This window comes from Pseudomonas baetica (assembly GCF_019733355.1).
Lineage (GTDB): Bacteria > Pseudomonadota > Gammaproteobacteria > Pseudomonadales > Pseudomonadaceae > Aquipseudomonas > Aquipseudomonas baetica_A.
On record NZ_JAIHLQ010000047.1, the window covers coordinates 1 to 45,746 of the forward strand.

Genomic DNA, 45,746 nt, shown 5'->3' on the forward strand with positions numbered 1-45,746 from the left:
ATCCTGCGTTGCTGCCTGCCTTAAGGGTGGCCGGATGAGCGTGGAATGGGTGGCCGGATCATCGTGGAATCAGTGGCCGGATGTTTATGGAATAGGTGGCCGGATGGCCGTGGAATCCGCAGCCTTGGTCATCGTTGGATAGGATCAGGTCAAGTCCTGCAATCACTGTTTTGGAAATGAACTGCTCGGGGGTTGTTAAGTTGAGCGCGATGAACTCGTACGCCCCCACATCAGCCTTCTGACTCAAGGCGTAATAGCTGGAGAGGGTGGGTTGGCTATCCAGATCAAGCAGCAGAACGCGCAGACCCGCATCTGCCAATAGGCCGCCAAGGTTGGCGACTATCGTGGTTTTACCCACGCCTCCTTTGGTGGAGACCACCGAAATCACACGCATGGCATCAGGCCTGGTTATCTAAGCGTTCAACGACCCACTGCTCAATCTCCAGCGAGTCCCAGCCGACCGCACGCATGCCAATGCGTTTAGCCTGAGGAAATTTACCTTCCTTCATCAAGTTGTAGATGTGGGCACGCTTGAAACCGGTTTTACGCTCCACCTCGTCGCGCCGCATGATATGACGTTCGATTTGTTTTGGCGGTGTAGCAACGGTGGGGGAGGATTGGTGGGACATGGTGGTCACTCCTAGAGCCAGATGGCGTTGGGTGGGAAGTGACCTGGATTCAATACCAGAAAATGCTGTCGGTCATTGCAATGCAACGTCGGTGATTGCAGTGCAACCCTCATCTTTTGGCTTGGGCGAGACTACGTTTGGCGGCCGCAAATTTCTCGTCCAACGATCGCTTGCTAAGCCCCGGTACTCCGTCGTAATGCGCGGTTATAGAGTCGACGATAGAAGCCTGGCTATCGAAAATAGAGTGCTTTCTTCCTGTTGAAGACGATCCCAGTATGGTACTTACCAGCGCTCCAATGACATTCAGGTAGCTCGCTTTACTTTGGTTACTGAGCTGCTCTTTGTTTTCGGCAAGCATGCGCAGATTTTCGCGCTCCAGCCCAGCTGCTTTTAGCTCATCGATCAGCGTTTGGAGATGCTTCTTGGTTGCCTTTAGCTGCACCTGTAAGGCGTCCCGATCTGCTTGCAATATCAAGTAGGTGCTGTAATGGATAGCAACTTGATCCGCTGTAACTTGGCTGAAAAGGAAGGGGGGGCGCTGATCTGGATGGTAGTGAAACATCCACCGCTTTAAATCCGAATGCCTGACGGTCAGTAATTTAATATCGACGGGAGTACCTGGTGCAACCGTAGTTCCCAGAGCTCCGTAAGGTAGTTCGTGGTTTCGGATGGCATCCAGAATTTTTTCCATTTTGATGTGCAAGCAGGGCCATTGTGGAAAGCCCTGGATAATTCGCCCTGGGGTCTCCCATGCTGACTCCAGAATCTGAGCCTCATGAGCAATTAAATCGCACCAGCGTATTGCTGCTTCGATTGGACTATAAAACAGCTTTTCGATCGAGCCGAAGCTATTGCGGTCGTACATAGAGGTCGCCTTGTTATCAAAGGGCAGACCCGCTAGGTAATGTCTAAAGATCCAACACTTGACCTAGGCTTCCATGCGGTTGCTGTCCTATTTTCCCTGATAAGTTGCAATTTCTGTGGTCCTGATGCTGTTTTTCAGGTGTTTTTGTAGGGCACTATTCGAAGATTGCCGAGCCGTTCCCTCACAGGACGGTTTGGGCGTCACAGAGCAACACGAACGATTGATACGATACCCGTAAATATTGTTTGACACGTCAGTAGTCCGTCGTACCGGCTGAAGCACTCATCAACGCCATCCACCGTCATGACAATTCTCGAGGCGCTGATTCAGGTGCCGACCTTGTTCGATGTCCAATACTTCGGAAACCATCAGACCGCACAAAAAACCTTGCATTTGATGATATGTGTTTACCATTCCCGCATGATGTAGGGCTTCCCAGCGATATGCTTCGACCTGAGGTCGCAAAAGTGGCAGATCTTCTCGAGGGTCTACCAACCTGCACAAGTCATCAAAAAACTGATTGGTGGCGCCTTGTAGGGGCTCAAGCATGAATTGCCCTCCTTCTCGTTGATACCCGACCCAGAGCGGAAAACTGGCGACCATGGAGATTCGCGCAGTCTAGAGTCGAGCCGCGATCTGCTGCTGTGTACCACCATAATCACTATGCATTTTTGACGCCGTCCTGTCTCTGCCTAGAAGGTTTTTTACTCAAATAGGAAGCAGGGAATTCATAGTAGGTCGCACATTTGCTTTCGAAGAAATGAGCTTGCCGCTACCAAGCGACCCAAACGAATGGTGCTATTTTGAGGTACAGCCCAGCATGGGTAGTGAATAGGTGTGTAGACGGTATTAGTGGTCGATGAGGTTAGGTGAAGATCCTTCTTCTGATAGCTAGCTAGCGTCTTGAAATCAACGATCCAGCACTAAAGTTGCCGACCGGTCTTGGCAGCCGAGGCCTAAGGCGACAGCTGCAGGAGAAAAACGCCATAGCCCCAAAGGAGAAAATGCTTATGGCGGAGAGCCACCAGAGCTAAAAGTAGGATCGACCCAATTTAAGCACGTGGCATCTAAAACGAATTTCGCGTTACGTCTGCCCGTAGGCTGTCATTTGATTATCAAGATTGTATGAAGGGGCTATCAATTATTTATTAAGGGCTGGATATTCAGAGGCCTGGGCGATGAATGGCCGATCAGATTGCGGTCAGCATTCGAATGCGAGCTTTTGGCAAAGACTTGAGCTTGATCACTAGACATTAATTTGCTGGCCGGGGGAGGCGGTTGGAATCTTAAGCATACCGACCCGGTCTTGGCCCAGATCTACTGTAGATCAACATGAGCCTGTTTAGGGCGCTATGAGTCTGAGAGCTCCTAGTGCCAGCGCAGCCATTCGCCACGCCGCCGGAATATTTAACATGTGTGTGTCTTTGGTTATACGATATTTCTTTATAAATCAATTGGTTAGTAGTTTTAGAAAGGCTGAAGTTAGTTGTAAATCAGCACCTTGACGAAATATTGACAAAAGCTCGACCGATTATTCAAAAGATCGAGATAGTTTAGAGGCCATGATCATAAAAAGAGGTGTTGTGATGGCCCAGATGTCCAAGTTCGAGCGCTCGCTTATTATTAGCAAGCTTGAGTTGTACGCCGAACGGCTTGCCGAGCTAGCGTTCGATCTTAAGCGTTCTAGCCAACCACACAATGGGGTGGAGCTTATGGCCCAGGTGGAGCAGTTGATAAATTTAATTGATAGCCTTAAGGCGATAGATATCGATTAATCTGCGTGTTGCGCTCAGGTTACGCCTTGTCGTTTCGAGGTCATTTTAAGAATCTACGCGTCGCTGGTTTACCTTTTGTTAGGGTAAGCGCCGGCCAAGTGACCTACCTAAGCTAAAGGTTTGTGGTTACTGCATGAGATCGAGTACCAGGAGGACTACCGTTGCTATTGAGCATCGAGCCGATCGCACTGTGAGTGCTACGCCTGTAAGCATCCTGTTGCCTGTCCATCTGCACAGCGCTTTTTTCCGCTGGGAGAGGTGCGAGTGTCTCCTCAAGCCTAAAGCTGTCGGTGCTGATCTGTCTCTCCTAGAGTATCAAGTCCTAGCCGGACGCTTACGTCAAGATGAGTTGGCCGTACGCTTAATTGTTAGGCCCTGTACTACAGGGTGCAAGTGTTGGTGACAATGGTTATCTAATAGAATGCATTCGCATGCATGCAACGGTTAGCATTTTTGGGTAAATGTTCGCCGAACAAGCCTAGCGTAGCTAAGCGGAGTGTCACTCGATCGGGATCGTCCTGTTCTAGTCTCTGAGTCTCTGAGCAATGTGGGGCGGGCGGGTAGGCGAAAAAGACCGGCAGTTAGTCGGGGGCCACGATCTCGGACTCAAACTGGTGAGTAAGCGGCCGGCGAACACACCTTCAAAATCCCAGCATTAAGGGCGATGGTGTCCGCGTATTTTTAAGCGGACGCGATCGCCCTTATCGCCGGGATTTCCATGCGCCAACGAAGCTCTTACCCCAAACCATTCAAAGCCCAAGTCGTTCAGGAATGCCTGCAACCCGGAGCGACAATTTCCAGCGTAGCTATCCATCACGGCATCAACGCCAACGTGATCCGCAAGTGGCTACCGATTTATCGGGATCAACCCGTCGCAGCCTTGCCTGCCTTCGTTCCGGTAAAACCGGCGCCAAGGCGTGCAACTGAAGAGATGGTGATCATCTCGCTGCCTCTGGGTGATAAGTCCATCACCGTAAAATGGCCAGTCTCGGATCCGGACGGCTGCGCGTGTTTCATTCGTGGTCTGGCTCAATGATTCGCGTTGATGCCATCTGGCTTGCCACCGAACCCATGGACATGCGCGCCGGCACTGAAACGGCACTGGCCCGAGTAGTTGCGGTGTTCGGTGCGGCGAAGCCGCACTGCGCTTACCTCTTTGCCAACCGGCGGGCCAACCGGATGAAAGTCCTGGTGCACGACGGCGTCGGTATCTGGCTGGCGGCGCGCCGTTTGAACCAGGGCAAGTTCCATTGGCCGGGCATCCATCGTGGGACTGAGGTTGAACTCGACCCCGAGCAACTCCAAGTACTGGTACTTGGATTACCTTGGCAACGAGTGGGTACGGGCGGCGCAATTACATTGCTTTAAATATTGCCTTTTAGCTGAAGCAGTCGCGCTGCTTTGGTAAAATCCACGGCATGACTTTCTTGCTCAATCTCGACCAAATGACCCCGGAACAGCTCCGCGCGCTGGCCGAGCGGGCCGTGCATTTGCAGGCCCAGGTCGACACCATGAGCAAGAAGATCCATCGAATCGAGACGGTCAACGAGCAGCTCACTCACGAGATCGCCATCCTTAAACGCCACAAGTTCGCCAAACGCAGCGAGCAGATCAGCCCGGCGCAAGGCAGCTTGCTCGATGACCTGCTTAATACTGACCTCGAAGCCATCGAGGCCGAGTTAAAAGCCCTTCATCCAGCACCTGCGCAGGCAGAACCACGCCAGCAACCCAAGCGTGCGCCGTTGCCACCGCAGTTCCCACGCACTGTGATCCATCACGACCCGGACGACACGCAATGCGCGTGCGGCTGCCAGCTTCAGCGCATCGGTGAAGATGTCAGTGAGAAGCTGGATTACACGCCGGGCGTGTTCACTGTCGAGCAGCATGTGCGTGGGAAATGGGCCTGCCGGCAGTGCGAAACACTGATCCAGGCGCCGGTGCCGCCTCAAGTGATCGACAAGGGCATCCCCACGGCGGGCCTGCTGGCGCATGTGATGGTGGCCAAGTTCGCCGACCACCTGCCGCTGTATCGACAGGAGAAGATCTTCCGCCGTGCCGGCCTGGCTATCCCGCGCTCGACACTGGCGCAGTGGGTGGGTCAAACCGGCGTGCAGCTTCAGCCGCTGGTCGATGCGCTGCGCGAGGTGGTGCTGGCCCAGCGCGTGGTTCACGCCGATGAAACGCCGGTACAAATGCTGGCGCCCGGCGAGAAGAAAACCCACCGCGCTTATGTCTGGGCCTACAGCACTACGCCATTCTCGGCCCTCAAGGCCGTGGTCTACGACTTCAGCCCCAGCCGTGCCGGCGAACATGCGCGCAACTTCCTGGGCACCTGGAACGGGAAGCTGGTCTGTGATGACTTTGCCGGCTACAAGGCCAGCTTTGAGCTGGGCATCACCGAGATCGGCTGCATGGCCCATGCGCGCCGCAAGTTCTTCGACCTGCATGTAGCCAATAAAAGCCAGTTGGCAGAGCAGGCGCTTCACTCGATTGGCGGGCTGTATGAAGTCGAGCGACACGCCAAGGAAATGAGCGACGAAGACCGTTGGCGATTACGCCAGGAAACGGCAGTGCCCATCGCTGAAAAGCTGCATGAGTGGATGTTGGCTCAGCGTGCACTTGTGCCCGAGGGTTCAGCTACGGCCAAGGCCCTGGATTACAGTCTCAAACGCTGGGTAGCGCTGACGCGCTACCTGGAAGATGGTGCTGTGCCCATCGACAACAATCAGATCGAGAACTTGATCCGGCCGTGGGCGCTTGGGCGGTCGAACTGGTTGTTTGCAGGATCGTTACGCAGCGGCAAGCGGGCGGCGGCGATCATGAGCCTGATCCAGTCAGCGCGCATCAACGGGCATGATCCGTATGCTTATCTCAAGGACGTGCTGACGCGGTTGCCGACGCAGCGGGCCAGCGAGATCGAGCGACTGCTGCCGCATCAGTGGATCCCTGCCTGATCTGTGCAAGGTGTGTTCGCTGGCCGCTTACACTGGTGATTGTATTAGGCCGTTACTGCGCAGCGGCAAACCAGCGGCAGCGATCATGAGCTTGATCCAGTCTGCACGGCTGGATGGGCATGAGCCGTATGCCTATTTGAAGGGCGTTCTCACGCGTCTACCGACGCAACGGGCAAGTGATATATTGTAGCTATTGCCCCATCGGTGGTGCGTTGGCAGCATACAGTAACCGTTGCCCTCTCATAAAAAAATCTCCGGTGCTAACATTTACAGTGAAACTCTTCGGAATGTTTCAGGATAGTCGAGTACAAGGCTGTGCTCATCCACTTCGAGATCAGCAGTAAATGCCCGAAAAAATCCCTCATATCGGTACTGTCGATTGAGTATTAGGCACCTATAGCGTTGCTGGGCAGACCTAGGTAATAAATCACCTGTAACTTGGGAAAGTAAAGGAACATACGCTACAACGATATCTTCACTAGCCTGCTCCCGTAATTTGAGGCGCTTGATAGGCAGCGTGTTCGTTGCAGGTGTCACGCCGATATCGACATCCAAACAACCCGCTAATGATGGTATTGACTCGTCGCGAAGCAGATCGTGCCAGCGCCCCTCGCCATCAGCGCTTACGTGCATACGTGGGCCGCCGACATACTCGACCCGCACCTCGCGTGTGCGGAAATGAGCGTCAGTACGGACATAGTAGTGCGCACCGTAATCTCCTTCGCGAGTACCGATGACAACGCCTTCAAGGATTGAATGATCACCACCCTCAAAAAACGAGCAATGATCCAGGCCATGCCCGGCCCAATCGCACCATTGAGCAACTGTCTTCATCCGTTTCTTCCTTTGCGGAGCGTGTTAGCAATGTTACTAGGTGAGCGAAGCTTGCAGCGTAGAGAGGCTCATGGGTTTGATCCTATCGCCGCGTCTGAACTTAGATGATACGTATGGGGCGCCGCAGGAATACCTCGCACAACTGGTGAGAAGTAATGCAAAATTACTGCCGAAATTCGTTATCGATAAAGCACGCAAAGTGAGTCGGCTGGTCGCTTACCGCCCTTTCCCTCCGAGCTTGGCCTATCTGTGAGCCATCGGTCGCATCGAAAATTGGACGCGACCGACGCCCGCTGTCGCCTATCACCGGCCCGGGGAGGGCGTTATGGTGGAGCGCTTTCGATTAAGCGCTTGCTGTAAGTCTAGACGTGGTGTTCTTTTTCCTTGTTGGTAATCCGCTCCCCGATGCTGCCTGCGAAAAGTAGGTCATACAATACCGGGATCAACCCTAATGTGACTAAGGTGCCTAGCGCCAAACCGCCAATTAGCGTAATCGCCATGCCTGTCCACAAAGGGCCGGCGAACATCATCAACGGGATCAGTCCGACAATGCAGGTCAGTTTGGTCATCAAGATCGGCCTTAGCCGTTCTACGGCTGCCGTCAGTACAGCATCATGGCGGGATTGGCCTTCGGCGACACCCACCTCAATTCGCTCCAGCAGCAAGACCGCATTATTCACAATGATCCCTGCCAAGGACAGTAATCCAAATGTCGCCATAAATCCAAACGGATAGCCGGTCACCACCAATGCCAGTGCGGCTCCAATAAGTACAAATGGGATGCTGGCGACGATGATCAGCAGTTTTCGGAACGAGTTGAATTGCCAGACGAACAGTAACAACATCGACAATACGGCAACTGGCATATATTGCACTAACGACTCATTGGCCTCTGCGGACTCCTCCATTTCCCCGCCAATTTCAATGTGATATCCAGGTGGAAGTTTAAACTCTGCCACCTTCGGCGCAATCTGCGCGACTAGGGTCGCCGCCGTCAGCTCGGGATTACGGCCTGAGATGGTAATGGTCCGATTTAAATTCCGACGCTGAATCGCAGAGGGCTCTGAACTGAGTGTCACCTGCGCTACAGCAGCCAGCGGAACCGGCGAGCCGTTCGCTTGCGGATAGATCAATGTGCTACCCACGTCTTCAGCTTGGTCACGCTCAGTCGTCGACCCACGTAGCATGATGGGCACCGTCGTGTCATCGTCATGGATCTGAGACACCTGTGCGCCTGAGTACCGAGTCTGTAGCGCTTGAGCGACATCGGCGCTGGTCACGCCAGCGCGTCGGGCGCGCACCTGGTCAACCACCACTTCGTAACGTGAGATTCGAGCATCCCAATCGTCCTGCACGTTGACCGTGCCTGGCAGACCATGCAAAGCCCTAGCTATATGGTCGGCCGCTGCACGTAATACGGTCTCGTCCGGTCCGCTGACGCGATAGACCGCCTTTCCAGATTCGGTAGTGCCAAGGGAAAATCGTTTTGGCTCAGCACGCACTTGCGGGTAGGTCTCAAGCATATGATTGCGCACGCGCGCGATCACCGCATCCATGTCGCTACCTTGGCGCACACTGATGGTGAAGTAACCGGCGTTCGTCGCAGGCAGCGGTGGATTCAATCCCAGTACGATACGTGGGCCACCGTCTGAGACATAGCCGATGCTGTCGACAATTTCTGGATTTTCCTGGTCATTCGCTAGCCAGTTGCTGATGTCCTTGACGGTCTGCAGTGTCTTACGAGAATCGGTACCCGGTTCTAGCGTCAATGGCATCTGAAATTGCAACCGATCTGACTCAGGCAAAAAACTGTAGGGGAGGGACGCGAGTACCGCAACGGCTCCAGTCAGCATAACCAGCATCACGGCAATGAACATCAGTTTATGGAGCATGAGCGCTTGGATAACGCGTCGATAGCCCCGATACAATTTTGAATCGTAGGCAGCCTCATTATTGTCTGCTGGGGCGTGAGCCTTGGCAAAGTAAAGGCACAACAAGGGTGTCACCGTCAGGCTCAATACCCACGACCCCAGCAGCGTTACAGCGAGCACTATCGGAAGTGATCTCAAGTACTCGTTTGTGCTGGTCTGACCTAGGAAAAAAGGTGAAAACGCCAACACAATAACCAAGGATGAAGTCAACAGTGGAATGGCTAACGTACGCCCTGCCTCTATGCAGGCGGAGCGGCGCTCCTCTCCAGCCTGAAGACGTCGTTCAATGTCTTCGGCAATCACAATGCCGTTATCCACCAGAAGTCCCAGGGCGATGATGATCGCTGCGATGGACACCGTTTGCAGTTCGACCTTCAGAGCGCTCATAACAATTAATGACCCGAGAATGGTTAGCGGCACGATTGCTCCCACCACAAGCCCGGTGCGCCAGCCCAGGAATAACATCACCACAGCCATCACGATAATGACCGTCTCGGCCATCACGCTGTTCATCTTGCCCATTTCACGCTCAACCACGTCGGCCTGGAAGGTCACGACGTGTTGGGAAAAACCGGCAGGCAGTTGCTTGGCGATTTCGTTCAATCGTTGACGTAATTGGAGGCCGAAAGCTGCAATGTTCTGGCCGGATGCCATCGAAACGGCAAGTACGACGGCCGGTTGCCCCTCATAAATTGCCGCCGTTTCCGGCGGATCGGCTGGCATCAAACGAACGTCTGCCAATTCACCCAATGCCACAACTGTTGTGTCATTGCCCCTCGGTGCGGAGATTAGAAAGCGACGCAGGTCGTCCAGAGTACGCATCTCACCGGTAGTCATAACGGTGAAAGCCGATCCGGAAACAGAGGGCAGTCCTCCAGGTGTCACAACGTTTTGAGTACGCAGTTGCTCCAGTACAGCGTTGGGACTTAGCCCGAGGCCAGCCAGGCGCTGGCGGTCAAATTCGAGGTAGATGCGTTCTTCTTGCAAGCCGTATATAGAGACACGTTCAACACCTGGTAAAGCGTAGAGCTGCTCACGAGTATTTTTAAGCTGCTCGCGTATTTCGCTCATGCTAAAACCGGGTGCCGTGACTGCGACTGACGCTACCGCCACGCGGCCGAAATCATCATCGACAAACGGCCCGAGGGTGCCCTGCGGGTATCCTGCAGCTGCCTCGTTCGCCTTAGCGCGTACTCGCTGCCACAGCGCGCTAAGATCTTTGACCTGGTCGTAGGCCGTGATCTGAATCATTGCGCTTCCGGGGCGCACAGTTGTGATGATCTTTTTGATGCCCGCCAGTTCACGTAACTTTTCTTCGGTCGGTCTGGCTAGCAAATTTTCTATGCGCTCTGCCGGCATACCCGGGAAGTAAATTGCGACAAGCGCGTCACGAATGGTGATCGTTGGCTCCTCTTGAGAGGGGAACCGAAGAAACGTTAGTACGCCGCCTATCAAAATCAGAAGTGCGGTAAATAAAGTCAGCCGGCTCGCGCCGAGTGCGCTTCGCGTCAGGTTCATAAGGCTTTGTCTCGGCCAATGTGGGTGGCGGGTTGATACAGACGCACCTCCTGACCATCAACCAGGAATGCGGCGCCTGCAACCACGACGGTTTCGCCGACGGCAAGGCCTTCATGTACAAGCACTCGACCGTTCTCCACCGTTTCGGGGGTGACCTCACGACGGCTGACTTTGGAGGTCCTTGGGTCATACACAAAGACACTCGCTTGTTTGCTCTGCGTTTGTGGGAGAAGTGCTGTCACCGGTACAGAGGGTGATTGTGCTTGCGCTATTGGCAACGTAATTAGGACTGCCTCGCCGCTTCGCAGCTCGCTGTTAGGCTCGACGGGACGAAAGATGGCTTGTACCAGCGCGCCATTTTCCAAGCGACTGGACAGGCTTTCCAATCGGATGGAGACAACTCGCGTGGGGTTTGTATTTGTATAGGCTGACGCGACATCCCCAGGCTTGAGTTTAGTGACCAATGTCGCGGGAAGCATACCGACGACTTCAGCCTTCTCGGCGCCCTCAATCTGAAGCACGCTTTGTCCCGCTGTCACATCTACGAAGGGCTGAACTGAACGAGCGACTATGCGTCCATTAAATGGCGACACAATGGCGCTGGTGCGCACGGCTCGACTGGCCAGGGCCTCTGTTGCCTTTGCGCTGTCCAACTGCTCGTTGGCACTCAGGTAGGCCGCACGCGCACCAGCGAGGGTAGCGGGTGAGATCACGCGATCATCAAACAATGCTTGTTGCTGGCGAAAATTCAGCTCTCGTTCAGCTTTTTGCGCTTTTGCAGCGCTCACATCCGCACGGGCTTGTTGTAGTTTAAGTTGTGCAGGCTCTGGATCCAGCCGTGCGAGTGTTTGTCCGCGCCGAACCGTATCGCCAACATCCACGGCGATGGAAGCTATACGGCCTGAACCTTCAAAACTCAGATCAGCGCGTTGTTCAATCCGGATCCGACCCATAATAGGGAGGCGATTGCCATCGCTATCACGCACGGTTTCAACCTTCACCGAACGAGGTGGGGGTTGTGGGGGCGGTGTTGAACGACCGCATCCAGCAATTAGACTTAACATCATTATTAAAGGTACAAGAGGCGCGCGAGGGGCATGGATCACGACATGTATTCCCGATGTTTGATAGTTGAGCGGCTGCCGTCTAGCAGGGTCAGAACGTATAACTAATGGAGGTAACGGCGCTCACAGCGCCTTTGCGTTCGATTAGAGGGCTGTCCTCAACTTTTCCGCCCAATTCCGATGCGGTTACCAGCACATACGTTGACCAGTTTTCGTCAAATTTATGAGTCCAGTTCGCGTTCAGAGCGTACTGATTCAGGCCGCCCCCAGGGGTAAATGCAGTAAACCTCGATTGCTGAGATTGCTGGCCAGTTACGCCGAAATAGGCCTGGTTGTAGCGATGATCGGCAGCTCGGACGTCAAGCCCAAGCACAATGATGTCTCTGGACTGGTTCAATACCGTCGCTTCGAGCCCGGCGCGATAGCGTGTGCCCCTTTCTCCACCATCCAGCGCAAATTCGGCTTCGCCATTGACCGAGAGCCACGGCGTCACTTGCTGACTTAGATACAGAATACTGGTTGCTGTGTTGTTGACTTCGCCCATGCCTGAGAGTCGGTTAGACCCAGGCCTGAAGTCGTTATTGCGATCATCCCTGCCAGCGTCGTAGAAAAATGACTGACTGATGTAGAAGCCGGAAGGCGACTGCCATTGCAAGCCTAACCCTCGGTAGGTATCAACAAAAAAAATGCCACGGCTCAGCGAGAGCACCGGGACCGGCACACTTCGGTAGTCCTTTGAGCCCATGTAGCGGGGCCCACCCGCAACACCGACACCGATGCTAGCTTGAGTTTCGCCACCAAAGATGCTGTCGGTAATTGAGGCCGTTTCAGCCTGCACTTGAAGCGCCAACGGCAAGGACATGACCGTACCGTAGAACACGTGGGCAGCTGAGCGTCGTAATGCGTATGCAGAAAGTTTTTTCATGATTTTTTTCCTAACGTTGCTGGAGCGTTCATGCTTACGCCATAGAAGGCGTGGAAAAGGGCGATACGATTAAGGGCTAAGTCCCGTTGCGCGAAAATACCGTCGATGCGGGTTTGGTGGAGCCGCAGGCGTGCCGACAATAGCCGCGGTTGGTCCTCCCATCCCGCGTCGAAGCGCGCAGTCGCTCGCCGAACACGTTCATCCTCTGTGATCCCCAGTCCACGCTCGCTACGCACTCGTTCAATCAGCGCGGTGCGGGCAATGAGCGCATCGGATACTTCTCGGAACGCTGATTGCACGGTTCTTTCGTAGTCGGCCACTGCCGCCTCTTTACGTAGCTGGGCCAGATCGAGATTGGCGCTGTTGCGGCCATAATTGAAAATGGGCAGTGTGATTTGAGGAATGAAGGTCCAAACGCGGCCACCTGCATCGAACAGGTTTCCCAGACCATCGCTAGCAGTACCCAATGAGGTACTCAACGTAATTGATGGAAAGAACGCGGCTCTGGCCGCGCCGATGTCAGCATTGGAGGCCCGCAGTTGCTCCTCCGCCTGAAGGATGTCGGGACGTTCCAGCAGTACCTCAGAAGGCAACGAATTTAGCCAGTCGAGCGACTCATTCGGATTGGCCAACTCTTCGACCTTTCCTGCGGGGGGCGCGCCGGCGTAGCCAGTCAGCAGCTGCAGCGCATTTCGTGCGCCAGCCGAGTCGGTTTGAGCCTGCTGCATGCTTGCGTATGAGTGTTCGGTGTCGCTGCGTTGCAGGTTCACTTCATCTTCAGATAATGTCCCAACGTCTCGTTGGCGTTCGGCAAGATTGAGCAGGGTCAGCGTATCGAGATATGCGTTTTGCAGTTGTTGTGCTTGAGCCGCAGCTGCGCGATCAATGACGTAGGCACGTAGGACTTCTGAAATAAGAGCACCGCGAAACGCGCGCTGTCCTTGAGCACTTGCCAAATACCGATGCCTGGATGCGTCGGAAAGGCTGCGGACCCGACCGAAGAAATCCAGCTCGAAATCCGATGTACCAATGGTCGCAGCACTCAATTTCTGTCCGTAGCGAGCGTCGAGGCTGGGATCATTGAATTTCTGACGGAAGCGTTGGACTGAGGCATTCACGCTGGGCAGCTGTTGTGCGCGATCAATGCGATTTAGCGCGCGTGCTTGTTCGACCTGGAGCGTCGCGACTTTAAAGTCACGATTGTTAGCCAAGGCACGTTCGACGAGCGGGACAAGATCATCGCTTGTCGAAAACGCCGTAAGGAAAAGGCGCTCCTGGGTAGAGAGCGGTTCCGATCTTCCTTCCGGAGCCTTAGAGGAGGGAACCGTCGAAGTATCAAATCTTGCAGGAATCGGTGTTTCAGGTCGCTGGTACGTTGGAGCCAGTGAACATGCAGATAGACTGATGACTACAGGGAGCAGCACCCCGAATACGAGTGTCCCACCGCGTCGGAAGAAACCGGTCTGATTCTCTGTTGGTAAGAAAGTAGCCATCAACTCAACCATTCGCTGTTATCTTGGAAATAGATGGTTGCATATGACTTTCAAGAAACGTTGCGGAAATTATCAAGGTTTCATCAAGAGGCTATTATGGTAGGCAAAAAGGTGCTGGTGGTTGAGGACGACGCCTTAAGTGCAAACACGCTCGAGGCATATCTTCGTCGTGATGGGTTTGAGGTGGCTATCGCCGAGGATGGCGAGCGCGGTGTAGAAATGCATGCCCGTTGGAGACCGGATTTGGTCCTGCTGGATGTGATGCTGCCTAAACTTAGTGGTACAGAAGTTCTTTCAATCATTCGCCGTTTGGGAAATACACCCGTAATTATGGTGACTGCGATTGGTGATGAGCCAGAAAAATTAGGTGCACTTCGTTACGGTGCAGATGATTATGTAGTTAAGCCTTATAATCCTAAGGAGGTGGTTGCCAGGGTAGTCGCAGTTCTTCGTAGAACAGATGCCGGCGTCCTTGCGCCAAAAAATCAACTTCGAGACGGTTCCCTATTGGTTGATCTCCAAACATTTACCGCGCATGTAGAGGGAGGAAAAATGGGGAGCGCATTGTTGGATCTCACTCCGACTGAATTTAATTTATTAGCAACCTTGCTCCGCGCCCCATTCAAAGCATTTACGCGCAATGAGTTGTTAGAGGCGTGCTTGCCTGAAAGTGGAGCTTTAGATCGCGTCATAGACACTCATATTCACAATCTTCGCAAGAAGTTGGAAGTGAATGGTATAACTGATGTGTTGGTCACCGTCCGAGCCGTCGGTTATCGGTTTCGGAGGGCACAATGAAATTCCCCTTTTCGCGTAAAACTCGCTCGACACTTTGGTATTGGGTTTGCCTGCGCATGAGCTTGCTTGCACTAGGTGTAGTTTTCAGTATTACATTTGGCATGTGGCTGCGATTCGCGATTTGGGACTACACGACGACTCAGCAGATCCCCGCGTCGGTACGGCCCGAACTCGAAGAACTTCGCGCAGATCCAAATTACAATCAAGCTCGATTGTGGGAGCTATTTCAACGTTATTATGACGTAGGAGACTTTCTCCCAGGTATGGCAAACCGTGATTGGTGGTGGCTTGCACTATTTGTCATGGTCTCAATTCCGGTCGTGATTTTAGGTGGCTTATTGGCTTCTCGGCCATTGTCTCAACAATTTTCAGATGTTGCCCGCGCTGCCCGCAAAGTTGCACAGGGGGACTTTTCGGTACGGGCGCCAAGTGTCCCTGGTGCTCCCGCCGAGCTTAGAAAACTGGCGAAAGACTTCAACAGGATGACTGCGAAGCTTGAGCAGTATGAGCGCGAGGTTCGTGTGTCCAGTGCGGTGCTCGCCCATGAGCTTAGAACTCCGCTCAATGCAGCGATGGGGCGCGTGCAAGGCATGCTGGACGAGGTGTTCCCCAGTGATCCTCAACAGCTAATGCTGGTTAAAGGTCAGCTTGACCAGCTGAATCGACTGGTGGGTGATTTGCATTTGTTGTCTCTGGCCCGGGCTGGCCAGTTGGCCATGGAGAAATGCCGGTTTTCCATGAATGAGCTGATTTCTGAGCGCCTTGAATGGGCTGCGCCTCAGATTGTCGCTGCGGGTGTTGTGGTGCAGGTTAATGCTGTACGTGAATTCACGCTGATGGCTGATCGAGATAGGATTGGCCAGGCGTTGTCGATTCTGATTGACAACTTGCTGCGCTATGCCGCTCAAGGTAGACATTGCGAAGTGACAGCAAGTCAGTTTGACGGTGCTTTTTTCTTGGTTGTCGCCGATAGAGGCCCAGGAGTTGAGGAGGATCAGCTATCACGCATGTTTGACCGTTTCTGGCGAGCTGAAAGTTCTCGCGCCCGGCCTTGGGGCGGTACGGGGTTGGGGTTGTCAATTGCCTCGGCGATTTGTGAGGCACACGGCGGTAATATCAGTGCGTCCAACCGCGAGGGTGGGGGCTTGGCTATTCAAATATCAATCCCGGCGCTTAATTGAGAACCTCCACACGGTGATCGTGGCGTTCGCCGCGCACTGCCTCAGCGAGTATTGCTACATCTTGATAAAATCTTGATATTTTCTGAATCGTTTATTGAAAAGCGCAGTGTAGCCTTGCCCTGTGCTTTTCAAATTAGACCATTGCTCCTCATTTACTGACAGCTTGTGGGTTCCTGGTTAAGAATCTTTGAGTGTTCTATACGTTTACGTAGTCATTCAGTAAGAGTGAATGGTGTGTCGAACCCACGTTTAGGAAAACTTACATGCAGCAAAATTCTGACTGGATTATCTGTGAGCATTGCGATTTAGTTTTCGAATCTGTAATGCTGGAACCTGGTCAGACCGCGTTTTGCACACGGTGCGAGGGAGTGCTTCAACAGGGTTCATCATTTACGATTGAGCAATTGTTTGCCGTCTCTATCGCCAGTGCGCTTTTGTTCGTCTTTGCCAACGTGTTTCCTGTCATAGATGTGAGTTTTGAGGGGGTGGGTAATCAGGCAACACTGTGGTCTTCGGTTTGGGCATTAGCGCAAGGCGAAGTTACCCCGATCGCTTTTGTGGCTGGGTTATGCATTATTTTGGCTCCGGGTCTGCAAATCGCTTTACTGTGCTGGTTGCTTGGATTTGCTAACCGACATCGACGTGCGCCTGGTTTTGAACGCTGCATGCGACTGTTAGTGGATTTAAAACCTTGGAGCATGCTCGAGGTATGCTTGCTGGGTGTTTTAGTCGCGCTCATTAAACTGAATGGGTTGTTAGATGTTCAGCCAGGAGTGGGGCTATTGGCGTTAGTGTTGCTTTGCGTTATCAGTATTGTTGTAACCAATAAAAGCATTCAACGGTTATGGGGCGAGGCGCACTACTTATGATGACTCGAAGTCCTCCAAGCGCGTCGGAACTACAATTGGTTCTTTGTCACACCTGTAAAAAGGCGTGCTCCATTGTCGCGATTATTTGCGATCGTTGTGGCGCACAACTTCACCACCGTAAGCCCAATAGTCTTATTCGAACGTGGGCGCTGCTCCTCACTGGAATGATTTTTTATGTGCCGGCTAATTTAATGCCGGTCATGCGTACTGATATTTTAGGTCATGGTCGTGACAGCACCATCATGAGTGGTGTGATCGAACTGTGGAAAAGTGGTGCTTGGGACATAGCGTTATTGATATTTGTAGCCAGTGTGGTAGTGCCGTGTATGAAGTTTCTTATTATGTTCCTGCTACTCACAAGCACCCAGCGCCGCAGCCGATGGCGCACATTAGAGCGATCTAATCTCTACCGCATTGTTGAACGCATTGGCTATTGGTCCATGCTCGATGTGTTGGTCGTCGCGGTGCTGGCTGCACTTGTACAATTTCAGTTATTGAGCAATATCGAACCCAGAATCGGGATCGTTTTTTTTGGCCTCGTGGTGGTCTTCACCATGCTGGCTTCTATGAGTTTTGATCCCCGACTTATTTGGGATTCTGAGGTAGAAAATGTCTGATCAAGTGAGTGTCAGTGCTAACCGAGCGCCTGAAAGGCCTCATGTAAAAGATCGAAGCAAGGGCTTCTCACTGGTTTGGTTGCTTCCTATAGTTGCGGCGTTGATCGGCGTATCGATGGCCGTGCATAACCTTCTGTCAGAGGGACCAGAAATCCAAGTCAGTTTTTCAAGTGCCGAAGGTCTGGTGGCGGGCAAAACTCAGGTGAAATACAAAAATGTAGTCATCGGCCAAGTCGCTAATATTTCTTTGAGCGATGATCGTGATCACGCTGTGGCGACTGTTCAATTAGAGCGTTCAGCTAAAGCGTTTACAGCTCAAAATTCGCGTTTTTGGGTTGTTCGACCTCGCGTCGGTGCACAGGGTATTTCGGGCATCGATACGCTTTTGTCGGGCGCTTTTATTGGCGCAGATCCCGGTGAATCAAGTGAAACTAAGGTGGCTTTCAAGGGATTGGAAAGTCCGCCGCCAATTACCTATGGGCAGAAAGGGACGCGTTTTACATTGAGCGCGGATGATCTTGGCTCGCTTGACATTGGTTCTCCCGTTTACTACAGACGCATCGAAGTCGGGCAGGTTGTCTCTTACCAGCTGTCTGTTGATGGCAAAGGTGTCGAAATCGAAATTTTCATTAATGCACCAAATGATAAATTTATCACCTCTGGAACTCGATTCTGGAATGCCAGTGGGGTAGACGTAAGTTTTGGCGCAGAAGGGCTGAAGGTTAATACCCAGTCAGTCGCATCCATCGTATCGGGCGGCATTGCTTTTATGGAACCGCCCTATGGTGCCGATGCTAAAAATACTGAAGAGCGTAGCGCCTTCCCGTTATTTAAAGACCAAGCAACTGCTTTGGCTCCACCAGATGGTGAGCCCTTCTTCATTCGAATGCATTTCGATCAGTCAATGCGTGGTTTAGCGGTAAATGCGCCTGTCGAATTCTTAGGCGTGAACATTGGAAAGGTTGTGTCTACCGATCTGGACTTCAACCCTTCAACCAATAGTTTCGCGGTTATGGTTGGCGCGGTTATTTACCCCCAGCGCTTAGGCCAGGCTTATGACCAAATACTAACGGCGTATGGTACAGGCGAAGATGAAGATGGTAAAAAGTCAGCACAGTTAATATCAGCATTCGTCAAAGAGGGGCTGCGTGCTCAAGTTCGCACTGCAAACTTATTAACGGGGCAACTTTATATTGCACTTGATTTCGTTCCAAATGCTCAGCCTGTACGTTTCAATTTAGCCGCTCGTCCTATGGAAATGCCAACGGTTCCCGGGAGCTTAGACAAACTGCAAGACCAGGTTCAGCGTATCGTGGAAACGATTAGTAAAGTTCCGTTCGAGCAGATTGCAGGTAACCTCAATAAAAACTTAGTAGAAATGCGTAAGACATTGCAGCAGGTTAATGGACAGGTACTGCCGCAAATGCGTGATGCGTTAGGCCAGACGCAAAGAACGCTGACCATAGTCAATGAGAGTTTTGCTGAGGACTCCCCACAGCGCCAGCAATTTGGTCAGGTGATGGATGAAGTACAGCGTTCTGCACGGTCAGTGCGTGTACTTAGCGACTTGCTGAGTCGACACCCAGAAGCGTTGATTCGCGGCAGAGTGAAGGATGGGCAACCTGATGGTATTCGCTCCAGCAATTCCTCGTCACCCGCCCTATCTTCGGAGTCATCTGAGTGAAAATAGGTTTTTATGTCCTCGTAGCGTGCTTAACACTGACTGCTTGCAGCTCTGCGCCCACGCATTATTACACGCTGATGCCTGCAACGGATTCACCGACCACCCAAACAGTGGTGCCGTTTCAGTATGAACTGACGACCGTTAACGTACCGGCTCAAGTTGATCAGCCTCAGATAGTTGTTCGTCAAGGAGAGAGTGGCGTCCAGATACTGGAGACAGAGCGCTGGGCCTCGCCCTTGGCAGATGAAGTGAGATCTGCGCTACGTCATCACCTAAGACTGCAGATGGGGCGGGCGGACAGGGCAGGTGTCGCCCGCGACTCAGGTTTGCAAAATGTGTCCATACAGGTCGACATGCGTCGTCTCGAGATGGTTCCAGGGCGCTATGCTTTGATTGAGGCAGTTTGGAGCCTGAGAAATACTGGGGGCGCTGGTCCACGCAGAAGCTTGAGCTGCACATCAGTGATTCGTCAGGAGGCGACCGCTGAAATGGGCGCGTTGGTTTTGGCGCATCAACAATTGATAAGGGAGCTCAGCGTCCGCATTGTTCAGACGGTGATACCTTGGATGGCAAGCTCGGACTACGCTTGCTCAAATTAAATCTTGGATTTCTACAAACTCTGGCTGTGCGGCGGCTACAGCAAATTAGCTAACGAGGAAACCGAATGAAACAGTGGATATGGCTTGTTATGGCGATAGTACTTGAGGTTGTGGCGACGCTCTCACTCCGCGCTGCGGTGGATAATCCTCAGTGGATCGTTATCGTTATCTGCGGCTATATGGGGGCGTTCGTAGCGCTTTCCATGGTGCTGCGAGAAGGAATGGCTATTGGCGTCGCCTATGGTATCTGGGCCGCTTGCGGAGTGGCGTTTACCGCCGTGGTGGCGCATATTTTGTTCAGCGATCCCCTTACTTGGATTATGGGATTAGGCATCGTTTGCATCATCGCTGGCGTCTGGCTAGTTGAAGCGGGATCTGTCGCATCTCATCGCAAAGTGGAGGAATGACAATGAGTTGGATCTACTTGATTGGCGCCATTTTGTTCGAAGTCGCAGGCACGCTCTCAATGCGTGCTTCAGATGGTTTTCGCCGTAAATTTTGGATTTTACCAGTTCTGGCTTCCTATTTAATTGCGTTTTCATTGCTCAGTTTGACTCTTGCTGAAGGGTTGAGTGTCGGAGTAGCTTATGGGATATGGTCTGCATGTGGTGTGGCCCTGACTGCAATTGTTGCGAACTATCTTTTTAAAGATCCACTTACTAAATTAATGGGGTTGGGTATTATCTTAATTGTTGGTGGGGTTTTGCTAATTAAACTAGGCGCTCAGCAGACTGGTTGATTGTGTCATGCTCGCAGTTAATGCTGGTCATGGGGGATGCAGTAGGATAATTTTTCACTAGTACTACGCATCTCGGAATATCCCCTGGCGGTATTTTTATAGAAAAATCTAAAGTGATGGAAGAGTTAGATATCTGAGATTAAGGGGTGTAGGTATGAAAAGAGCCATCATGGCAACACTTCTGTTTTTATTTTTTTCCTCTGCCTCGCAGGCCGTTGAGTTGTCCTCGTCTGTTGGTTCGACAAGTCAGGGCGGCCTGACTGCTCGCGCTGGTGTGAACGTGAATTGGGGCAGTTCATGGTTGCAGAGTCGAATGGGGAAACTTACAGGATATTGGGATTTTGGTTACACCTTTTGGGAGGCTGGTAGAAAAGCTGGTGCTAGACATTCCTTATCTTCTGCTCCCGTTTTCGTCTACGAATTTGGCACCTCTCACATCAAACCTTTCATAGAGTTGGGGGTGGGTTTAGCCGTTTTCTCCGGAGGAAATGCAGGTGATAGGGCTCTGGGGTCCGCTTTTAACTTTGAGGATCGTCTAGGTGCTGGCTTGAAAATCGGTGAGACTCAAAAAGTTGGTGTTCGGGCAATACATTACTCAAATGCTGGGATAAAAGAACCGAATGATGGAATTGAGTCTTTTTCTTTATTCTATAGTCACGATTTTTAGTCCACCTATGCAATTTTTTTTGAGTTGTGCTGATCAGTCTGCTGGCTAAATTTATAACGTCTGATATCTGAAGTTTCTAGATATAGTTTCTTACACAGTGATTGTTGTTTCGGCTTGTTCAATGCGAGGCGTGCGATCGCGCTGCATCCTGTTTTTTACGAGCGTTGGTTTTGTGTGTTCGCGCTATTTTTGCGCGAGACCAGGTGTATCAATCATTAAGGGCTAATATATGAATGCTTCAAAGAGTGCGCGGCGTGCAAGTTTGGTATGTGGGGCTTCGCATAAAGTCTCAGATAAAATCCGTTATTTTGGGAAAGGCTGTTTTTTGATCGCGGCGGTTTTCGGTATTAGTGCGTGTGCCTCGCATACTCCACTAAAATCTGACCAGGCGACGTCTTATCAGGGCTTGGCAGCAAGCGGTGAAAACGAGATGTCGATTCCTCCCCAGCCAGCCGATTTTGGTCGGTATAGAGTGGCCGTGATAGAGTCGGTGCAGGTTGCTCCTGCCGTTGCCAAGGAAATATCTCCTGAGGTCTGCACAGAAATTTCAGGCGTGCTGCGTGATGATATTAATGCGCAGATGCGAAAGAAGTTTGATTTGAAGGGTGACCCTGCTACTGAGCCTGTTCTTCGTATAAAAATTCGTATTACACGAATTACAGAGGCATCTCCTGTGATCAATACCGTAACTTCCCTGGCCATAGGACCGCTACTGAACGGCGCCTTGGCTGTCGAATTGGAGGCGTTGGATGGCAATACTGGCGAGCAAAAGGCAATGTTGTTGTGGGCGGACTCGGGAGGACTTAAGGAGTTTTTTGGGAACTATAGCCGTACCTCCCACGCTCGTACGCTAGCTGGACGCTTTGCCGTTGATGCTACCTCGTTTATCTCCCCGTTGAGTAAACGCTGACGATGAGCCGATTAGGCGGTGAATTAATAATTGGAAAAGGTGGCGTGTGATAAAAATTTTCAATGATGATGTAAATACTGGCGGCCTCACACGTATTACTAGCAGGATGGCTGCTAGTGATACTAACAACAAAGATGCAGCAAAGTTACAGCTCTCTGATGTAGCACCTGCCAGAGGTGCGAACAGTTCAGAAGCCGATAAAGAAACGAATAGGGGAGAGGGCAACTCTGGCGCTTCATAATCTGATATAATGTCGCAATTGAAACGTCAGATAGCTGAGCTTCAAAAACAGCTCCAGCAAGAACAACAACAGCTACAAAAAATTCAATCTAGCCAACAGGCTGCCGAGTTGAAAGCGGCCGCCGTTGGCGCTGTTCAGACTCAGATATCAAGCACGTCAGCAGCGTTACAGACTGTAATGGCTGCATTGTTGCAAGCTGTAAAAGGCGCTGGGAGTGAAAATTCTGGGAATATGGTTAACGTCACTGCATAAGAGAACGGCCACTCTCATTAGAGAGTGGCTTTTTTACGGTGACCCTTGTGGCTTTTGGAAACCTAGCTCGCTGCTAATGCTAAAGCTGCAATGCAATAATAATTCTCGATATTGCGTTTCAATTCCGACGGGATCCATTACTGCATCGGGCCCTGACAGATTGATAGCGGCCACTACTTTCCCGCTATAATCTTTTATTGATGCTGCAATAGCTGTCGAATAATCGGACCGATGCAGTACCCAGCCTCGTGCTCTGTCTTCGGCAATTAAGCTTTGTAATTCCACTAGTGTACGGGGTGCTGGGTTCGGATAGTCGTCCAGACGGATGTGTTGATAAAGTTGTCCTAGCTCTATTTCGTCCAGCGCGGTCAACAGCATGCGGCCCATGGCGGTGCAGTGACAGGCGATGCGCGTGCCCACCGGAATGTTCACGGACAGTCGTTGCGCCGCAAAAGCGCGATACAGGTACAGGCTGTCGGTCTGCTCGCGGATGCTCAGGTGGCAGGACAACGACGTCCGATCACGCAGCTCGTTGAGGTGCGGCATCGCCACTTCAACGATGTCGCGGCTGGCCAGATAACTGAAACCATCGCTGATGACCCGTGCGCCGAGTTCATACTGGGTGTTGTGCTTGTTCAGGTAACCCATGTGGGTCAGCGTGAACAGAATGCGATACACCGCCGAGGTGCTGACCCCCAACCGCTCGGCGATTTCCTGAATGCTCAGGCTGCGCGTGCGGGCGTTGAACATGCCCAGCACACTGAGCCCGCGGGCGAGGGCAGGGACGCTGTAGTCGGTGTCTTTGTCGGGCGTTTCAGCCATGTTCATCGGGTGGCTCCTTGATTACAGCCCTCATCGCACTTAGCACCACGGCGTTCCGGCGTTGACAGATTTGAAGTGGCCAGCCCCTGCAGGGTTGGCGCGGCTTCCGATCAATCCAGCGCTTCAATCCCCAGCACCTGCCCATCGAACTCGGCCATGGCATCCAGCACCGCGCCTTTGAAGTACGCAAGCGAGGCGCGGTCGAACATGATCTGGAACGCCGGTTGCCCCTTCGAGCCCAGGTTGATCACGATGACGTTGATGCGCGCCGCTGAAGTCTGCGCGACGGCGCCTAGCGGAAATGCGGCGGGGCGCAGGTCGACGCCGCAGAGCTTGGCCATGACCTCGGCAATGCACACGCCGCTCAAGTGCAGCCAGGCGTGGCTGTCCTCTCGGGGCAACAGGTAGTTGGCGCTGTGATCCAGCTCCCAACGCGCCTCCTCGTCGGCGATGCGTTCGCCACGGTCCGCAAGGCTGCCAAGGATGAAGTACTCGGTTTGCGACAGGCGCGCCACATGGCTGCCGTCTGCCTGGGTAACGGCCTGGTTCGGCGCATCCGGCAGAGTAAACCCTCGCGCCTGCAAGTACGCGGCGCTCTGTTGACCGCGAAAGCCGACCCTCGGTACGTCGGTCAGATCGACCAGCACGCATTGGTGTAAAGCTCCGAGCTGAAGCGGAGCGGGTTCGATGTAGGTTTCTGTGTTGAGGCTCGACATGTCAGAGCTCCTGGCGCTGGTTTTCAGGATCCAAGAAAGGCAGTTTCACCACCGTGGCCTGGACGATCACACCGTCCTCGACGCGGATCGGGATGTGCTGCCCCGGTTGGCTTTGATCGAATGCGGCGTAGGCCAGGCCGATGATCTGGTCCAGGGATTGCGAGTACTCGCAGGAGGTCACGTTGCCGCTGATGTCCGGACCGCTGAGCACCAGATGGCCTTCCAGCGGTTGCGGGCTGGCCTTGGGCAGCGTGAAGCCCACCAGTTTGCGTTTCTGCGGCTGGGCTTCGAGGATATCCACCGAGCGCCGGCCGACGAAGAACGGCTTGGTCCGGCTCACCGCCCAACCCATGTCGATTTCGCCGGGATGGGTCATGCCGTCGGTGTCCTGACTGATGATCACGTGGCCTTTTTCCAGGCGCAGCAAGCGTTGAGTTTCAACGCCGAACGGGCGGATATCGAACGCCTTGCCGGCTTCCATCAAAGCGTCCCAGAGCTTCAGCGCATGGCGCGCCGGAACGTGAATTTCATAACCCAGCTCGCCGACGAACCCGACCCGCAGCAAGCGCACCTTGATCCCGGCCACGGTGCCCTGACGCACCCCCAGATAAGGAAAACCTTCAGCGGACAGGTCCAGGTCGTGGCAGACCTTTTCCAGCACTTTGCGTGAATCCGGGCCTGCCACGTTGACCGCCGAAATCGCCGCCGTGACGTTGGCGATGTCCACATCCAGCCGCCACTGTGCATTCCACTTGAGCATTTGCTGGTAGATACGATCGACACCGCTGGTGGTGGCTGTGACGTAAAAGTGGTGCTCGCCGAAGCGCGCACACACGCCGTCGTCGATGACCATGCCCTGCTCGTTGGTCATCAGCGCATAACGGGAGCGACCAATCGGCTGCTTGAGGAAGGCGAAGGTGTACATGCGGTTAAGCAGTTCGGCAGCATCCGGGCCACGGACATCGAGCCCACCGAGGGTCGAAACGTCGATGATGCCGACCTTGTTGCGCACGTGCAGCGCTTCGGCCTGCATGCAGGTATCGCGCTCGCTGGCCTTGCCGTAATACGCGGGACGCTGCCAGATACCGGCGGGCATCATTTTCGCGCCCGCTTCCACATGCCGTTTGTGCATCGGCGTCTGCCGGTACGGATCAAATGCACGTCCTGCGACGTGGGCCAGTTTCTCGGCTTCAAAAGGCGGACGTGCCGTGGTGACGCCGGTTTCGCTGACGCTGCGTTGCGTAGAGGCGGCAACCAGTCGTGCGGTTGGCAGCGCCGAATGACGCCCTTGGGACGGGCCCATGCCGACCGTGGAGTAGCGCTTGACCAGTTGGATGTCGCGGTAGCCGATTTTGGTGGCGTTGACGATGTCACGCACTTGCAAGTCTTCATCGAAGTCGACGAAGTCCTTGCCTTTGGGGTGCGGGAAGATCGGCCACGGGAAGTTGACCTGGGCTTCCGTGCGCATCGCCAGCGGTTTGGCCGCCAGCTCCAGATCCAGCGCAACAACGATGTCGGCGGCGGCATGAATGGCATCGGCCAGCACGTTGTCCAGCGCGTGATAGCCGTGGGCCGAGCCAGCAACGGTGAGATTTTTCGGCAGACCGCTGAGGGTGAATTCCGCCAGTTGATCGTCGTAGGCCAGCTTGCCGCCGGCCTGGCACAACAACTGATAGACCGGCATGTAGCCGCCGGACATGCACAGCAGATCGCAATCGATGATAAGACCGCCGTTCGCGACCTGACCTTGCCCGGTGATCTTGCGGATGTCTGCGCCGCTGACGTGACGCATGCCTTTTTCGTGCAGCGCCTCAAAAACGGTGCTGCCGAGATGACAGGTGATGCCGCGCTTTTCCAACGCCAGCAGCAGGGCGCGGTTGGCGGGGTTGCTGCGCATGTCCACCAGCGCGGCCACTTCGACGCCTTGTTCGTACAGGTCCAGCGCAGCCAGATAACCATCGTCGTTACCCGTCAACACCACCGCGCGTTTGCCCGGTTTGACCGCGTACAGCTTCATCAGGCGTTGTGCGGCACTGCTCAGCATCACGCCGGGCAAGTCGTTGTTGCGGAAGATCACCGGCTGATCGAACGAGCCGCTGGCGATCAGGCATTGCGTGGCGCGCACCTTGTACATGCGCTTGCCCTGAATCACCGGCAGGTAGTTGTCAGTGAACCAGGCGTTGCAGGTGGCTTTTTTCAGCACGCGAATATTGGCGTGGCCTTCGACGGCGTCGACCAGTTCACGACGCAGGGTCTCGGCGCGAGTGCCTTCGAGGTCGAAGCGGGCGTACGTCAGCGAGCCGCCGAGGACCGGCTGTTGCTCGATCAGCAGCACCTTGGCGCCCGCGTTGGCGGCAGTCAGGGCGGCCTGAAGACCGGCCGGGCCTGCGCCGATGACGGCCAGGTCCGCGAACAGATAGGCTTTGTCGTAATACTCGGGCTGGAATTTCAGGTCGAGCACGCCCAGGCCGGCCTTCTTGCGAATGATCGGCTCCCAGAGTTTCCACGCGCCCTTGGGCTTGTAGAACGAGCGGTAATAGAAGCCCACTGGCATGAATTTGGAGAACTTGCCGAGGTAGGCGTCCTTGTCGTTGTCCAGCGAGCCGTTGAAGTTCTGCCCGGTGACCTGCACGCCGCTTTCCAGCAGGTGACTGTCGGCCAGTACGTTGGGTTCACTGGGCAGTTGCACCAGCGTGTTGGCGTCTTGCCCGGCCATGGTCAGTGGCCCGCGTGGCCGGTGGTATTTGAACGAGCGCGACAGCAGAAAACGGCCATTGGCGAGCAGGGCGCTGGCGATGCTGTCACCGGCAAAGCCTTGATACGGCTTGCCATCGAAACTGAAATCGAGTGGCTGACTACGGTCAATCAGCAGCCCCATCGGGGCGGGAAGGCGGCTCATCGGGTGGTCTCCCTGGCGGCAACAGCGGTGAATTCCACGCGGGCGTTGAACAGTTCTTTCGGGTCGAAGGTGCGCAGGATTTCGTCGCTGCCGGTGTGGCGCTCTGCCAGAAACCAGTAGCTGGAGGGGTTGTGCATCCACCATTCGCGCACCACGCCCAGAGTGTCATCGCTGTTGAACACGTAATCGGCCCACTCGGCGTCGCTGCAAGTCTGCGGATCAGGCATCTGCTTGAACTCGCCGCCGTAGGTGAATTCGCTGATGTTGCGCGGCCCGTTGAGCGGGCAATTCATCACTTTCATGTCCTGCTCCTCAGTGACTGGCGGCTGTCGCGCCCATTTCGTTGACTTGCTGGAAGGTCGAAAAACGCTCCAGACCAAAGGGTTTGATCAGATCCGGCACCTTCCCGCCGCTGGCCACCAACTCGGCCATGGTCTTGCCGCAGATCGGCGTGGCCTTGAAACCCCACGTCCCCCAGCCCGCATCCAGGTAGTAATTCTTGACCGGCGACAGGCCCATGATCGGACTGTAGTCCGGGGTCATGTCGGTAATCCCGGCCCACTGGCGCATCAGCTTGGCGTTGGCCAGAAACGGGAACATCTCGATGGCATGCGCCAGCAGGCTTTCTTTCAGGTCGAGCGTGGAGCGGGTGTTGAACAGCGGGTACGGATCGGATCCGCCGCCGAACACCACTTCGCCTCGGCTGGTCTGTTGCACGTAGCAGTGCAGCGCAGACGAACTCACCAGCGGGTCGAGGAATGGCTTGAACGGCTGGGTCACCATGGCTTGCAGCGGGAAGGTCTGGATGGGCGAGCGAATCCCGGCCTTCTTCATCAGCTGCGAGCTCATGCCTGCGACGGCCTGTACCGCGCAGCCGCACTGGATGGTGCCGCGATTGGTTTTGACGGCGGTGATGGTGCCGTTTTCGATGACCAGTTCCTGGACTTCTGTCAGCTGATGAATCTCCACGCCACGCTTGGCCGCCTGCTTGGCGTAACCCCAGGCCACGGCATCGTGCCGCGCCGTGGCGCCGTCGATGTGCCACAGGCCTGCGAGCACGGGAATGTGCCCCGGATCAAGATTGAGTGACGGCACCAGTTCGCGAATCTGCTGGCGGTCGATCATCTCGGTGCGCCCACCGAAGTGTTTGTTGACCTCGGCACGCTGACGGAACGAACGCACGGTGGCGTCGGTGTGGGCCAGGGTCAGCTGGCCCCGGTGCGAGTACATGATGTTGAAGTCGAACTCGTTGGAGAGGCCTTCGAACATGCGCACCGATTCAGCGTAAAAACGCACGCCTTCGCTGGTCAGGTAATTGGAGCGGATCACGGCGGTGTTACGCGCCGTGTTACCGCCACCCAGATAGCCTTTCTCCAGTACCGCGATATTGGTGATGCCGTGGTACTTCGACAGGTAGTACGCGGTGGCCAGGCCATGGCCGCCGCCGCCGATGATCACCACGTCGTAGGAGGATTTGAGTTCTTTGGGCGCAGGCAGATCGACCTCGACCGGGTATTCCGAGCTGAGCCCGTATTTCAGGAGATTGAAAGGCATACGGCCTCCGAGGGGCTGCTTTGCATGTGGGAGTGCTGCGCCTGCTGAAGCGCGGCAGTCACGGTGTTTTTCATCAGGAAGGCGATGGTCATCGGGCCAACGCCGCCCGGTACCGGCGTGATGGCGGACACCTGTGGCAGGGCACTGTCGAAATCGACATCACCCACCAGGCGACTGCGACCCTCTTCTTCAATACGGTTGATGCCGACGTCGATGACCACCGCGCCGGGCTTGAGCCAGCTGGCGTCGATCATCCGTGGACGGCCGACGGCGGCGACGACGATATCGGCCTGTCGGCACAGGCCCCTGGCATCGGCACTGCGTGAATGCACCACGGTTACCGAGCAGTGGGCCTTGAGCAGCAGGGCGGCCATAGGTTTGCCGACGATGTTCGAGCGGCCGATGACCACGGCGTGTTTACCGCTCAGGTCACCGCAGGCGTCTTCGAGCAACTGCATGCAGCCGCTGGGCGTGCAGGGCGTCAGCACATCGCGGCCCTGACTCAGACCGCCGACGTTTTCACTGTGAAAACCGTCGACGTCTTTGCCCGGCGCGATGGCCTGCAGGGCGCGGGTTTCCTCGATGTGGGCAGGCAGCGGTAACTGCAGCAGGATGCCATTGACGCTGTCGTCTGCATTCAGCTCGGCAATCAGTTTGAGCAGTTGCGACTGGGAGGTGTCTGCGCTCAGGCGGTGCTCCAGCGAGCGAATCCCGGCCTCTTCGGCGCGCAGGATCTTGTTGCGCACGTAAACCTGACTGGCCGGGTCTTGACCCACCAGAATCACCGCCAGCGCAGGCTCGATGCCTTGGAGTTTCAGTGTCTGCACGTCGGCTTTGACGTGGGCGAGCACGCGGGCGGCCGCGGCCTTGCCATCGATTATTTTGGACGTGTTCACCGGAAGATCACCGTTCTGTCCTTGTTGAGGAAAACCCGGTGCTCCAGGTGGTATTTCACCGCCTTCGACAGGGCCACGGTTTCGGTGTCACGGCCGGTGGCCACCAGATCGTCAGGCAAATAAACGTGATCCACGCGCTGCACTTCCTGCTCGATGATCGGGCCTTCGTCCAGGTCGCTGGTGACGTAATGCGCGGTGGCGCCGATCAGCTTCACGCCACGTTCGTACGCCTGGTGATACGGCTTGGCGCCTTTGAAACCGGGCAGGAAGGAGTGGTGAATGTTGATGGCCCGGCCCGACAGTTGCTTGCAAAGGTCATCGGAGAGGATCTGCATGTAGCGGGCGAGGACCACCAGGTCGGTGGCGGTTTCGTCGACCACTTTCATCAGCGCCGCTTCCTGCTGGGCCTTGGTGTCTTTGGTGACCGGCAGGTAGATGAAGCGGATGCCTTCACGTTCGGCCATCGGGCGCAGGTCCAGGTGGTTGGAGACGATGGCGGTGATGGTCATGTCCATCTCGCCCTTGTGGTAGCGATAGAGCAGGTCGGTGAGGCAGTGATCGAACTTGCTCACCATCAGCAGCACACGCATGGGCTCGCGGGTGTCGTGCAGTTCCCACTGCATGTCGAACGCCTTGGCGACGTCTTCGAAACCGGCCTTGAGCTGGGCGATGTCGCCGGCGTGACCGTCGTTGAAACGGAACACCGCGCGCATGAAGAATTTGCCGCTGAACTCGTCGTCGAACTGCGCCATTTCACCGATGTAGCAGCTGTTGCCCGCCAGGTACGAAGTGACCGCCGCGACGATACCGGAGGTCGCCGGACAGCTGATCTTGAGAATGAAATGGTTCTTTTCGTGTTGCATGGCATGTCCTCTGGAATGTGGCGGCAGTTCAGCGAATGGCTAACGATCAGCGCGAATATTCAGGGGTGAACGGGTATTTCGCTGATGAATAAAAATTCCTATCAGGAAATAAATATTCTTGAAGGTTGTTTTATAGGCGAAAGGAAATGAAGCGTCCAGAGGTTTCTGGAAACTTTTTAAACTGGTGGGAAAATTTTTAAGGTCGTGGGCCGCACGACCTGAGGAAGGTTGCCAATCTAGATCAAAGTCACCAGGTCAAAGCTTCTGGCGCTTGAATGAACAACCGGTTGATCTCTGGATGCGCCGCATGCGACCTTTTCATCTCGGCCCATACTGCTGGATTTGCCATCGCCTTCAAACCGGCAATCAGTCTGAGCAATTCAGCGTCTTCGGCGCCGTCGTCGCGTTTATGGATGTACTCAAAAAGCCGCGCTCGGTATGAGCCGAACGCTACACGTCGGGCTTCAATGAGTACATCACGATTGTTCAGCGCCAAAATCTTGCAGGTATAGGTGGCCCTTCTCTCCGAAAGGGTTCCTGGATCAGCCAACGCGACAAAGTTGAACGTATCGACAATATCCAGCCATAAGAAGTCTTGAGGGTTTTCCAATCGCGGGTTGATCAGCGCGTGTGTTCCACCCATAGGAGGGGTGACTGCAGCACCCTTAGCTCGATTGACTGGCTGTAGCTCGCCGTTGGCTGTTACGACCGCGTACTGGCTGCCTTTTGGGCTGTTGCACGGCCCGCAAGCATATAGATAGTTCTGCCAGTCAAACACCCGTTCAGGGTAGAGGTCTTTGGGCGCGATATGCTCGACTTCGTCCGCCATCGAATCTTCGCAATAGCAGCAGCGGCGGGTGTTCGTGCACATCCTCGACAGTGCAGCCCGCACTTCTTTGAATACCATGTTGGTTTTTTTGTTACGTGCGGAAAACTCGGATTTGGCCTTGGCAACTTGCTCCGCATACGAGGTTTGACTGTCGACAACCCTCTGGTAGTCGGCCAAGCCAGAAAGCATTTCCTGCGGAACATCCGTGTAAGGGAGCTGAATCATTCCACCTCCAGTCCCGACCGTTCGGCCACCGATGCCGTAGTGGGCATCGTTGCACGCAACGTGGCTATTCTAATGGACTCGTCTTCGGTCAATTCACCAAATGCGTGCTTGCGATTAAGCTGCGCCAACTCCAGCAACTGGGAGCGCGAGGTTTCGGAGCGGCTCACATCGGTTCCAAAAAAGGAAGTGTCGTAAGCTTCAAGAATGTTGCCGAAGATCAAACGATTGAGTGTATCGCCTTGGATTTGCCCACCCGATTCATCAGTGCCTGGTGTCGGTAGGCGCCATACGGAGCCGTGTTCGGCGGCTTGACAGATGATAGGGCTGTGAGTGGTCACGATGAATTGCAGCCTAGGAAACACGCTCAAGAACCAGGGTGCTATACGTTTTTGCCAGGATGGGTGCAGGTGCGCGTCGACCTCATCTATGACTACGATACCTGGCAGGCTTATGGCGCCGGTCTGAATTTCCTGTGCTACAGCCGCCTGGCCGTAACTGATGGTCAATTGGCGAATCAGCTCAAAGGTGAGGCTGAGAATTGAGCGATAGCCGTCGCTGAGGAAATCAACACTGACCTCGTTGCCGTTCCCATCGACAAAGATTATTTCCTCGGAGCTGATTCTGCTGATTCGTGACCCGTGGGGTAAAAGTTCGCCGTTGTTGATGAAGGCAATCAAACTGTCCAGGAACTGCGAGTCATCTCTGCTTTCGAGTTGTTTGATGTGCAGCGATTTAAGCCATTCCAAGCATTCAGTCAACGCGATGTCCTCACCAAAGGCGGTAAGGTGCGGTGCCAGGCGAGGGTTGGTGTAGAACATGCGCTCGTAATCACGATTGCCGCCGGTGAAGCGGCGAAATGGTCCGAAGGATGCGGAAAACCACCCACTGCTTCGGCCCCATAGGGTGCGTTCGAGCCCTTTCGACTTGTGCTTCCCCTCCACTAGAATTGCCCCGGTACTCAGGGCCTCGTCGTTAGATTCGATCATGATCTGGCAGACCAGCTTCTTAACCGGGGCACGGCCCTGACCTGTGATCGAATCAACGTCAGGATTCCATGTTAGATGAGCAGTCACAATGGCTTGCTCGCTGCCTGCTCTCAACCAAGTGCTCCAGTCCTGACGCAATGCTCGGGCCTCAGTTGGGCCTGCCAGCGCCAGCGCCAACGATTTAACAAAGCTTGACTTACCGGCGCCGTTATCACCGAGGATAACGTGCCAACCCCAAGGTTTTTCTTCGGGTACTTGGAACACGAAGTTTTTGTGAGAGCGAATGCCGGAAATTTCGAGTTTTGTTAGGTACATGATGCAATCCGGTTCTAGGCTAGAGGGGCATTTTGCGTCACGCTGAGAGGATGGTCCATCAGCAACCGCTACAAAACTATGCGATATCCCTACGTCGAGGCCCTGACTTACTCTCCCTGTGCGCCGTAATTCATGATTGATAATAAGCGGATTGGCACCTGCACCAGCTCTTCCGGACCATGAGGGATGTCGCCGTCGAAGGTCAGGCTATCGCCCGCTTCCATGTGGTACAGCTGATTGCCGTGGCGATACACCAGTTCGCCTTCCAGCAGATGCAGAAACTCGGTGCCGGGGTGAGAGAAGGTCGGGAACTCTTCGCTGGCGTCGTCCATGGTCACCATGTAGGCCTCGAAACTCTTCTTCGGCCCCCGGGTATGGTTGAGCAGGTGATAGGTGTGGCCTTTCTCGGTGCCGCGTCGCACCACTTCCAGTCCTTCGTCATGCTTGACCAGCAGGGCGCTACTGCCTTGCTGGTCGTACTGACTGAACAGCTTGGACATGGGCATGCCGAGCACGTCGCACAGGCGGCTCAGGTTATCCAGGCTGGTTGAGACTTGAGCGTTCTCGATTTTACTCAACATGCCCTGGCTGATTCCTGCGATGCGCGCAACATCGGACAGTTTCAATTCCTGAGCTTGCCGCTGGCGCTTGATTTGAATACCCAGATATTGCTCAAGCTTCAACTTCGGTTGTTGTTCTACGGGCGTATTCATCGACTGTGCACGGTTTCCGTTCAGTAATTTTAAATTCGCACCAGGAATGTGCGATGTGGGCTCTGACTGCTCTTTCTGTGACAGCATTATTCCCCTAATGAAAACGAGTTTCCCATATATGGAGGGGAAATTCCCCTTTATCAGCCTTCGTTGCGCGCGGTGCCAAGTTGGCAAGCTGCTTGCATTCCTTATGAGAAACTAAGTTTCCTGGCTGGAATAAATCCCATCAGGCAACAAAACTCTCATGCGTATTTTTTCACCAGGAGTGACTGAACATGTTGCCACCCGATACACAACGGCTGATCAAGGAGCACGGCATCAAGTACGTGCTGGCCCAGTTCGTCGATATCCATGGATCGTCCAAGACCAAATCGGTGCCGATATCGGGTCTGGAAATGGTCGCTGAAGATGGTGCCGGTTTCGCCGGGTTTGCCATCTGCGGCATGGGCATGGAACCTCACGGGCCGGACTTCATGGCCAAAGGCGACCTGTCGTCCCTGACCCCGGTGCCATGGCAGCCTGGCTACGGCCGGGTGGTCTGCATCGGTCACGTCGAAGGCAAGCCATGGCCGTACGACAGTCGTTACGTGCTGCAGAAGCAGGTCGAGCGACTGAGTGATCGTGGCTGGACCCTCAACACCGGTCTGGAGCCGGAATTCAGCCTGTTCCAGCGTGATGCCGGGGGCAAACTGCAACTGGTGGACGCCAGCGATAACCTCGACAAGCCGTGCTACGACTACAAGGGCCTGTCGCGCTCCCGGGCCTTTCTCGAACGCCTGACCGAAGCCTTGCAGCCGGTGGGTTTCGACATCTATCAAATCGACCACGAAGACGCCAACGGTCAGTTCGAGATCAACTACACCTACAGCGATGCCATGGAGTCGGCAGACCGCTTCACCTTCTTCCGTATGGCCGCCGGCGAGATCGCCAATGACATGGGCATGATCTGCTCGTTCATGCCCAAGCCGGATCCGAAGCGCGCCGGTAACGGCATGCACTTCCACCTGTCCATCGCCAGCGCCAGCAACAAGAACCTGTTCCACGACGCCAGTGACCCGAGCGGCATGGGCCTGTCGAAAATGGCCTATCACTTTGCCGCCGGCCTGCTGGCTCACGGCCCGGCCCTGTGTGCCTTCGCGGCACCGACGGTCAACTCCTACAAACGCCTGGTGGTCGGCAATTCCCTGTCCGGCGCGACCTGGGCTCCGGCCTTTATCGCCTTCGGTTCCAATAACCGCTCGGCCATGGTCCGCGTGCCCTATGGCCGTCTGGAATTCCGCCTGCCGGATGCTGGTTGCAACCCGTATCTGGTCAGCGCCGCGATCATCGCCGCAGGCCTGGATGGCATCGACCGCCAACTGGAAATCGACAACGTCTGCAACGAGAACCTCTACAAATTGAGCCTCGAAGAAATCGCCGCACGCGGTATCCAGACCCTGCCGCAGTCGCTCAAGGAAGCCTGCGACGCACTGGAAGCCGACCCGTTGTTTGCCGAGGTCATGGGCAATGAAATTGTCGGCGAATTCATCAAGCTCAAGCGCATGGAGTGGGTGGAGTACAGCCGCCATGTGAGTGATTGGGAAGTTAAGCGTTACACCGAATTCTTCTGATCCGTTTTTAACCAATTCGATTTTCGACGCCCTGCGAATGGTTAGGGCGTCTTCTGCCCAGGAGTTATGAATATGTGTGGAATCGTGGGGCTTTATCTCAAGAACCCGGCGCTGGAATCCCAGCTCGGCAAACTGTTCGAGCCGATGCTCGAAGCCATGACCGATCGTGGTCCGGATAGCGCAGGGTTTGCTATCTATGGCGATGAAGTGGGCGATGGCTGGGTCAAGCTGACCCTGCAAGCAACCACTGAAGGCTATGACTTCAAGGCGTTGATCGCAGCGCTCGACGGCAAGCTGAGTGCGCCGCTGGACTGGTTCCAGAACGCCAGCGCCATCGTCCTGAAGATCAAGGCTGAAGAAGCCGCCGTGCGTGCCGCGCTGGGTGAACTGGCGCCGACCGTGCGCATCATGAGCGCGGGCAAGAGCATCGAAATCCTCAAGGGCATGGGCTTGCCGAAAGAGATTTCTGAGCGCTTTGGCCTGGGCAGTATGAAGGGCAGCCACATCATCGGCCACACCCGCATGGCGACCGAAAGCGCCGTGACCATGGAAGGCAGCCATCCGTTTTCCACCGGCGCTGACCTGTGCCTGGTACACAACGGCTCGTTGTCCAACCACTTCCGTCTGCGTCAGGAACTGCGCCGCGAGGGGATCAACTTCGACACCGAGAACGACACCGAAGTCGCCGCCGGTTACCTCGCCTGGCGCCTGCAGCAGGGCGACTCGCTGAAGACTGCGCTGGACAGCTCGCTGGAAGCACTGGATGGATTCTTTACCTTCGCCATCGGCACGCGTAACGGTTTTGCGGTGATTCGCGATCCGATTGCCTGCAAGCCCGCGATCCTTGCCGAGACCGACGACTACGTCGCCATGGCCTCGGAGTATCAGGCGCTTTCGAGCCTGCCGGGCATTGAAAAAGCCAAAGTCTGGGAACCCGTTCCCGCCACAATGTACATCTGGGAACGCGAGTCGGCTTAAGGAGCACGCACATGAAAACCATCGATCTTTCCACTGCCAGCGTGCGCGACCTCAACCAAGCGCTGCACGATCAAGTCAAGAACCTTGAAGAACGCGAGTGGGTGGTGACTCACCCCAACGGCGCTCACAACCTGGCCGTCGGCGTCAACGAAGCAGTGTCCGTCGATATCCAGGGCCACGCCGGTTACTACTGCGCGGGCATGAACCAGAAAGCCTCGGTCACCGTGCACGGCAATGTCGGCGTCGGTTGCGCCGAAAACATGATGTCGGGCTATGTGCGCGTCAAGGGCAGCGCCTCGCAAGCGGCAGGCGCAACCGCCCACGGCGGTTTGTTGGTGATCGAAGGCGATGCCGGTGCCCGTTGCGGGATTTCCATGAAGGGCATCGACATCGTGGTCGGCGGCAGCATCGGTCACATGAGCTGCTTCATGGGCCAGGCCGGTCGGCTGGTGGTCTGCGGCGACGCGGGCGATGCCTTGGGCGATTCGCTGTACGAAACCCGCATCTACGTCAAAGGCAAGGTCGAGTCACTGGGGTCGGACTGCATCGGCAAAGAGATGCGCGCCGAACACTTGGAAGAGCTGCAAGAGCTGCTCAACCGCGCCGGTTTCAACGAGAAGGCTGCGGACTTCAAGCGCTATGGCTCGGCCCGTCAGCTGTACAACTTCAAAGTCGATAACGCTTCCGCGTACTGATTCAGGAGCAAGAACATGAGTGACTCGCAAACCCCAAAGGCACCTCCAGTACTGCGTGAATCGGCCACTTTCGACCGCCTGACAATTCAGGAAATCCAGCGTGCTGCCGAAACCGGCATCTACGACATTCGCGGCGGAGGCACCAAGCGCAAGTTGCCGCACTTCGATGACCTGCTGCTGCTCGGCGCCAGCGTGTCGCGTTATCCGCTGGAAGGCTACCGAGAGAAGTGCGGTACCGACGTGATCCTCGGCAACCGCTTCGCCAAGAAGCCGCTGCACCTGAAGATCCCAGTGACCATCGCGGGCATGAGTTTCGGTGCGCTGTCGGCCAACGCCAAGGAAGCCCTGGGCCGTGGCGCGACCATCGCGGGCACCAGCACCACCACCGGCGACGGCGGCATGACCCCGGAAGAACGCGGCCAGTCCCAGCACCTGGTGTATCAGTACCTGCCGTCGCGCTACGGCATGAACCCTGACGACCTGCGCAAGGCCGACGCCATTGAAATCGTCCTCGGTCAAGGCGCCAAGCCGGGCGGTGGTGGCATGCTGCTGGGCATGAAAGTCACCGAGCGTGTGGCGGGTATGCGTACCTTGCCCGTTGGCGTGGATCAGCGTTCGGCCTGCCGTCACCCGGACTGGACCGGCCCCGACGACCTGGCGATCAAGATTGCCGAGATCCGCGAAATCACCGACTGGGAAAAACCCATCTACGTGAAGATCGGCGCCAGCCGCCCGTACTACGACGTCAAGCTGGCGGTAAAAGCCGGTGCCGATGTGATCGTCCTCGACGGCATGCAGGGCGGTACGGCGGCGACTCAGGAAGTGTTCATCGAACACGTTGGCATTCCGATTCTGCCGGCAATTCCGCAGGCAGTTCAGGCGCTGCAAGAGATGGGCATGCATCGCAAGGTGCAGTTGATTGTATCGGGTGGCATTCGCAACGGTGCCGACGTGGCCAAAGCAATGGCGTTGGGTGCTGATGCCGTCGCCATTGGTACGGCCGCGTTAATCGCCCTGGGCGACAACCATCCGCGTCTGGACGAAGAGCTGAAGAAGATCGGTTCTGCGGCGGGTTTCTATGACGACTGGCAGAACGGTCGTGACCCGGCCGGCATCACCACCCAGGATCCGGAGCTGTCCAAGCGTCTTGATCCGGTCGAGGGCGGCCGCCGATTGGCCAACTATTTGCGTGTGCTGGTCCTGGAAGCGCAAACCATGGCCCGCGCCTGCGGCAAGTCGCACCTGCACAACCTCGATCCCGAAGATCTGGTGGCCTTGACCGTTGAATCCGCGGCCATGGCCCGGGTGCCACTGGCAGGGACTTCGTGGATTCCGGGGCAGGGGTATTAAAACCAACGCACCGGCTGCGGACTTTTACCGATATTGGCCGACACCGCCCCTGTAGCCGTGCGGCTTGCCGGCGGAGGCGATTTCAAGATTGCTACCGCCGGCAACTCGTACTGCTACGGGTTTTGTGCATGGCGATGCGGTGAGCTTGCGCCGAATGACGGACACTGCGCAATCGCCAGCTAGCCGGCCCCCACAGGATCTTTGTACAGCGCAGATGAGCGTCATGATTGCAGATTTCTTTTGCTTCGCTTCATCCATTCAAAGAGGCCAAACAGGCCCGGCGCTTCATCACATCGCTTTCTGCCAGACACTTTTCCATTCATTGCAGGAGCTTAGAAAATGGTTAACCGTCTTCCCGGCAAATCTCTACTTTTGTTAGTGGCGCTTGGCGCCTTCGCTCCTCTGGCCCAGGCGGCCGATGCTCCGACACTCAACACTGGCAGCACCGCGTGGATGATCACGGCGGCGGTGCTGGTGCTGTTCATGTGTCTGCCGGGCCTTGCGCTGTTTTACGGCGGTCTGGTGCGGGCCAAGAACATGCTGTCGCTATTTACTCAATGCTTCGGCATTGCTGGGCTGGTTGGTGTGTTGTGGGTGATCTACGGCTACAGCATGGTGGTCGACACTACTAACATGGTCGAAGGCCAGGTCAGCTTCAACAGCTTCGTCGGCGGCTTGAGTCGCGCATTTTTGGCGGGCATGACGCCTGAAAGCTTAGTGGGCGATATCCCCGAAGGCGTGTTCGTGACCTTCCAGATGACCTTCGCCATCATTACCCCGGCGCTGATCGCCGGAGCCTTCGCCGAGCGCATGAAGTTCTCTGCTGCGCTCTTGTTCATGGCGGTCTGGTTTACGCTGGTTTACGCGCCCGTGGCGCACATGGTTTGGGGCGGGGCGGGCGCGCTGATGCATAACTGGGGGGTACTGGATTTCGCTGGCGGCACCGCTGTGCACATCAACGCAGGCGTGGCGGCGCTGGCGGCATGCCTGATACTGGGCAAACGCAAGGGCTATGCAAACGCGCCGATGCCTGCGCATAACCTCAGCCTGACCATGGCGGGTGCAGCGATGCTATGGGTAGGTTGGTTTGGTTTCAACATCGGTTCGGGCGGTGGCTTGAAAGGTCTGTCCGGGATCGTCATGCTCAACACGCAACTGGGCGCCTGTGCAGGGATTCTCGGCTGGATGTTCACCGAGTGGTTCAAGGTTGGCAAACCCAGTGCTTTGGGTCTGGCCAGTGGGGCATTGGCGGGTCTGGTCGGCATTACCCCGGCGTGTGCGTACGTCGGTGTGGGCGGCGCGTTGGCGATTGGCTTGCTGTGCGGCATATTCTGCTACCTGAGTGTGACCGTGCTGAAAAAACGTTTCGGCTACGATGACAGCCTCGACGTATTCGGCCTGCACGGTATCGGCGGCATGATCGGCGCGGTGCTAACTGGCGTGTTCTGCGTGCCGTCACTGGGCGGTCTCGTGGAGGGCGTGACGTTGGGGGGGCAGGTCGTCGCCCAAATCAAAGGCGTGTTGTTCACCACGGTGTACTGCTTTGCGGTCAGCTGGGTCATCCTCAAAGTGATCAAGGCCATGATCGGTTTGCGCGCTGAGGAGCATGTGGAGGAGATGGGGCTGGATCTGGCTGAGCACAACGAAAGCGCTTACAACCATTAGCTTCTGCGCAACAAGGCGAGGCTTTTGTGTTCGTCTACAGCCTACTATTTGTTATCGCAGCTCGGCCCCATGGGTATGAATATGGCCCGCGACCAAACACTGCTTGAGAAATTGAATCAACAGTTCTCCGAAATCAAGCACGTGAAGTTTGCCAACTCGCAGCGAGCACATGAATTTCGAGCAGGTCAGCCTGCTCGATGACCTCATCATTACCGATATCACGGCATTTGGAGCAGAGATCAGATATTGCGAGCGGCGCCAAAGGCGGCCGAGAAAGCCAAACTCCAATCCCCGGTTTCAGCGCAGATCATTGATAGTGGGTATCACAACCGCTAGGTTTCTGGTTTACCTAATGATCGCCAACTTAGCCGACTATCTTCTTCAAGCTAGCGGCCGATTTTCGGCCGGACGGACTTGGCGATTCCGAGTTCAACATTGTCTCAGTGGAGGATATTATTGCTGTGCAGCTACAAGCACTGGTAGAGGCGCCGTCGACGTGGTGTTTTGGCAGCACCTCGTCGTAGTTTCACTCTACCTGGGCACGAAATCCGCGCACCCCGTAACAAGTTCCCTAAAAATACAATTCCAGTCGTACTTCATTAGATAATATCTATTCGATGTTATGAACAACTCCGTGGCGTGAGAACAGCAACCATTTTCCCTCTTGCGTCGCAAGCGCTGCAGTTAGTGATTCCTCACTCGGATCCTTAGCCTCTTTAAACGTGCGCCCACCGTCAAGGCTTTGCATCCGTAGGCCATCGAGCCCAATGGCAATTACTTCGAGACCGTTTGTATCGATAGAGGTAATCGAACCTGTCCTGTCCAGCTGTACACGCACCCAACTCTTCCCTGCATCGTCACTGCGGAGTAACGTTCCACGCTGCCCGCCGACCAGAAGTGTGCCGTCGCTTAACTGCGTCCCGCACCATAGAGACCCCTCGTATCCTGTATTCAAGTATTCCCAGGTAGACCCGGCGTCCCTCGAGTGAAGCAACCGACCTCGTTCGCTGGTAGCGTAGATATCGCTTTTAGTGCCAGGAAACAAGTTGAGTAAGTTCAAGTCGGACAATGCCTTATCCTTTGGATTGAGTTTTTGCTCAACCCAAGTCTTGCCACTGTCCTCAGTAGTTAATACCAACGACCATAACCCAACAGCTATGCCCCGTTTATCATTGAAGAAATGGACAGCAAACAGGGGCCGATCCTCAGTGACCACGAGCCGTTGGGTTTGCCATTTCTGGCCGCCATCAGTTGTTGCCAAAATAGCCCCCCAATGGCCAACAGCCCAGCCACTCTTCGCATCAGCGAAGCTCACTCCGGTCAATGTGGAGCTGATCGGCACCCATTGAGCTTGCCTAAAAGACTTTCCGCGGTTGTCGGACAGCAAAATGATGCCATTACCCCCTACACTTACTGCTCTCTGACCTGCCCAGGTTGCAGCGAGCATTGGTGCTTGAGTCGCTATAGGAGATAGTGACGCCGGCGTTGGCTGGAGTGGTGAGACGAGATCAGCATAGGTAGTTGCTGAGGTCGTGAGTGCTGCAGCGGCGATCGCAAAAGCGATCCCGAACCGATTTGACAATGTTTTCATATGATCTGCTCCGGTCATCAATGCGCTAACAAGCCAGGTGCACGCACTGGGCGGCTACGAGGGAACAGCCGTTCAAGCCAAACGGCGAAAGCAGGCAAAACTGTCACTGCCATTACCATGTTTACAATGAACATAAATGCCAACAATTTACCCATGTCAGCTTGAAACTTTAGCTCTGAGAAAGACCAAGTTGAAACACCTACTGCAAGGGTTATCGCAGTGAAGATTGTGGCGGTGCCGACTTCAAGTATCGACTGTTCCAGAGCCTTAACAACACCGACACCTTCGGCCATGTGAAGCTGCAGTCGATTATAAATATAGAACGCGTAGTCAACTCCGATGCCGACCGCGAGCACCATCACAGGAAGTGTTGCCACCGTGAGGCCTATTTGCAGTTCCTTCATAAACCAATAGCCGATGAAGGTTCCGATAGTGAGTGGGAGGCAGCACGCAAGAACAGCGCGAAAATCTCTGTAGGTGAAAAACACAAGTAAGATGATAGTCGCATATACATAAAGCATCATAGGCAACTCACTGTGCTCAATCTCTTCGTTGACTGCTGCCAGCAGACCGGCGTTGCCTGACGCTAAGCGAATAGTGACACCTGATAGTTTGTCATCGTTTCGGAATTTCTTCACCGCATCAATTACACGATTGATGGTCGTTGCCTTGTGATCAGTTAGATATATGTGCACCGCCGTCATGCTGCAATCTTTGCGCATGATCCCTGGAACTCGACCAATTTCAACACCCATTGAAGAGTAGTTAGCCGAATCGATCGGCACAACCGACATCTTTGGATTGCCTTCGTTATAACCTTCGTTGTACTGACGCATCAGCGAAGAAAAAGACAGGATCGACATGACGCCTTCAACTGGCTGCATAGCCCAGACAAAACGATCTTGGTAAATACCAACCTGGACATTCTCGCATGACATAGGAGGTGCTTCGAACACGACGGTCAACCAGTCTAGCCCTACGTCATAGCTCGACGCGATCGATACTGCGTCCTTATTGAATCGAGCCTCTGGCCGAAGTTCAGGGGCGCCTGCCTGCAGGGTTCCTATCACACGATCGCGACTCTGCCAAATAGCAGTGGCGAGCAAAGTTAAGGACAGTAAAAGAATCACCGCAGCGTTTCTAGGTGTTGCAACGCGCGCCAAAACGCGGAGCCAACGTGCTCGCTGTGCCGCTTTCATTTCTGCGCCCAATGCATACTCATGGCCGACTTTTAACATCGATGCGGCGACAGGTAGCATTATCAAGTTGGTAATAATCTTATACGCAACGCCAAGCGACGCAGTGATGGCTAATTCTCGGACCATTGGAATAGGCATTAGTATCAACGTGATAAACGATACAAGTGCAGTCACTAATGCCAGCGTTCCGGGTATCAATAGTCCGCTAAAACTTGATCTAGAAGCGGCATCCATTGATTGTCCGTTTGCAAGTTCGCGGACGATAAAGTTGATCTGTTGAACGCCGTGTGACACTCCAATCGCAAACACTAGAAAGGGTACAAGTACACCTAGCGGATCGAGCCCGAAACCCAGCAACCGTAAAGTGCCAAATTGCCAGATAAGGGACACAAGAGAGCACGCTAGTGGTAACAGCGTCAAACGAATCGAGCGACAGTACCAATAGACCGCGAGTGCTGTGAGCAACAGAGCAATGATGCAGAATTCAAGAACGGACGAGGCGCCCTCAGCAATGTCACCAATCTGCTTGGCAAAGCCTATGATCTGAATTTCAAACTCAGCATCTTCAAACTTTGATCGGATAGAGGCTTCGAGCTCTCGGTCAAATTCGACGTAGTCAATGTGATTATTTTTAACATCTAACTCGTTGACGTCCGCGGTAACCATCGCGCTTGTCTGATCACGAGAGACGAGGTTTCCGATGAAGCCGCCCTGCGCTGCGGATCCTGAAATTAAGGCAATGGTTTTAGCATCCAGATTTTCCGGGGTTACCGTGCCCGGAATAATCGGATCTGCCCTAAAGCCGTCCTCGGTGATCTCAGAGACGAAAGAATTGGGTGTCCATAAGGACTGAACGCTACTGCCCGAAACGTTCGGTAAAAATTTGAGTGCTTGAGTTACGTCGTAAAGCCGCTTCAATCCGCTTGGCGTCCAAATGGTGCCTTTCTTAGCCTTAACCACCACGCTCAAGCGGTTGGCCCCGAGTAGGTCTGACCGATACTGTTGAAATGTATCGACGTACTCATGACCAATTGGAAGCTGCTTCTCAAATCCAGCATCCATCCGTAGCTGGATCGCAAAAATACCCATCACAGCAGTGAAGCAAATTAGCACTCCGAGCACAGTCCGTTTGTGACTGAAGAGAGTGTCTTCCATTTTTTTTAATATCCGAACCATTGCGCTGGGGGGCGCAGATTCGTCACCGGTTATTGACTTCATATGGTGCCTCAGAAGTTTCGTGATACATTGATGCCGACGAAATCACGGTCGCGTAACGGATTGCTCAAAGGATCAGAAGGTCCTAGAAATTCGGTATAATTAATGCTTACCTGCCAGTCTGCAGGGTTTTGTATGAAATTTACATACATGTTTAGCGAGGTAACACCTTCCATGAATTGCTCGCTTACATTGGGTGTGTAGCCGAACATTCCCCTACGTACATATATGCCAGGATTTACCTGCCACCCGCCAATTAATGAACCATCGTAAATCCAGTTGAAATCAACATCGACACCGCCAGAATATTTAGTTCCCTTGGAATCGCCTGGGCTATTAAGTGCTCCAGTTACTGCCAAATCATTAGACTGATTGCCCCATAACCAGCCGCCGGCAGCAACTGGTGATCCACCATAACTATCGCGCAAACCAGGATACGCAATGACGACCGTTTCAGTCGTAAGGGAAGCGGTGTCTGCTCCTAGCAGTTTAAGTAGCCCTCCGGCGTTTGAGGGTTGAAGTGTGAAAAGTGAAGTCAAGTGCCATTGAAATTTTTTCTCGTCGACCCAGCACTTACCACCCTGTGCCACGCAGCCACTAGATCCATTTAAAGAAACCGCATCCTTCGGACGATAGGACAACTCTGTACCGATCGCCCAGTCACCGATAGGAAAGTTCGCGCTGATACCGAACATGTGACGATCTTCTGGATACATGTAGACTGTCGAGCCATTTGCATCAAGTGAGATTTGCGGAAGTTTATCGTGGTAAGTAATGGCGTAAACGCCGAGGCTGAGTGCGGCCCCTTCAGGTTGGTAACGTAAGGAAAGTCCATACTGCCCACCGTTGCGCGCTGCCTCAGTGCGTACGCCATATGCTCCACTTCCAGCCCCTACAGTTGAAGTTGACCAATAGCTACCAACTGGAGGGAGGTAGCTTTCGTCCCAACGACCTTGAATGTAAACTTCGGCATTGAATCCATTCCCGAGTCCGGACGCTACGCTCAGAATTGGGGCGGGCAGTACAAACTCTTTGATCTGTGCACCAGGTTGCGAGGCACGGTTCACATCAATGGCATTGGTCGCGTTGATACCGCCTACCTCGAAAATGCTTTCCCCCCAACTGATCACCTGATTGCCCACTCGAATCCTGGCTTGCTGATCGCCAATATCGACGGTTTTGCTTACCCACAGGTCAAGCAAACGAGACTGAAAACCCAACTTTTCTCGTGCGTGTGAGGCTAAACCATCTCTGATATCTGGTGGCTTCGTTGCAAAAGCGTCTTGTCCACTCGTATTTCCTGTTGTATCGGTTGCTGATACGTCACGTAACCAGGTTCCACGTGCCATGAACGACAGGCCTTCGGTTGGAATCTTGAGCAGTAGCTCGTGACTGCCTTTCAAATAAGTAGTGAACGCATCTCCTTTGTCATAGTTAATGTCACCTTGGTCACTCATGCCACTAAGTTGACCCATTCGCCCGCCGCCAGTCTGTGCGCCAGTGGCGGAATTATATGTTGGTGACACAAGGTTATTGCTCTGTGACTGAGTGCGAATACCGGTACCTGTTGATATTGTAGAGTCGAAGCTTCCGCGAATAGTGTCGGCATCGTTAGAAAAAGTAAATGCACTTACACCACTGCTGCCAGCAATAGATAGTACTGCAAACGTGATTTTTACTGAGCGGTTGTAAGTTTCACGGCGAAGGACCAAAAATCTTTTCATGATTATTTTCTCGTCTGCCTATCGTTCGCTCATTGCACGAAGATTTTCCGGTGTATAAAAACCCGGTTTCATATGAGGGTTTCCGCTTGCATCAACAATCCATTTTACATCCTTACCACTTCCAATCGGGGAGCCGTCAACTATATATCGACCTTCCGCTAAGTTGTATTGGACGAAAGCCAGAGAGTCGCAAGTTCCAGTTTCATATACAGGAATGACATGGCGGCCGCGAAAACTGAGTGCAACACCTGACCTTTCCGGTACGGTGCTGCCCCTATGTCTTATTCCGAACTCAGCGTTGAAGAACGCGCCACCATTCAAATCGGTCATGCCCAAGGCTTGAGCCTGCGCAGGAT

General features: G+C 54.5%; 43 protein-coding genes and 1 pseudogene. 22 read left to right on the forward strand and 22 right to left on the reverse strand.

The window, feature by feature from the left end; translation table 11 throughout:
- Positions 1–121: 121 nt before the first annotated feature.
- From K5E40_RS29290 to K5E40_RS29305, 4 genes and pseudogenes are all read right to left on the reverse strand, one after another.
- Positions 122–394, reverse strand: a pseudogene (locus K5E40_RS29290) (ParA family protein); the annotation flags it as partial.
- 4 nt (positions 395–398) lie between these two features.
- Complete coding sequence (locus tag K5E40_RS29295) at positions 399–629, reverse strand: AlpA family transcriptional regulator (RefSeq protein ID WP_153326019.1); 231 nt, start codon at positions 627–629, stop codon at positions 399–401.
- Positions 630–738: 109 nt separating this feature from the next.
- Positions 739–1,494 carry a hypothetical protein gene (locus tag K5E40_RS29300; protein WP_221733721.1) on the reverse strand — a complete coding sequence of 252 codons (756 nt, stop codon included), beginning with the start codon at positions 1,492–1,494 and terminating at the stop codon, positions 739–741.
- Between the two features lie 285 nt (positions 1,495–1,779).
- Positions 1,780–2,043, reverse strand: a complete 264-nt coding sequence (locus tag K5E40_RS29305; RefSeq protein ID WP_221733722.1) for a hypothetical protein — start codon at positions 2,041–2,043, stop codon at positions 1,780–1,782.
- A gap of 1,037 nt (positions 2,044–3,080) precedes the next feature.
- Here K5E40_RS29305 and K5E40_RS29310 point away from each other — a divergent pair.
- From K5E40_RS29310 to K5E40_RS29330, 5 genes are all read left to right on the forward strand, one after another.
- Positions 3,081–3,269: a hypothetical protein gene (locus tag K5E40_RS29310; protein WP_221733723.1), complete on the forward strand. Its 189-nt coding sequence runs from the start codon at positions 3,081–3,083 to the stop codon at positions 3,267–3,269.
- 718 nt (positions 3,270–3,987) lie between these two features.
- Positions 3,988–4,305, forward strand: coding sequence for an IS66-like element accessory protein TnpA (gene tnpA, locus K5E40_RS29315; RefSeq protein WP_076965118.1), 318 nt, complete (start codon positions 3,988–3,990; stop codon positions 4,303–4,305).
- Positions 4,302–4,637, forward strand: coding sequence for an IS66 family insertion sequence element accessory protein TnpB (gene tnpB, locus K5E40_RS35205; protein WP_076965119.1), 336 nt, complete (start codon positions 4,302–4,304; stop codon positions 4,635–4,637). Before tnpA ends, tnpB begins: the two co-directional genes overlap by 4 nt.
- Before the next feature lie 50 nt (positions 4,638–4,687).
- Complete coding sequence (gene tnpC, locus K5E40_RS29325) at positions 4,688–6,223, forward strand: IS66 family transposase (protein WP_221733724.1); 1,536 nt, start codon at positions 4,688–4,690, stop codon at positions 6,221–6,223.
- Positions 6,224–6,308: 85 nt separating this feature from the next.
- The gene (locus tag K5E40_RS29330; protein WP_409339155.1) at positions 6,309–6,413 is read left to right on the forward strand and encodes a transposase domain-containing protein; all 105 of its coding nucleotides are present in this window, start codon (positions 6,309–6,311) and stop codon (positions 6,411–6,413) included.
- Between the two features lie 77 nt (positions 6,414–6,490).
- Here K5E40_RS29330 and K5E40_RS29335 read toward each other — a convergent pair whose 3' ends face one another.
- From K5E40_RS29335 to K5E40_RS29355, 5 genes are all read right to left on the reverse strand, one after another.
- Positions 6,491–7,057, reverse strand: a complete 567-nt coding sequence (locus tag K5E40_RS29335) for a putative glycolipid-binding domain-containing protein (protein WP_221733725.1) — start codon at positions 7,055–7,057, stop codon at positions 6,491–6,493.
- Positions 7,058–7,419: 362 nt separating this feature from the next.
- Positions 7,420–10,506: an efflux RND transporter permease subunit gene (locus K5E40_RS29340; RefSeq protein WP_221733726.1), complete on the reverse strand. Its 3,087-nt coding sequence runs from the start codon at positions 10,504–10,506 to the stop codon at positions 7,420–7,422.
- On the reverse strand, positions 10,503–11,573 hold the full coding sequence (locus tag K5E40_RS29345) for an efflux RND transporter periplasmic adaptor subunit (protein ID WP_311775988.1): 1,071 nt from the start codon (positions 11,571–11,573) through the stop codon (positions 10,503–10,505). The genes K5E40_RS29340 and K5E40_RS29345 overlap by 4 nt, the downstream gene beginning before the upstream one ends.
- Before the next feature lie 88 nt (positions 11,574–11,661).
- A complete protein-coding gene (locus tag K5E40_RS29350) occupies positions 11,662–12,495 on the reverse strand; it encodes a MipA/OmpV family protein (RefSeq protein ID WP_221733728.1) in 834 nt (277 codons plus the stop codon).
- On the reverse strand, positions 12,492–14,000 hold the full coding sequence (locus K5E40_RS29355) for an efflux transporter outer membrane subunit (RefSeq protein ID WP_221733729.1): 1,509 nt from the start codon (positions 13,998–14,000) through the stop codon (positions 12,492–12,494). Before K5E40_RS29355 ends, K5E40_RS29350 begins: the two co-directional genes overlap by 4 nt.
- Positions 14,001–14,084: 84 nt before the next feature.
- Between K5E40_RS29355 and K5E40_RS29360 the strand changes: the two genes are divergently transcribed.
- The 11 genes from K5E40_RS29360 to K5E40_RS29410 all read left to right on the forward strand — a co-directional run bounded on the left by K5E40_RS29360 (position 14,085) and on the right by K5E40_RS29410 (position 22,545).
- The gene (locus tag K5E40_RS29360; RefSeq protein WP_153326090.1) at positions 14,085–14,786 is read left to right on the forward strand and encodes a response regulator; all 702 of its coding nucleotides are present in this window, start codon (positions 14,085–14,087) and stop codon (positions 14,784–14,786) included.
- Positions 14,783–15,967 (forward strand): cell wall metabolism sensor histidine kinase WalK, encoded by a 1,185-nt coding sequence (locus K5E40_RS29365; protein WP_221733730.1) that lies wholly within the window; start codon positions 14,783–14,785, stop codon positions 15,965–15,967. Before K5E40_RS29360 ends, K5E40_RS29365 begins: the two co-directional genes overlap by 4 nt.
- A 263-nt stretch (positions 15,968–16,230) precedes the next feature.
- The gene (locus K5E40_RS29370; protein ID WP_221733731.1) at positions 16,231–16,836 is read left to right on the forward strand and encodes a paraquat-inducible protein A; all 606 of its coding nucleotides are present in this window, start codon (positions 16,231–16,233) and stop codon (positions 16,834–16,836) included.
- Complete coding sequence (locus K5E40_RS29375; RefSeq protein ID WP_371926121.1) at positions 16,833–17,453, forward strand: paraquat-inducible protein A; 621 nt, start codon at positions 16,833–16,835, stop codon at positions 17,451–17,453. The genes K5E40_RS29370 and K5E40_RS29375 overlap by 4 nt, the downstream gene beginning before the upstream one ends.
- On the forward strand, positions 17,446–19,137 hold the full coding sequence (locus tag K5E40_RS29380; RefSeq protein ID WP_221733732.1) for an intermembrane transport protein PqiB: 1,692 nt from the start codon (positions 17,446–17,448) through the stop codon (positions 19,135–19,137). The genes K5E40_RS29375 and K5E40_RS29380 overlap by 8 nt, the downstream gene beginning before the upstream one ends.
- Before the next feature lie 77 nt (positions 19,138–19,214).
- Positions 19,215–19,736 (forward strand): membrane integrity-associated transporter subunit PqiC, encoded by a 522-nt coding sequence (locus K5E40_RS29385; RefSeq protein WP_221733754.1) that lies wholly within the window; start codon positions 19,215–19,217, stop codon positions 19,734–19,736.
- A gap of 65 nt (positions 19,737–19,801) precedes the next feature.
- Positions 19,802–20,143, forward strand: coding sequence for a multidrug efflux SMR transporter (locus tag K5E40_RS29390; RefSeq protein ID WP_221733733.1), 342 nt, complete (start codon positions 19,802–19,804; stop codon positions 20,141–20,143).
- Positions 20,144–20,145: 2 nt separating this feature from the next.
- Positions 20,146–20,475 carry a multidrug efflux SMR transporter gene (locus tag K5E40_RS29395; protein ID WP_221733734.1) on the forward strand — a complete coding sequence of 110 codons (330 nt, stop codon included), beginning with the start codon at positions 20,146–20,148 and terminating at the stop codon, positions 20,473–20,475.
- A 154-nt stretch (positions 20,476–20,629) separates the two neighbouring features.
- On the forward strand, positions 20,630–21,142 hold the full coding sequence (locus K5E40_RS29400; RefSeq protein ID WP_221733735.1) for an acyloxyacyl hydrolase: 513 nt from the start codon (positions 20,630–20,632) through the stop codon (positions 21,140–21,142).
- Between the two features lie 229 nt (positions 21,143–21,371).
- The gene (locus K5E40_RS29405) at positions 21,372–22,052 is read left to right on the forward strand and encodes a DUF3313 family protein (protein ID WP_221733736.1); all 681 of its coding nucleotides are present in this window, start codon (positions 21,372–21,374) and stop codon (positions 22,050–22,052) included.
- Between the two features lie 250 nt (positions 22,053–22,302).
- Entirely contained in the window at positions 22,303–22,545 is a 243-nt protein-coding gene (locus tag K5E40_RS29410; RefSeq protein ID WP_221733737.1) for a hypothetical protein, read from the forward strand.
- Positions 22,546–22,578: 33 nt separating this feature from the next.
- On the opposite strand, the gene K5E40_RS29415 is transcribed toward K5E40_RS29410, so the two are convergent.
- From K5E40_RS29415 to K5E40_RS29460, 10 genes are all read right to left on the reverse strand, one after another.
- On the reverse strand, positions 22,579–23,367 hold the full coding sequence (locus K5E40_RS29415; RefSeq protein WP_221733755.1) for an IclR family transcriptional regulator: 789 nt from the start codon (positions 23,365–23,367) through the stop codon (positions 22,579–22,581).
- A gap of 110 nt (positions 23,368–23,477) precedes the next feature.
- Entirely contained in the window at positions 23,478–24,083 is a 606-nt protein-coding gene (locus K5E40_RS29420) for a sarcosine oxidase subunit gamma (protein WP_221733738.1), read from the reverse strand.
- 1 nt (position 24,084) lies between these two features.
- A complete protein-coding gene (locus tag K5E40_RS29425) occupies positions 24,085–26,982 on the reverse strand; it encodes a 2Fe-2S iron-sulfur cluster-binding protein (RefSeq protein WP_221733739.1) in 2,898 nt (965 codons plus the stop codon).
- The gene (locus K5E40_RS29430) at positions 26,979–27,284 is read right to left on the reverse strand and encodes a sarcosine oxidase subunit delta (protein WP_221733740.1); all 306 of its coding nucleotides are present in this window, start codon (positions 27,282–27,284) and stop codon (positions 26,979–26,981) included. Before K5E40_RS29430 ends, K5E40_RS29425 begins: the two co-directional genes overlap by 4 nt.
- Before the next feature lie 10 nt (positions 27,285–27,294).
- Positions 27,295–28,536, reverse strand: coding sequence for an FAD-dependent oxidoreductase (locus K5E40_RS29435; RefSeq protein ID WP_221733741.1), 1,242 nt, complete (start codon positions 28,534–28,536; stop codon positions 27,295–27,297).
- Positions 28,518–29,432 carry a bifunctional methylenetetrahydrofolate dehydrogenase/methenyltetrahydrofolate cyclohydrolase FolD gene (gene folD, locus K5E40_RS29440; RefSeq protein ID WP_221733742.1) on the reverse strand — a complete coding sequence of 305 codons (915 nt, stop codon included), beginning with the start codon at positions 29,430–29,432 and terminating at the stop codon, positions 28,518–28,520. Before folD ends, K5E40_RS29435 begins: the two co-directional genes overlap by 19 nt.
- Positions 29,429–30,295, reverse strand: coding sequence for a formyltetrahydrofolate deformylase (gene purU, locus K5E40_RS29445; protein WP_221733743.1), 867 nt, complete (start codon positions 30,293–30,295; stop codon positions 29,429–29,431). Before purU ends, folD begins: the two co-directional genes overlap by 4 nt.
- A 247-nt stretch (positions 30,296–30,542) precedes the next feature.
- Positions 30,543–31,349, reverse strand: a complete 807-nt coding sequence (locus tag K5E40_RS29450; RefSeq protein ID WP_221733744.1) for a hypothetical protein — start codon at positions 31,347–31,349, stop codon at positions 30,543–30,545.
- Entirely contained in the window at positions 31,346–32,650 is a 1,305-nt protein-coding gene (locus K5E40_RS29455) for an AAA family ATPase (protein ID WP_221733745.1), read from the reverse strand. The genes K5E40_RS29450 and K5E40_RS29455 overlap by 4 nt, the downstream gene beginning before the upstream one ends.
- A 107-nt stretch (positions 32,651–32,757) precedes the next feature.
- Entirely contained in the window at positions 32,758–33,363 is a 606-nt protein-coding gene (locus K5E40_RS29460) for a cupin domain-containing protein (RefSeq protein WP_221733746.1), read from the reverse strand.
- A 275-nt stretch (positions 33,364–33,638) separates the two neighbouring features.
- On the opposite strand from K5E40_RS29460, the gene glnT reads away from it, so the two are divergent.
- The 5 genes from glnT to K5E40_RS29485 all read left to right on the forward strand — a co-directional run bounded on the left by glnT (position 33,639) and on the right by K5E40_RS29485 (position 39,661).
- Entirely contained in the window at positions 33,639–34,973 is a 1,335-nt protein-coding gene (gene glnT / locus K5E40_RS29465; protein ID WP_221733747.1) for a type III glutamate--ammonia ligase, read from the forward strand.
- Between the two features lie 72 nt (positions 34,974–35,045).
- Positions 35,046–35,951: a glutamine amidotransferase family protein gene (locus K5E40_RS29470; RefSeq protein ID WP_221733748.1), complete on the forward strand. Its 906-nt coding sequence runs from the start codon at positions 35,046–35,048 to the stop codon at positions 35,949–35,951.
- A gap of 11 nt (positions 35,952–35,962) precedes the next feature.
- Positions 35,963–36,646, forward strand: a complete 684-nt coding sequence (locus tag K5E40_RS29475) for a protein glxC (RefSeq protein ID WP_221733749.1) — start codon at positions 35,963–35,965, stop codon at positions 36,644–36,646.
- 15 nt (positions 36,647–36,661) lie between these two features.
- Positions 36,662–37,996: an FMN-binding glutamate synthase family protein gene (locus K5E40_RS29480; protein WP_221733750.1), complete on the forward strand. Its 1,335-nt coding sequence runs from the start codon at positions 36,662–36,664 to the stop codon at positions 37,994–37,996.
- Between the two features lie 339 nt (positions 37,997–38,335).
- The gene (locus tag K5E40_RS29485; RefSeq protein WP_221733751.1) at positions 38,336–39,661 is read left to right on the forward strand and encodes an ammonium transporter; all 1,326 of its coding nucleotides are present in this window, start codon (positions 38,336–38,338) and stop codon (positions 39,659–39,661) included.
- Positions 39,662–40,271: 610 nt separating this feature from the next.
- On the opposite strand, the gene K5E40_RS29490 is transcribed toward K5E40_RS29485, so the two are convergent.
- The 3 genes from K5E40_RS29490 to K5E40_RS29500 form a co-directional block, all read right to left on the reverse strand.
- Entirely contained in the window at positions 40,272–41,252 is a 981-nt protein-coding gene (locus K5E40_RS29490; protein ID WP_221733752.1) for a YCF48-related protein, read from the reverse strand.
- 17 nt (positions 41,253–41,269) lie between these two features.
- Entirely contained in the window at positions 41,270–43,606 is a 2,337-nt protein-coding gene (locus tag K5E40_RS29495) for an RND family transporter (protein WP_260456134.1), read from the reverse strand.
- 71 nt (positions 43,607–43,677) lie between these two features.
- Positions 43,678–45,390, reverse strand: a complete 1,713-nt coding sequence (locus K5E40_RS29500; protein ID WP_221733753.1) for a DUF1302 domain-containing protein — start codon at positions 45,388–45,390, stop codon at positions 43,678–43,680.
- 276 nt (positions 45,391–45,666) lie between these two features.
- Between K5E40_RS29500 and K5E40_RS29505 the strand changes: the two genes are divergently transcribed.
- On the forward strand, positions 45,667–45,746 hold an 80-nt coding region (locus tag K5E40_RS29505; RefSeq protein WP_221733757.1), incomplete at its 3' end, for a helix-turn-helix domain-containing protein.

Excerpts from the sequence above, each read along its gene's own strand:
- K5E40_RS29410 (WP_221733737.1), top strand. The coding sequence starts at position 22,303 with ATGTCGCAATTGAAACGTCAGATAGCTGAGCTTCAAAAACAGCTCCAG.
- K5E40_RS29355 (WP_221733729.1), bottom strand. The coding sequence starts at position 14,000 with ATGGTTGAGTTGATGGCTACTTTCTTACCAACAGAGAATCAGACCGGT.
- K5E40_RS29425 (WP_221733739.1), bottom strand. The coding sequence starts at position 26,982 with ATGAGCCGCCTTCCCGCCCCGATGGGGCTGCTGATTGACCGTAGTCAG.
- K5E40_RS29490 (WP_221733752.1), bottom strand. The coding sequence starts at position 41,252 with ATGAAAACATTGTCAAATCGGTTCGGGATCGCTTTTGCGATCGCCGCT.
- K5E40_RS29330 (WP_409339155.1), top strand. The coding sequence starts at position 6,309 with ATGAGCTTGATCCAGTCTGCACGGCTGGATGGGCATGAGCCGTATGCC.
- K5E40_RS29305 (WP_221733722.1), bottom strand. The coding sequence starts at position 2,043 with ATGCTTGAGCCCCTACAAGGCGCCACCAATCAGTTTTTTGATGACTTG.
- K5E40_RS29380 (WP_221733732.1), top strand. The coding sequence starts at position 17,446 with ATGTCTGATCAAGTGAGTGTCAGTGCTAACCGAGCGCCTGAAAGGCCT.
- K5E40_RS29405 (WP_221733736.1), top strand. The coding sequence starts at position 21,372 with ATGAATGCTTCAAAGAGTGCGCGGCGTGCAAGTTTGGTATGTGGGGCT.
- purU (WP_221733743.1), bottom strand. The coding sequence starts at position 30,295 with ATGCAACACGAAAAGAACCATTTCATTCTCAAGATCAGCTGTCCGGCG.
- tnpB (WP_076965119.1), top strand. The coding sequence starts at position 4,302 with ATGATTCGCGTTGATGCCATCTGGCTTGCCACCGAACCCATGGACATG.
- K5E40_RS29310 (WP_221733723.1), top strand. The coding sequence starts at position 3,081 with ATGGCCCAGATGTCCAAGTTCGAGCGCTCGCTTATTATTAGCAAGCTT.
- K5E40_RS29500 (WP_221733753.1), bottom strand. The coding sequence starts at position 45,390 with ATGAAAAGATTTTTGGTCCTTCGCCGTGAAACTTACAACCGCTCAGTA.
- K5E40_RS29340 (WP_221733726.1), bottom strand. The coding sequence starts at position 10,506 with ATGAACCTGACGCGAAGCGCACTCGGCGCGAGCCGGCTGACTTTATTT.
- K5E40_RS29455 (WP_221733745.1), bottom strand. The coding sequence starts at position 32,650 with ATGTACCTAACAAAACTCGAAATTTCCGGCATTCGCTCTCACAAAAAC.
- K5E40_RS29420 (WP_221733738.1), bottom strand. The coding sequence starts at position 24,083 with ATGTCGAGCCTCAACACAGAAACCTACATCGAACCCGCTCCGCTTCAG.
- K5E40_RS29300 (WP_221733721.1), bottom strand. The coding sequence starts at position 1,494 with ATGTACGACCGCAATAGCTTCGGCTCGATCGAAAAGCTGTTTTATAGT.
- K5E40_RS29475 (WP_221733749.1), top strand. The coding sequence starts at position 35,963 with ATGAAAACCATCGATCTTTCCACTGCCAGCGTGCGCGACCTCAACCAA.
- K5E40_RS29335 (WP_221733725.1), bottom strand. The coding sequence starts at position 7,057 with ATGAAGACAGTTGCTCAATGGTGCGATTGGGCCGGGCATGGCCTGGAT.
- K5E40_RS29365 (WP_221733730.1), top strand. The coding sequence starts at position 14,783 with ATGAAATTCCCCTTTTCGCGTAAAACTCGCTCGACACTTTGGTATTGG.
- K5E40_RS29435 (WP_221733741.1), bottom strand. The coding sequence starts at position 28,536 with ATGCCTTTCAATCTCCTGAAATACGGGCTCAGCTCGGAATACCCGGTC.
- K5E40_RS29295 (WP_153326019.1), bottom strand. The coding sequence starts at position 629 with ATGTCCCACCAATCCTCCCCCACCGTTGCTACACCGCCAAAACAAATC.
- glnT (WP_221733747.1), top strand. The coding sequence starts at position 33,639 with ATGTTGCCACCCGATACACAACGGCTGATCAAGGAGCACGGCATCAAG.
- K5E40_RS29350 (WP_221733728.1), bottom strand. The coding sequence starts at position 12,495 with ATGAAAAAACTTTCTGCATACGCATTACGACGCTCAGCTGCCCACGTG.
- K5E40_RS29370 (WP_221733731.1), top strand. The coding sequence starts at position 16,231 with ATGCAGCAAAATTCTGACTGGATTATCTGTGAGCATTGCGATTTAGTT.
- K5E40_RS29415 (WP_221733755.1), bottom strand. The coding sequence starts at position 23,367 with ATGGCTGAAACGCCCGACAAAGACACCGACTACAGCGTCCCTGCCCTC.
- K5E40_RS29470 (WP_221733748.1), top strand. The coding sequence starts at position 35,046 with ATGTGTGGAATCGTGGGGCTTTATCTCAAGAACCCGGCGCTGGAATCC.
- K5E40_RS29395 (WP_221733734.1), top strand. The coding sequence starts at position 20,146 with ATGAGTTGGATCTACTTGATTGGCGCCATTTTGTTCGAAGTCGCAGGC.
- K5E40_RS29450 (WP_221733744.1), bottom strand. The coding sequence starts at position 31,349 with ATGATTCAGCTCCCTTACACGGATGTTCCGCAGGAAATGCTTTCTGGC.
- K5E40_RS29345 (WP_311775988.1), bottom strand. The coding sequence starts at position 11,573 with ATGATGTTAAGTCTAATTGCTGGATGCGGTCGTTCAACACCGCCCCCA.
- K5E40_RS29485 (WP_221733751.1), top strand. The coding sequence starts at position 38,336 with ATGGTTAACCGTCTTCCCGGCAAATCTCTACTTTTGTTAGTGGCGCTT.
- K5E40_RS29360 (WP_153326090.1), top strand. The coding sequence starts at position 14,085 with ATGGTAGGCAAAAAGGTGCTGGTGGTTGAGGACGACGCCTTAAGTGCA.
- tnpA (WP_076965118.1), top strand. The coding sequence starts at position 3,988 with ATGCGCCAACGAAGCTCTTACCCCAAACCATTCAAAGCCCAAGTCGTT.
- K5E40_RS29390 (WP_221733733.1), top strand. The coding sequence starts at position 19,802 with ATGAAACAGTGGATATGGCTTGTTATGGCGATAGTACTTGAGGTTGTG.
- K5E40_RS29480 (WP_221733750.1), top strand. The coding sequence starts at position 36,662 with ATGAGTGACTCGCAAACCCCAAAGGCACCTCCAGTACTGCGTGAATCG.
- K5E40_RS29430 (WP_221733740.1), bottom strand. The coding sequence starts at position 27,284 with ATGAAAGTGATGAATTGCCCGCTCAACGGGCCGCGCAACATCAGCGAA.
- K5E40_RS29375 (WP_371926121.1), top strand. The coding sequence starts at position 16,833 with ATGATGACTCGAAGTCCTCCAAGCGCGTCGGAACTACAATTGGTTCTT.
- tnpC (WP_221733724.1), top strand. The coding sequence starts at position 4,688 with ATGACTTTCTTGCTCAATCTCGACCAAATGACCCCGGAACAGCTCCGC.
- K5E40_RS29495 (WP_260456134.1), bottom strand. The coding sequence starts at position 43,606 with ATGGAAGACACTCTCTTCAGTCACAAACGGACTGTGCTCGGAGTGCTA.
- K5E40_RS29385 (WP_221733754.1), top strand. The coding sequence starts at position 19,215 with ATGCCTGCAACGGATTCACCGACCACCCAAACAGTGGTGCCGTTTCAG.
- K5E40_RS29400 (WP_221733735.1), top strand. The coding sequence starts at position 20,630 with ATGAAAAGAGCCATCATGGCAACACTTCTGTTTTTATTTTTTTCCTCT.
- K5E40_RS29460 (WP_221733746.1), bottom strand. The coding sequence starts at position 33,363 with ATGAATACGCCCGTAGAACAACAACCGAAGTTGAAGCTTGAGCAATAT.